This window comes from Streptomyces sp. AC550_RSS872, from assembly GCF_019049285.1.
Lineage (GTDB): Bacteria > Actinomycetota > Actinomycetes > Streptomycetales > Streptomycetaceae > Streptomyces.
In genome coordinates this window covers 1-57,273 of record NZ_JAGMUL010000114.1, presented here as the reverse complement: position 1 = coordinate 57,273, position 57,273 = coordinate 1, and the positions used below count along the sequence as shown (strand labels likewise).

Sequence of the window (57,273 nt, the reverse complement as noted above, 5' to 3'; positions counted from 1 at the left end):
CGTGGAGATCGGCGGGACCCCCGGACGGACGGTCCGCCTCACCGTCGAGGGCCCGGGTGTCCACGGCACCGCCGAGGTGACCACGGGGGACGACGGCACCGCACGGGCCGAGATACCGGTGACGACCGACCTGGCCCCCGGCGACCGTACGCACCTCAGGGTCACGGCCGAGGACGCCGACGACCCGGCCCTGAGGGCAGAGCAGTCCGCCGCGTTCACGGCCGCCGAGCCCGGCTGGACCATGTTCATGGTCAGCCACTTCCACTACGACCCCGTCTGGTGGAACACCCAGGCCGCCTACACCGAGACCTGGGACGTCGCCGACGACCCCGCCGGCACCGGCCTGCCCGCTCGCACCTTCGACTCGCGCGGCCAGTCCGGCATGAGTCTGGTCCGCGCCCACTGCGATCTGGCCCGGCGCGACCCGGCGTACACGTTCGTGCTCGCGGAGGTCGACTACCTCAAGCCCTACTGGGACGCCTTCCCCGAGGAGCGCGCCTTCCTGCGCCAGCTGATCCGCACCGGCCGCGTCGAGATCATGGGCGGCACCTACAACGAGCCGAACACCAACCTCACCGGCGCCGAGGCGACCGTACGCAACGCCCTGTACGGCGACGGCTTCCAGCGCGGGATCATCGGGGCGTCGCCGGAGACGGCCTGGCAGCTGGACGCGTTCGGGCACGATCCGCAGTTCCCGGGGCTGATGGCGGACGCGGGGGTCAGCTCCAGCTCCTGGGCGCGCGGGCCCTTCCACCAGTGGGGACCGACCCTGTCCGTCTTCGGCGAGGAGCCGCGCGACCCGAACCGGATGCAGTTCCCGGCGGAGTTCAGCTGGATCGCCCCGTCCGGGCGCGGGCTGCTGACCGCGTACATGGTCAACCACTACGGCGCCGGCTGGGCGATCGACAACACACCGACCCTGCCGGAGGCGGAGGCGGCCGCGTTCAAGCTGTTCAAGGGGCTCAAGCAGGTCGCACTCACCCGTAACGTCCTCCTCCCGGTCGGCGGTGACTACGCGCCGCCGTGCCGCTGGGTGATGGGCATCCACCGGGACTGGAACACCCGTTACGTCTGGCCGCGCTTCGTCAGCGGGATCCCCCGGGACTTCTTCGCGGCCGTCCGCGCGGAGCTGGAGGCGGAGGGCCGCAGGGCCTCCCCGCAGACACGGGACATGAACCCGGTCTACACCGGCAAGGACGTCTCCTACATCGACACCAAGCAGGCCCAGCGCCACGGCGAGACCCTGCTCGCCGACGCGGAGGCCTGGGCGACGCTCGCCTCGCTGGTGACCGGGCACCCGTATCCGGACGCGGCGCTCGACAAGGCCTGGCGGCAGCTGGTCTACGGCGCCCACCACGACGCCATCACCGGCTCGGAGTCCGACCAGGTCTACATCGACCTGCTCACGGGCTGGCGGGAGCTGCACGACCTCGCCGAGACCGTGCACGCCGACGCGACCGACGCCCTGGCGAGCAGGGTCACCCAACTCCCGGGCGGCGCACCGGACTTGGTGGTCTTCAACGCGGCGACCTGGGAGCGCGGGGACGTACTGGCCGTCGACGACCCGGGGCTCGTCCCGCTGGACGACACCGGCCTGCCCCTGCCCGCCGTACGGGAGGACGGCGAACTCCGGGTCGTCGTCCCGAAGGTGCCCGGCATGGGCATCAAGGCGCTCGCGCTCGCCGACGGTACGGTCCCCGAGTGGACGCGTGGCGAGGGCACGACGATCCGCAACGAGTTCTACGAGGTGACGGTCGACCCTGCACGCGGCGGCACCGTCAGCAGTCTGCGGTCGATGACGGAGGCCGGCCGGGAGCTCCTGCGCCCCGGCGACATCGGCAACGAGCTGGTCGTCCAGGAGGAGTACCCGAGGCACCCGCGCTTCGGCGAGGGCCCCTGGCACCTCACCCCGACCGGCACCACCGCCGCCCGCGGCCGCGACGTCACGGCGGACGTCGATGTCGAGCACTCCCCCGCCGGATCCCGGATCACCGTCCGCGCGGATCTGGGGTTGTTCCGGTACACCCAACAGCTGACGCTCTGGAAGGGCGTCGACCGCCTCGACCTCACCACCACCATCGACGGCTACGACGGCGCGGACCGCCTCATCCGGGTCCGCTGGCCCTCCGACGTGCGGGGCGGGCTGCCGGTGCACGAGGTGGCCGACGCGGTGATCGGGCGCGGGTTCGGGTTCGTGGAGGTGGACAGCGAGGAGTTCCCGTGGACCCTGGACAATCCGGCCAACACCTGGTTCGGGATCGGCTCCACCGCCCGGGTCGCGGTCGAGGACGACTCCGGGCGGCCGCTCGGCGAACGGTCCATCGGGGTCGCCGAGTTGGTGTACAGCTCCTGGGACAGCGCCGGTGAGCTGGGCACCGCGCTCGCGGCGGCCCTGGTGCGCGTGGGTGTGACGGCGACCTCGACGATCGCCGGGGGCCCGCGCTACGGCGACCTGGAGGTCGACTCCAACCTGCCGGACATCCGGATCGCGGTGGGCGCCCCCGAGCGCAACTCGCTGGTCGCGGAGGCCCTCGGCTGGGATCCGGCGGCCGGACGGGAACTGCGTCGGCAGCTCGCCGAACGAGGAGTGGCCGCCGTATGGGTCGCGCCGCGGGCCTCGCTGCGGGAGGAGTGGGTGCCCGGCGCCGACCTGCGCGACCTGGAGCGGCTGCCGCTGCTCGTGGTGGCGGGCGCCCGGCCCGAGGACGACGCCAAGGCCGTGGACGCACTGATCGCCGACCTGGACGACGCCGTCCTGACAGCCACGGCGGCGGGCGGCGGGGAGGCGCTGCCGCCGGGGGACGCGTGGGACGGCCGCAGCTTCGCCGTGCTGAACCGGGGGACACCCGGCTGTGTGGTGACCGCCTCCGGCGACCTCTACATGTCCCTGATGCGTTCCTGCACGGGCTGGCCGTCCGGTATCTGGGTGGACCCGCCCCGACGCACGGCGCCCGACGGTTCCGCGTTCCAGCTCCAGCGCTGGTCCCACACCTTCGAGTACGCCGTGGTCGCGGGCGCGGGCGACTGGCGCGAGCTGCGGCTGCCGCAGGCGGGACACGCCTTCAACCATCCGCTGACGGCGCGGCTGAGGCGGACGGCGGCCGAGGATGCCGCACTGCCGAGAAGGACCGCGCTGCTGGGCCTGGAGCCGGCCGGAGAGGTGCTGCTCGACGCGCTCAAGCCGGCCGGGTCGCCGCTCGCCCGGGGAAGCGTGGCGCCGGCGGACCCCGGGAGCGGGGTCGTCATCCGGATGCACGAGGTGAACGGGCGGCCCGTGCGGGCGCGGGTGCGCGGGCCGCGGGAGTGGACGGACGGTGCGCGGGCGGACGTACTGGAGAGGCGCGGCGAGCCGCTGCCACCCGGCGTTCAGGGGGCCCTCGACCTGGACCTGACCGGCTTCGAGGTGGCGACCGTCCTGGCCACGACGGACGCGACCACCGCACCCGGCCAGGGCATCGCCGCCCACGAGCCGGCCCAGCCCGTCCCCACCCGCTACTGGCTCCACAACTCCGGCCCCGCCCCACGCGGCAACATGCCGGTCGCGGTGTACGTCTCCCCGACCGCCCTCACCGTCTCCGACGGCCCGGTCACGGCCACGCTCCGGGTCGCCTCGGAGCTGACCGACGCACCGGTCTCGGGCACCGTGAGCCTCCACGTCCCGCCCGGCTGGTCCACCGAACCGCCCGGGCTGCCGTACGCGTTGGGCCCCGGCGGGTTCACGGTCGCCGAGGTCACGGTGACGCCACCGCCCGACGCCGAGCCGGGGCGGCACTGGCTCGCCGCCCGGCTGTCGTACGGCGGGCAGACGTACGAGGACGTGGTGGCACTGGATGTGCCGGACGGGCACAGGGGCCCAACCCTCCTGACAGAGCTGGGAGTCGAACGGATCACCGTACGCCGCGGCGAACGGACCCGCGTCCCCGTGACCCTCCGCAACACCACCCGGGGCCCGATCAGCGGCACTCTGTGGACGGTCTCCTCATGGGGAACCTGGGCGGGCGTGACGCCGGGCGCCCAGGGCTTCACGGTGGCCGGCGGCGAACAGGCGGAGTGCGTGATCGAGGTGGACGCCGGTGTGGTGCCGCCAGGTTCGTACTGGCTGATGGCGAAGGCCGGCTGGCACGGGTGCGTCGCCTACACGGAGGCGGTAGTGCTGGAGGTGACGAAGTGACGGACCACGCCGCGCTCGTCGACGGCCGCCCAGTCCCCAGATCCCGCGTGGACGCCTTCCTCGAATCCGTCCCACCCCGAGACCTCGAAACCCGCCCCGACACCCTCGCCAGAGCCGAACGCCAACGCCGCCGCTGGGCGACACAGGTGCTGGTGATCGACGAACTGGCCCAACAGGCGTGTGTAGCCCAGGGCTTGGCAACGCCGCCAAGGGGCGCGGGGAACTGCGCGACCAGCCCCCACGGCGCCGCACCCGCCGAACGGGATGACGCGGCACCCCCCACAGAGCGCACCGTCGCAGACCTCGGCAGCATCATCGCCGTCGCCCTGTCCCATTCCCCCGCCGCCCGCACCCTGCTCGCCCACCTGGAAACCCAGCAGCACATCCCCGAAGCGGCGATACGGGACTACTACGACCGCAACCGGGACCGCTACCTCACCCCGGCCTCCCTCAGTCGCGGCGTAGACCCCTACGCCCCGGCGGCCACACCCACCGACTTCCTGCCCTACGAACGAACGCGCCCCGGCATAGAGCGCGAGCTACGCCGGGCGGCAGCCCGCTGGGCGTTCTTCGCCTGGCTGGACCAGGCCCGCACCGGCGTGGAGTACACCCCGGGCCACGAGCACCCGGGCGACCCGTCGCACCCCGACCACGAGCACCGGCACTGAACCGAACGGAACGGAACGGAACGCAAAAGCAACCCGGCAACCCATTGACCTCCGATGAATTCTGGTCCACCTTTTCATCAATCAGCGTCCAAGTTGGTGATTTGAACCAGCGAACGAACGGACAAACACCAGCGAACCAGACGGCTCGGTCGGCCGCAGGAGGGCACCCATGCGCGCACGCAGACTTCCCGGATCCCTGGCATGTTTCCTCGCCCTGGCACTCGCGGCCGCCGGCTGCGGCCTCTCCGGCGGCTCCGACGACGGCGAGGCCACGGCCGGCGGCTGCAAGGTCGACAAGGCGAACGTCGGGCCCGGCGCGCTCACGGGGGACGTGAAGGGCGACATCACCTTCCAGACGACCAACTTGAAGAAGGACTTCGGCGCGTACTTCAACGGCGTCATCGCCGCCTTCGAGAAGGAGCACCCGGGGGCCGAGGTGAAGTGGATCGACGACCCGGGTGACGCCACCTTCACCCAGCGCCTGGTCGCCGACGCACAGGGCTGCACGCTGCCGGACGTGGTGAACATCAACGTCAACACGGCCATCGCGCTCACCAAGAACGGCTATCTGATCGACCTGGACAAGAAGGCACCGGACGCGGGTGAGCCGTTCGTCCCCGCGCTGTGGAAATCGAGCCTCTACGCGGACGCCTCGGGCACCAAGGTGCACAGCGTGCTGCCCTGGTACTCCGGCGGCATCGTGCAGACCTTCAACACCGAGCTGATGAAGAAGGCGGGCCTGGACCCGGCCAAACCTCCGACGACCGTCCTCGGGCTGTTCGCCGACGCGGAGAAGGTGGCCAAGGCTTCGGGCGGCAAGTACCACGCCTTCCTCGCCAACCCGCAGCTGCGCATCCCGGCGGACTGGCAGCAGATGGGCATCAAGATCTTCTCCGCCGACGGCAAGGCGTTCACCTTCGCCGACGACCCGAGGACCGCCCAGTGGGTCGAGGCCATGACCAAGCTCTACAAGGCCGGCGGAATGCCCCGGGACTCCCTCTCCTCCACGCAGGACCCGGCCAACGTCTACGGCCAGGGCAAGCTGGTCTACGGCCCCACCAACCCCAACTTCCTGCGGTTCATCCAGCAGAACAACCCGACCGTCTACAAGAAGACCGGCGTCGCCCGCTTCATGCTGGACGACCTCGGCCACACCGTCGGCGCCCCGCAGTACATCGGCACCGCCTCCACCAGCAAGAACGCGGTGACCGCACTCGCCTTCGCGCGGTTTTTGACCAACGCGAAGAACCAGCTGGAGTGGGCGAAGGACCCGAACGTGGTCATCTTCCCGTCGACCACGGCCTCCCTGGACGACCCGTTCTTCCAGTCGGTCAAGGGCACCGACCCCTTCGCCGAGGCCCGGAAGATCGTCGCCAGTGACCGCAAGACCGCGACCGCCGACGAAGTCGCCCTCACACCGGGCGAGTTGAACGCCATCTCGGCCCAGATCCAGCTGGCCATGCAGGGCAAGAAGAGCGCCGAGGACGCCCTCGAAGACGCTCAGGCCAAGGGCAACGAGCTGATCAAGCAGGGCAGCTGACGATGGCTCAGCACACCGTGGACCAGGCGCCCGTTCCCGCTCCCCTCGGGGCGGGCGCCCCCCGCCCCGGCTCCGTACCCGAACCGCCGGGGCGCCTGCGCCGCGCCCTCCGCTCCGTCACGCCCGGCCCGGCGGCGGACGCTGGGGGCGCGGCGCTCTACCGCCGCTGGTGGCTGCCCTGGCTGTGGATGCTCCCGGCGATCGTCGGCACGACGGTCTTCGGCGTCTTCCCCTTCCTCAACACGATCCTGGTGTCCTTCACCGACGCCAAGCCGCTCGGCGGCGCGTACAACGTGGTGGGGCTGGACAACTACACCCGCATGCTGGGGGATTCGGACTTCTGGCTGGCGACCCGCAACAGCATCCTGTACGCCGTGATCGTCGTCCCCCTGATGATCCTGCTGCCGCTGCTGCTCGCGGTCCTGGTGGAGAAGAACCTCCCGGGCATCGGCTTCTTCCGCTCCGCCTTCTACACCCCGGTCCTCGCCTCCAGCGTGGTCGTCGGCCTGAGCTGGCAGTGGCTGCTGAGCGACCAGGGCCTGGTCAACACCTGGCTCCAGAAGGCGCACATCATCCGGGACGCCATCCCCTTCCTGTCCGACTCCTGGCTGATCCTGCTGTCGGCGATGGGCCTGACCCTCTGGAAGGGCCTCGGCTGGTACATGATCTTCTACCTGGCCGCCCTCGGGAACGTGCCCAGGGAACTCCATGAGGCGGCCGCCGTGGACGGCGCCGGGGCGGTGCGCCGCTTCTGGCACGTGACCGTGCCCGGCGTACGCCAGTCGATGATGCTGGTCGGCACCCTCACCGGCATCGGCTCGCTGCGTGTCTTCACCGAGATCTACATGCTCGGCGGCGCCACCGGCGGCCCCGGCGGCGCCGACCGCACGCTCCCCTTCTACATCCGGGACGTCGGCCTCGACCCGCTCACCGGCAACGCCGGATACGGCGCTGCGGTCAGCGTCGCCCTGTTCGCGCTCACCCTGGGCCTGACGCTGCTCGCCCAGCGCCTGACGAAGGAGGACGAGGGATGACGACGGCCGTCGAGAAGAACCGGCGCCTGACCCCGCGCTGGCGGGACTACGGCCGCCCCCGCGAACTGGTCGTCCGCTACCTGCTGTTGGTGTTCGTCCTGTTCATCACCGTGGGCCCGCTGGCCTGGCAGGTGCTGTCGTCGCTCAAGGGCCCCACCGAGGACGTCTTCGGCGCCGGCGCCTCCCTCCTCCCGCACCACCCCACCCTGCGGGCCTACGAGCAGGTCTTCGCCCAGGTCCCGGTGTGGACGTACATCCGGAACAGCCTGTTCGTCGCGGTCATCTCGATCACCAGTCAGCTGGTCTTCTCCACGATGGCCGGCTACATGCTCTCCAAGCCCGCCTGGAAGGGCCGGGGACTGGTGTGGGTGCTGCTGATGGCCTCCATGATGTTCCCCTTCGAGTCGATCATGGTGTCGCTGTTCCTGAGCGTCCGTGACATGGGTCTGGTCGACAACCTCGTCGGTGTCTGGCTGCCCGGCTTCGTCGCCGCGATCAACGTCCTCATCATGCGGGCCGCGTTCCTCGCCGTGCCGCGCGAGATCGAGGACGCGGCGATGCTGGACGGCGCGGGCGAGTGGAAGCGATTCCGCCACCTGTACCTCCCGTCCGCGTACGGCGCGATCCTGGTCGTCACCATCAACACCTTCATCAGCGCCTGGGACGACTTCCTCTGGCCGCTGATCGTGCTGCGCTCCGAGGAGCACTTCACGCTGACGCTGGGCCTGGCCCGGCTTCAGACGTCGTCGTTCGGCTACGACCAGCGGCTGGTGATGGCGGGATCGGTGATCTCGGTGATCCCGGTGCTGGTGCTGTTCGTGATCACGCAGCGGTGGTTCTACAAGGGGGTCTCGTCGGGCGCCGTGAAGCTCTGAGTCGGTACGGCGGTCAGGGCCGCCCGCGCCGACTCCGCGACACGGAACTCGACCACCGTGTCCCTGCCGGGCAGACCGGCGCCGAGCGGGAACGTCACCGTACGGGTCTCGCCCGGCGCCAGGTCGACGGCCCGGAAGCCGCACAGCTCCAGCGTGCGCGGCCATACGGGGGTCCGCAGCCGGCGCAGGTACAGCTGGGCGACGGAACGGCCGTGACGCCGACCGGTGTTGGTGATGTCGACCTCGACGGTGTGCCCGGACAGCCGCGGCGGGCCGTACGCGAAGCTCGTGTACGACAGCCCGTGCCCGAAGGAGTAGAGCGGCTCGGCGTCCTCGTCCGCATAGCCGCCGTACTCGGTGTCCTTGTGGTTGTAGTACACGGGGAGCTGGGCGGCGGAGCGCGGCACCGACACCGGGAGCCGGCCGACGGGTTCGGCGAGGCCGAGCAGTACCTCGGCGAGCGCGTCGCCGCCCCAGGGGCCCGGGTACCAGGCGGTGAGCAGGGCGGCGGCTGCGGTGGCGGGGACGACGTGCGGCCGGCCCTGGACCAGCACGACCACGGTCGGCGTCCCGGTCGCGACGACGGCCTCCAGCAGCGCGTTCTGGGCCTTCCCGAGCCGCAGCCCGGCCAGGTCGACGCCCTCGCCGCAGGTCATCTCGGAGACGACGGTGCGCGCGGCACCGTTGGCGTCGAACTCCGTGCCGGGCGTACGGGCGCTGCTGCCGCCCAGCGCCAGCACGGCCAGGTCGGAGGCGGCGGCCGCGGCGACCGCTTCGGGGATGCCGGACAGGTCGTCGCCGGTGAGGGCGCAGCCGGGGGCGTGACGGATGTCGAGGCCGGGCGGGGCGAGACGCCGTAGTCCGTCGAGGAGGCTCACTCCCGTGCCGGGGCGCTGCGGCGCGGTGTAGTCGCCCAACTGGTGGGCGACGGTGGCGGACTGGGGGCCGAGGACGGCGACCCGGGTGACGGACGCCGGCAGGGGCAGGACCCCGGCGTCGTTGTGCAGGAGGGTGACCGCGCTCCGGGCGACAGCCGTGCTCACCTCCCGGCCATGCGCCGGGAAGGGGGTGGTGCCGTCCCCGGTGCCGTCCCCGGTCCCGGCCTTCTGATCGAACAGCCGCAGCCTGAACTTGAGCCGCAGGACGCGGGCGACCGCGGTGTCGAGGACCTCCTCGGCCACCAGCCCCCGCTCGACCGCCTCCTCCAGATGCGTGAAGCCCTCGTCCCAGAGGCTCAGATCGACACCGGCGCCGAGCGCGAGGGCGCCCGCGGACACCTTGTCGCCGGTGATCCTGGCGAGCCGGTCCACCGCGAGGCCGTCGGCCATCACCAGGCCCTCGAACCCCCAGCGTTCTCTGAGGAGTCCGGTGAGCAGCGCCCGGTTCCCGGAGCAGGGCATTCCGTCCACCTCGTTGTACGCGGCCATGACGGCGGCTGCCCCGGCGCGGACGCCTGCGCGGGCGGCCGGGAGGTGGATCTCGTGCAGCTCGCGCAGGCCCAGCTCGGACTCGGCGGAGTTGCGGCCGCCGACGGTGGCGCCCTGTCCGGCGAAGTGCTTGAGGACGACGGGAGCCTTGTCGGCGGCGAAGTACTCGGCGGGCTCGCCCTGCATGCCGCGTACGACGGCCTCCGTGAACCGGGCGGCGAGGTAGGGGTCCTCCCCGAAGCACTCCTCGGTGCGGCCCCAGCGGGGGTCGCGGGCGATGTCGAGCGCCGAGACGAGGGCCACGTGGCCGCCGCGGGACCGCAGTTCGGCGGCGGCGTGGGCGGCGGCGCGTTCGTACAGCCCGGGGTTCCAGGTGGCACCGGCCGCCAGATTGACCGGGAGGACCGTGCCGTCCAGTGCCATGTGCCCGTGCGGCACCTCCTCGACGAACAGCGCGGGAATCCCGAGCCGGCTGCGCTCGACGACATGCCGCTGCACGAGCGCGGCGAGGGCCGCACCGTCCTCGGCGCCGGGCCCGTTGGTGTGGTCGACGCCGGACCAGGCGTCGGCGCGCTGGAGGCCGTAGAGGGCGCCGAGCCCCTCGAAGCGGTCGGTCTCGGCGTAGAGCGCGTCGGTGAGTTCGAAGCCGCCGTCGGGGGTGCGTCGGTAGGCGTCCCAGCCGTACATCCGCTGGTTGAGCTGGCCCGCCTTCTCGCGCAGCGTCATACGGGAGAGCAGGTCGCGGACCCGGGTGTCGACGGGGGCGGTGGGATCGAGGTAGCGGGGGCGGTCGGCCCGGAGGGGCGCGACCGCGTGGTCCGGAGTCGGCATGCGGCCGGTCCCCTTTCGTGCGAGCGGCTGGTGCGGTGTCGGGTCGTGGGGGGATTTCGCTGCCGGTGGGGCGCGCATGCGTGCCGCCCCATCGGGCGGGGTCCGACGCCGGTCGGGCGAGCGGGCCGTGGCGCCGGTCCTGCCTCAGACGGCGAGGCGTGCGAGGGCGACCGCTCCGCGGGAGCCGTCGGGCACCCAGTCGAGGGTGAGTCCGAGGTGCTGGAGCCGAGCGGTGAGGGGGCCGGTGAGCGGGCCTTCGGGTCCGAGCAGGCCCCCGGTCGCGACGATCCGCTCGCCGGAGCGCGGTTCGAGGGCGCGGACGGTGTCGGCGAGGTGGTCGGCGGCCGTTTCGAGGATCCCCGTGGCGAGGGCGTCCTGGTGCCGGGCGGCGGCCTCGGCCACGAGCGGGGCGAGCCGGGCCAGGTGGACAGGTGGCCGGTCCATCACGGCGGGGAGCAGGTGCATGCGGTAGGCCTCGCGCCGGGCCCGGGTCCAGGCTCCGGTGTCGTACGGGCCCGGCTGCTCCCCCGGCAGGACATCCTCGGGCACGTCCAGCGCCCGCCCCACCGACGCGGCCAGCGCCGTCGGCCCGCCCCGTCCGTCGGCCATGCGCAGCGCCAGCCGTACCGCCTCGCGCCCGATCCAGAAGCCGCCGCCGTCGTCGCCGAGCAGCCAGCCGTCGCCGCCCGCGGTCTCGGTGCACACGCGTGCGGTGATGCGCACCGCTACCGCGCCGGTGCCGGCCACCAGGGCGAGCCCGTCGGCGGGGTGGCCGGGCGCGGAGGCGAACGCGGCCTCGATGTCGCTGTGGATCTCGATCGAGTCGGCGCCGATGCCCAGCCGGCGCAGGGCGACGGTGACAGCGGCGTGCGCCCTGACCCGGCCCGGCTCCTCCGGAGCGGTCCGCGAGGCGCCCGCGAACCCGCCCGCCACCGCGACGACACGGCCGCGCACCGCCTCCGGCACGGCTTGTGCGAGGGCCTCGGCGAGGTGCTCGGTGAGCTGCGCGCCGGGCACGGTCAGGGCGTTGCCGGGCCCGGAGACACCCTCGCCCTCGGGGTCGCCGCCGTGCGCGGGCGCGAGGACGGCACGCGTACGGGTGCCACCGGCGTCGAGGCCCACGACGTACGCCGGTGCCCGTCCGGCCGAGCTTTGGTTCAAATCACTATTCATCGTCGCCCATGGTGGTTGATACATTCGCGGCAGACAAGAGACAGACGCACCCGAGCCCGTGCAAGGCCGGCCCGAGGAGGATCCCATCCACCCGCTCCGCTTCGGCGTCAACTACACGCCCCGCCACGGCTGGTTCCACTCCTGGCACGACTTCGACCCGCCGCGCGCCCGTGCGGACCTGGACCGGATCGCCGGTCTCGGTCTCGACCATGTCCGCGTCTTCCACCTCTGGCCGCTGCTCCAGCCCAACCGCACCCTCGTCCGCCCCGCGGCGGTCGACCAGCTGGCGCACCTCGTCGACCTGGCCGGCGAGGCCGGTCTGGACGTGATGGTGGATGGCATCCAGGGCCATCTGTCGAGCTTCGACTTCTACCCGGAGTGGACCCGCAGCTGGCACCACCGCAACGTCTTCACGGACCCGGAGGCCATCGAGGCCCAGGCCGATCTCCTGCGTACCCTGGGCCGCGCGCTCGCCGGACGCCCGAACCTCATCGGCCTCCAGCTCGGCAACGAGCTCAACAACCTGGTGGAGCACAACCCGGTGACGGCCGACGAGGTCGACCACTACCTCGACACCCTCCTGGCGGCGGCCCGCGACGGACTCGGCCCCGACGGCGGCCTGGTCACGCACTCCGCCTACGACGCGGCCTGGTACGGCGACGACCACGCCTTCACCCCCGAGTCCTCGGCCCGCAAGGGCGATCTGACGACCGTCCACCCCTGGGTGTTCTCCGGCGACTGCGCCCGCCGCTACGGCCCTCGTTCCCCGCAGGTCCGGCACCTCGCCGAGTACGGCACCGAGCTGGCCAAGGCGTACGCCACCGACCCCGCCCGCCCCGTCTGGGTCCAGGAGACGGGCGCCCCCGCACCGCACATCCCGGCCGCCGATGCCCCCGACTTCGCGCGCGCCACCGTACGCAACGCGGCCGAGTGCGCGGGGCTGTGGGGCGTGACCTGGTGGTGCTCGCACGACGTGGACCGGTCGCTGGCCGACTTCCCGGAACTGGAGTACACGCTGGGCCTGTTCGACTCGACGGGCCGCGCCAAGCCGGTCGCCGAGGCCCTCGCCGAGACGATCACCGGCCTGCGCGCGACCCCGGACCCGGCCCGCCCCCGCGACACCGCCCTGCTCCTGGACTGCACGCCGAGCACCCGGTCGGTGTCCGGTCCCGGCGGCGCGTACTTCGAGGCCTGGATGCGGATGCGGGCTAAGGGGCTGCGCCCGGCGGTCGTCCTGGCCGCGCGGGCGGAGGACGGTGAGTACCTGGCGGCCAGGGGGATCAAGGAGGTCGTACGGCCGGCCTGAGCCGCCCGGATCGGCCGGCGGGCGTCAGCCGACGGTGACGCCCGCCAACGCCTCGGCCACCGCCCGCAGGTTGACCCTCCCCCGCCCGTACGAGCACAGCGCGCCGCCCTCCGGCAGCCCCGTGTCCACCCGTACCGCGTCCGGCCGCCGCGCCAGCAGGGCGTCCCGCAGCCGGGCCTGCCAGGGGTGCAGTCCGGCGTCGCAGGTGGCCACGACCAGCGGAACGGACCCGCAGCAGCGCAGGATGCCGTCGGCGAGTTCGGCGGGGTCGGCCGGCTCTCCGGTGACCGCCGTGCCCGTGGACGTGGGGTCGACGGCGCGTATCTCGGTCAGCAGGTCCTCGCCGCCCCAGTTGAGCGCGGGGTGCGGCGGCGGGAACAGGTCGACGACATGGGCGCCGCGCACGGCGGGCGGCACGCCCCGGCCGCGCACGGCCCGGCGGGCGGCCTCGAGTCCGGCTCCCGTGTCCCAGCCGGCGACGTCGAGCACGGGGGTCGCGTAGCGCTCGGCGAGCCGCCGTACCCGGCCCGCGGCCTCCTCGATCCGCTCCTGCGCGAGCACTCCGGTGCGCAGTGCGCCGAGGACGGCGTCCCGGCAGTCCAGGGTGACGTTCAGATCCCCCACGGCGATGATCACCTGGTCCGCGCCGGCGGCCAGGGCGATGCGCGCGCCGGCCGCCTCGCCGTACCGGTCGGCGATCGCCTTCATCTCCAGGGCGTCGCTGACGAGGACGCCGTCGAAGCCGAGGTCGTGGCGGAGCAGATCGCCGAGGACGCGGCGGCTGAGCGTGGCGGGGCGGCCCGGGTCCAGGGCCGGGAAGACGACATGGGCGCTCATCAGCATCGGTACCCCGGCGTCGATCGCGGCGCGGAACGGTTCGATGTCGGCGCGGAGTTCGTCGTACGGCCGTGGGTCGACGGCGATGCCGTGGTGGCTGTCGGTGACGGTGCCGCCGTGGCCGGGGAAGTGCTTGGCGCAGGAGGCGACGGAGCGGGCCTCGGTGGCGGTGATCCAGGCCCGCAGATGGCGGGCGGCGAGGCCGGGGTCGGCGCCGAAGGAGCGGGTGCGCACGATCGGGTTGTCCGGCCGGTGCTGGAGGTCGGCCACGGGGGCGTAGGAGGCGGTGATGCCGAGGGTGGCCAGATGGCCGGCGAGGGCGTCGGCGCAGCGGGCGGTGAGGTTCGGGTCGTCGACGACGCCGAGGGCGTAGGAGCCGGGGACCTCGGGGGCGCCGGCGGCGACCAGGTGGCCGATGCCGCCGCCCTCGTTGTCGATGGCGACGAGGAGGTCGGGGCGTATCGCGCGCAGTTCGTCGGTGAGCCGGCGCACCTGCCGGGCGTCGCGGATGTTGCGGGTGAAGAGGATGACCCCGCCGAGGCCGCGGTCGATGAGCTCCTTGAGCATGTCCGGCACGCTCGTGGCGCCGTCGAACCCGGCGACGAGACAGCGGTGGGCGGCTTCGTCCAGGTCGGCGGGGAGTGCGGTCGACCGGGAGGACACGTGTGCGTGCTCGAAGGGGCTCACCCCGGCAATGCTCTGGCTCGATCAGCCGAAAGTCAACCTCCGGGTGGATCACTTATTCAGAAGCGCCGCCTCGCGCGGCCGCACGCCCCGGCCGTGACGGCCGTGACGGCCGTGACGGCCGGAAACCGTTTGTACGGAGATCACAGGAGCACCTACCGTCGGTCTTCGTCGACGTGTAGCTCAGGAGCAGAGCACCGGGCTGTAATCCCGGAGGGCGCAGGGGCAGGACCTGCCACGTCGGCCGCGACGTGTAGCTCAGCAGCAGAGCACCGGGCTCTGGACCCGGAGGGCGCAGGGGCGGAACCTGCCACGTCGGCTTATGAACGACAACGCTGAGCAGCAGCGCCTCACCGCGGCCGCCTCCTACCCGGCGGCCCAGCTGGCCAAGGCCTTCACGACCGCGCTGACCCACCACGCCCCCGCCACCCGGCGCCGGGCCGAGGAGCGCGGGCAGCGCTGGCGTGCGGTCCTCGCGGGGATGGCCGCCGGCCGGCTGAGGGTCGGTTCCCGCACCCCGCTGGTCGGGCTGCCGGCCTGGGTGACGCCCGAGGTGATGCGGGGCGGCTTCGCGACCGGGACCCCCGGCGCCGGCGGCCCGCTCCAGCCGTACGAGACCGAGGCGGCGCTGAGTTTCGGAGTGCCCGCCGAGCGGCACGCGCTCTTCGCCCACTGCCTGACCGAAGCGGGACTCGCCTGGCTGTGGGCGCGGTTGGACGACGGCCACTACGAGGTCGGCGTGCCCGAGGAGGCCGCGCTGCTCACCGTGGCCTGGCTGGTGCGGCACGGGGCGACGGACGCGGCGCTGGATCTCGCGGCGGAACTGGAGCCGTTCGCCGACCGGCTGCGCTACCTGCCCCGCCCGACGGACGGCCCCGCACCGGACCCCGTCGCCGCCGTGCACCGCAACACCGTCTCCGACGCCGTCGACACCCTCGTACGGCGCCGGCCCCACGCGGCCGTCGAGGCCCAGCGCGAGGCGCTCGCCGTATGGCAGCCGTTCGGCGACGAACTGCTCGTCCACTGGCTGGAGACGGCGGGGGACGGCCGGGTGCTCGAACTCGCCCCGGACGCCGACTGGTTGGCGCGCGGCGCCGCCCTGTTGGCCCGCTACCGGCTGCTGGCCGCAGAGCACACCCGTTGCACCAAGCACCGCAACCCCAAGCAGAACCTGGGCATACTGCGCGGCGCGCTGGAGGAGACCGTCGCCGGACGGCCGCTGGACGCGCGCCGGCTCGGTCTGCTGCGGCACGCGGTGGAGTCCATGGTGCGCCGCCGCGGCCTGCCCGGTTCCGCACCGCACACGGCCCTGCGTCGGCAGCAGACACGCCAGGCGGCGCTGCCCTCCCACCACGCGCTGGCCCAGCTGATGCTGCGCCGGCTCGCCGAACTGCCCCAGGACACGGGCATCACCGACGTCCCGCCGCTGCTGACGCCCGTGACGGAGCGGGAGGAGCAGGAGACCGGCCTGCCCGCCGGGGCGCAGGTCCCGCCGGTGATCCGGCAGGTGGTCGAGGCCGCGCTGAGCGCACCGCTCGGCACCCTCGTGGAGCGGGGTGTCGTCCCGTCCGCCGAGGTCATGGCCGAGCTGGTCCCGCAGTTGGTCGCCACCACGACCGCGCGGGCGTACGGCGACGAGGCACTGCGGGATCTGATGGCCGCGAACTACCGCGCCTTCGGCAACCGCCGCTCACTGCTCCTGGTCAACCTGGAACGTCAGGTGCGTGTGGAGGAGCTGCCCTGGGTGCGGGCGGTGTCCGGGCAGCGGTCCGCCGTCATCGGCAAGGCGGACGAGGAAGGCGCGCTCACCGTGCTGCGGCAGCTCGGCGAGCTGGCCGTGCAGGCCTTCCCGGGCACGATCCTGCCCAACCCGCTCGTCCGCGAGCTCGGCGTGCTCGCCCGCCAGGGCGACCTGGGCGCGCCGTTCGTGGAGGAGCTGGCCGCCGACATCTTCATGGGCACGTTCAGCCCGAAGTTCCTCACCGCGGCGCGGATCGCGGGCGAACTGCTCGGCGGCACGCTGTACGAGCGCTACTACGGCATCGACTACAGGGCGATCCGCAACCTCGCGATCACCGAGACGGGCGCCGCGCTGAGCCGTTCCTACGGCGCCCGTACGTCTCCCGGTTTCGCGCGGCTGTGCACGGAGCGGGCCGGCGCGGCCTCGTCCGGGTCCTGTTCCGTGGCGGCGAGCGGCACGGTGATCGAGCAGGCGCAGATCCTCACCACGCACAACCTGGCCACGCTGGTCCACCGGGTGGAGATCGCCCCGCGGCCCGGCTTCGCCGACCTGGCGCACCGCTGCTTCGGCACCGTGTGCCGGCTGACGGCCCGGGTCCAGGGCAACCCGCGCCCGCTGCCCACCATCAAGGACGCGGCATACGCCTGGCGCCAGATGCTGTTCCACCTGTCCCTGTGCCCGCCCGCCGAACAGCGCCGCTTCCTCTCCGGGCCGGCCGAGGAGACGGCCCGCCACCCGGCCCACGTGGCGACCCGGCTGGCCCCGGCCCTGGCGGGCCTGGCCCTGACGGTCGAGGGCGGCGCCTTCGACACCGACGGAACGGCGGACGGGGGCGGCGCACGCCGGTTCCTGGGGTGGAGCACGACGGGGCACTGGATGCGCTGACAGGACGGCAGGGCGGCGGGGCGGGCGCGGTCACCGGCCGGGGGTTCGGGGCGGGGCGGACCGGGCATAGGCAATACCCCCGGCCACGTCGCCCGCCCGCCGACGTCGCTTCGACTGCCGGACACCACGACGTCATACCGGACGGGCACGTTTCCGTCGTCCCCTCCTGCCTCGCCCTCTAGCCGTCCGCCCCGCGTCCTCGCGGTCAGGACGCGGAAGGACGACCGCGCCGTGTCCTCGCTCCCGCTCAGTGATCTCCCCGCATCGCTGCCCGCCCGCCCCGTCGCCGCTCCCGCCGGTTCCCGCCTCTCCCCCGCCCGCCTCGCCCGCCTCGCCCGCCACGCCCTGACGCTGCTCCCGCTCCTGCTGATCGGGGCGTGGGCGGTGGCCGACTGGCACACCGTCCGCGACGGCGTCGTCCGGCTCGCCCATGCCGACCCCGGCTGGCTGCTGGCCGGTCTCTTCTTCACCTGCATGGGCTGGGTGATCGCCGCGGTCGTCCGCCAGGGCGCCCTGCCCGAGCGGCTCCCACCGGGCCTGCTGCTCGCGTCGCAGTTCGCGGCCGGCGCCGCCAACCAGGTGCTCCCGGCCGGCCTCGGCGCCCATGCCGTCACCCTGCGCTTCCTCCAGAACCGCGGCATCCCGCTGGCCCGGGCCACCGCGTCGCTCGCCCTGTACTCGCTGGTCAAACCGATCGCGAAGACGGCTGTACTCCTCGCCTTCCTCGTGGCCTTCCCCGACCTGCTGCACCTCGGCGAACTCATCCCGGACGAGCGGACGTTGCTCATGGTCGCCGCAGGCGTGGCGCTCGGCCTCGTCACGGCAGGCGTACTCGTGACAGCCGTACGACCGCTGCGGCGCCCCCTGCTCTGCTTCCTGCGCACCGCCCTGACCGACGCGCGGATCCTGCACACCCGGCCCAGCCGTGTCCTCGCCCTCTGGGGCGGGGCCGCCGCCACCCCGCTGCTCCAGGCGAGCGTGATCGCCTCGGTCGGCTTCGCGCTCGGGCTGCCGCTGTCCTGGACACAGGTGGTCCTCGCTCTCCTCCTCGCCAGCACGGCGGCCGGCGCCGTACCCGCGCCGGGCGGTATCGGCCCCGTGGACGCGGCCCTGGTGTTCACGATGGTCACCTTCGGCGCCCCGATGGGCCTGGCCGCGGCCACCGTCATCGGCTACCGCGTCCTGACGGTCTGGGTGCCGCTGCTGCCGGGCGCCCTGGTGCTCTCGATCATGGTCCAGCGCAAGATCCTGTGACCCGCCGGGCCGGCGGACCGACCTGCCCGCTCACTCCTGCCCGACCCGCACCACCGCCACCGTGATGTTGTCGGGCCCGCCCGCCTCGATGGCGGCCTTCCACAGCTCGAAGGCAGCCCGGCCGTCGTCGTGCTCCCGCAGCACCTCCTCCAGTACCTCCGTGGGCAGCGGGTCCGTCAGTCCGTCCGAGCAGACGAGACAGCGTTCGCCGGGCGTCAGGGGTTCTGCCGTGACATGGGGATGGACGGCGCGGTAGGTGGGCGATCCGCCCAGGCACTGGGTGACGAGGGAGGTGGTGCTCCCGGCCGGGTGCGGAGGGCTGTCGTCGACGCTCAGCTGGCGCAGCCCGTCATCCGACGCGGCGAAGACCCGGCTGTCGCCCACGTTGAACGCCATGAGCGAGTCGGGCTGGACGACGACTCCGGCGATCGTCGTCCCCATGGCGCTGAGCTCGCCGCCCCGGTCGCCCCCGGCCGCCTGGTACACGGCGCGGTTGCAGGCGTTCAGGGCGTCACGGACGGCGACCTCGCCGGTCAGCGCGGGACCGAGCGAGGCGATCCGGCGGACCACCAGGGCGCTGGCCAGATCACCGCCGGGATGCCCGCCGAGCCCGTCGGCGACGGCCACCACGAGAGGCGTGCCCAGCGGGAAGACCAGGGTCTGCGGATTCTCGGTCACGGTGGCGCACAGCGTCCACGGTCCGACGACGAGGCTGTCCTCGTTCCGTTCGCGCAGCAGTCCGGGATGGCTGATCGCACTCACCGCGACATACGGCATGCAGCGCCACCGCCTTCCCGCACCGGACCGACCGACCGCCTGGCCGGACGTCCCCTACGAGTCTAGGAAACCCGGCATCCGGCGTGCCAACGCGGCGGAGGCCTCCAGCCGAGGGAACCAGCACGGACAGGAGCGGGCCGTCCCCCGGGTGCAGGAGCCCCTTGCCGGGCTGCACGGGATAACCCACCGCGCTCCTGGGGATCCGCAGGCCGAGGAGTTCACCGGCGGCGGCCAGCCGTTCCTCATTGAACCCAGCACCCCCCACATCTCTGGAGCAGCAGCCGTCAGCAAGAACGAACATGCCGCGGTGATCAACTCGCAGTCGGCCAAGGGCGTTTCAGGTGAGCAGGGCACGTCACGGCTTGGCTGGGGGCCCAGCTCGTGGCCGGACCGTCAGCCCCGCCGGACCGCCCCGAGCTGGGCCCGGTGCAGGTCCGGGGCGGTGAATCGCTGCGCCACCGTGCGCAGGACGCGGGCCATCGCCTGGGCCGGTGGAGTGGCGGGGCGTGCCGCGGCGCGTGCGAGGAGGATGCGGCGGGTGGGGGCCGGAACGTCGGAGGCGAACGGCAGGAGGCGTACGTCGCTGCGTCGGCTGGTGAGGGCGAGGCGGGGTGCGAGCGCGATACCGAGGCCGGCGGCGACCATGGCCTGCGCCTCCTGGTAGTCGTGCGACGAGTAGGCGATGCGCGGCTCGAATCCCGCCTGGCGACAGCTTCGGCGCAGGACGTCGGCGACGGGGTGGTTGTCGGCGCGGATGATCCACTCCTGGTCGGCAAGGTCGCCGAGGCGCACGGAGGGATGTGTGCGCAGGGGTGAGTCGGCGGGGACGACCAGCACCGTGGGGTCGTCCAGCAGGTGGGTGAGGGCGAGCGCCGGATCGTCGAGGCGGTTCCATTCGTAGTCCCAGAGCAGCCCCTGCTCCACCTCGCCGGTGTGCAGCATCTCCCTGAGTTCCGCGAGGACTCCGGCGCGTACCTCGATGCGGATGCCGGCGTGGCGGCGTCTGAAACGCGTGAGCGCCAGCGGCAGCAGGGACGCGCTCGCCGTGGGGAAGGAACCGAGGCGCAGGGTGCCCTGGTCGAGGGCGGTGAAGGAGTCCAGGTCGGCCTGGGCGGCACGGAGTTCCCGACGGATGGCCCGACCGCGTTCGGCCAGCGCGAGACCCGGCGGGGTGGGGCGGATACCGCGTGGCAGCCGCTCGATGAGGGGCTGCCCTGCCTCCTGCTCCAGCAGGGACATCTGCTGGGAGGCGGCGGAGGTGGTCATGCCGAGGGCTTCCGCCGCGGCAGTCAGTGAACCGCGTTCGGTGGCCTCGGTGAGCAGCAGCAGACGGCGCACGTTGAGCATGCCATCGACTTTAGCTGAGCTAAACCCAGGTGAAGCGAACTGCGATTGTTCCGAAGTCATGGCTCTGCGAAGGTCTCCGCAATCGCCGAGCGGTTCACCGGCCCGCAATGCGCCCGTAACCGGTGCCTCGGCCCTTTCCTTACCTCCGTTGATCCAGGAAGAGCCTCAGACGTGCACATTCCCGCGACCCTGGTGCGTGGCGGCACAAGCAAGTGCTGGCTGTTCAACCAGGTCGAAGTCCCCGCCGACCGAGGCGACCTCGAAAGGCTGCTGGTCGCCGCGTACGGCGCCACCGACCCCGTGGAGCTGGACGGAGTGGGCGGGGCGACCCCCACCACCTCGAAAGCGGCCGTGGTCAGCGCCTCACCCCAGCCTGGCGTCGACGTCGACTACCTGTTCGCTCAAGTCGGCATCGGGACGGGCTCGGTGGAGTGGACGAGCAACTGCGGCAACTGCGCCACCGGCGTCGCCCTGTACGCGGTGACCAAAGGAATGGTTCCGGTCACCGGCGACCGGACGCGCGTGGTGATGCGCAACACCAATACCGGCGCGGTCCTCGAAGGGATCGTCGACACCCCCGGAGGCGTGGTGCACCACTTCGGCCGCCAGACGGTGCCCGGCACCCGGGCCGGCGGGGTCGCGGTCGGCCTCACCTTCCGCGCCCCGGCCCGTACCACTGCCTCACTGCTTCCCACCGGCCAGGCCGCCCAGGGCCTACGGGTCGGCGCCGCCGAGCCGGTACGCGTGAGCATGGTGACCGCGGGAGCTCCGGTCGTCCTGGTCGACGCCGCCAGTGCCGGGCGTACCGGTGCCGAGTCACTGGAGCGGATGAGCGCGGACGTCCCCTGGCTGCGCACCGTCCGTCATACCGCCGCACCCCTGATGGGGCTGCTCGAGCCGGGCGAGGAACCGGGCGACGCGGTGCCCAAGGTGGGCCTGGTCGGCCCGCCGGTGCCGTACACCACCACCCTCGGTGAACCGGTCGGCGCCGAGGACTACGACGTGTCGGTGCGCATGCTCAGCATGAACGCACCGCACCCCGCGATCGGCCTGACCTCTGCCGTCGCCGTCGCGGCGGCCGGGCTGCTGGAGGGGTCCGTGGTCTCCCGGACAACGGGCGGCCCGAGCGACGAATGGTTGCGCCTCGGCACGCCCGCCGGCGTCGTCGCGGTCCGCTGCACCGATGTAAGGGACGGCCTGCCGCACCGGGTCACCGTGCAGCGCGCGGCCCGTCTGCTCGCCGATGCCCGGATCTACGTACCGGAAGCAGGCCGCCCGCAAGCCGCCTGAACCACGACGAACATCACCTCGGTCGGACGGCTGCCAGCCGTCCGCACCGGGATACTCTCGCGCCCTCGGGGCGCGCCACCCCGTCCCCACCGCACCAAGGACAAAGATGTCTGCTGAAGTGATCTCCATAGGCGCCCTGCTGGTGATGTTCGTGGTCGGCACCGTGCTGCCGATCAACCTCGGCATCCTCGCCTTCGTCGCCACCTTCGTGGTCGGCACCGCCTCGCTCGGCCTCACCGAGGACGAGATCTTCGAGGGGTTCCCGGCGAAGCTCTTCGTCACCATCGTCGGAGTCACCTACCTGTTCTCCGTCGCCCGCCGCAACGGCACCATCGACTGGCTCGTCGCGGCCGGGGTGCGGCTGGTACGCGGCAAGGTCGCGCTGATCCCCTGGGTGCTGTTCCTGGTGGCCGCTCTGCTGACGGCGTTCGGTACGTTCACCCCGGCCGCGGTGGCGATCCTCGCGCCGATCGGCATGAACTTCGCCTACCGCTACAAGCTCAACCCGCTGGTCGTCGGCATGATGGTGATCAGCGGCGGGCACGCGGGCGCGTTCTCCCCGCTGGCCGTCTCCGGTGCGCTGGTGCTCGGCCTCGTCGACAAGACCGATCTCCAGGTCTCCGCCGTGGCGCTGTTCAGCGCCAGCTTCGTGATCAATCTGGTGCTCTCGATCCTCACCTACGCCCTGCTCGCCAAGCGTCCCGCACCGCTGGTCGAGGGCGCCGCGGAGGCAGCTGACGACGAGGACCTCGCCGTCTCCGGCAGGCCCGACTGGCGGCAGTGGCTCACCCTCGTCTCTCTGGCGGCCCTCGTCGTCGGCGCGCTCGGCTTCCACTTGGAGATCGGCTTCCTCGCGCTGGCGGCCGGCGCCCTGCTGGCCCTGGTGGACATGAAGCGGCAGGAGAAGGCCGTGGACGGCGTCAGCTGGTCCACCCTGCTGCTCGTCGCGGGCATGATGACGTACATCGCGATGCTGGAGAAGGCCGGCATCATCGAGGAGATCTCCGAGCACGCGGCGGGTCTCGGCGCCCCGGTCGTCGTCGCCCTGCTGCTGTGCTTCACCGTCGCCATCACCTCCGCCTTCGCCTCCTCCACCGCGATTCTCACGGCGATCATCCCCATCGCCGTACCGCTGCTGCTCTCGAGCCACCTCAGCGCAGTCGGACTGATCGCCGCGCTCGCCGTCTCCACGACGATCGTCGACACCTCCCCCTTCTCGACCAACGGAGCACTCGTCCTCAGCAACGCCCGTGGGGTGGACGCCCGCCGCTTCTACCGCCAGGTCATCGGCTACACCGGCGGAATCGTCGCCCTCGGCCCCGTCGTCGCCTGGGGCGCCCTGGTCCTGCCCTGGTCATAGCAGAGAGAGGCGACGACGGACAGCGGAGGGCGCCGAGCTGGACCACGCACGGTGCCCTCCGTGCTGCTTTCGACGCTATGCGGGTAAGGCCCTCACCCGGAGGTCAAGCGAGGGCCGCTTCCGCATCGGGACCATCGCACCCGACCCCGCCTGCCGTCACGGGCCGTCCCTGCGCCTCTGCGGCCTACAGACCCGCTCCTGGCCATGTACGCGGTCCCCCACGATGGCGAGAACGGCGATCGACAGCTCGTTGACGGTGGAGGGCCCGCGCTGGTCGGGACGCTGCCCGAGCAGGTTGGAGGTGAATCCGCTCGCGTCGACCGAGCTCAGGTCCACGTCCTCGGCGCCGACGGCGCTCACCGTGAACGGTCCGGCCCGAAGGCCGGCGGCGCGCGGGATCTCGGTGCCCTTCGTCACGACGACCGTGCAGCTTCCGTCTGCACACGCCCCCAGCTCGTCCGGGGTTGACGGCTTCATCGGCTTCGCCGCGGCCGGCGAAGCCGATGAGGAGGGCTTCGTGGGCGTTGGCGAGGCGGGCGACGGTTCGGCCGAACGCGGGGGTGGGCCGGCGCGGGCGCCCCCGCGTCGCCGCCCTAGTCGGAGCCGCAGCCGGTCAGCGCGGCGGCGAAGGCCAGGGCACGGACGACTCCCGCCGGGCCGGGCCCCGCAGACAGCCCAGCCTGGCCCTACGGCTGCGGGCCGATGATTCCGATGTGCTCACCGGACCGTTCTGGACGCGGGTGCCCGGGAGGGGTCCCGCGCCTGTCGCATCCTGACCGGCGAAGATTCCCTTCGGTCGAGAGGCAGGTGCCGACTCATCAGCACCACCTTGTAACCGCTCCGGTCAGCCCTCGTCGGGGATCAAGCGCAAGGAGATCGAGTTGATGCAGTACCGCTGATCCGTCGGCGTCGGATACCCCTCACCCTCAAACACATGCCCAAGATGCGACCCGCACCGCGCGCACCGCACCTCGGTGCGGACCATCCCGTGCGAGCGGTCCTCGATGAGCTCGACCGCGTCGGTGTCCTTCGGGTCGTAGAAGGAAGGCCAGCCGCAGTGGGACTCGAACTTCGTGGTGGAGGTGAACAGTTCGGCGCCGCAGGCGCGGCAGGAGTAGACGCCCGTCGTCTTGGTGTTGGTGTACTCACCGGTGAAGGCGGGCTCCGTGGCGGCCTGGCGCAGCACGGCGTACTCCGCCGGGGTCAGCTCCGTGCGCCACTGCTCGTCCGGCTTTTCGACGTCGTACGACATGAGTGCTTGCCCCTCACTTCGACAGGCGGTCCAGGATGAGCGGGCCAAGGTCGGTGACATCGCCCGCGCCCATGGTGAGAACGAGATCACCGGGCTTCGCCATTCCCGCGATCAGGGCGGGCACCTCGCTCTTGTCGTGCACCGGGGTGACGTCGGCGCCGGCCGCGCGGGCAGCGTCGAGGACCAGCTCGCTGGTGACCCCGGGGATCGGGTCCTCGCGGGCCGGGTAGATGTCCAGGACCAGCGAGGAGTCCGCGAGGGCGAGGGCGTCGCCCATCTCCTTGCCGAGCTCCTGTGTGCGGGAGAACAGGTGGGGCTGGTAGACGACCACGATCCGGGCGTCCCCGGCGGCGGCGCGCATGGCCTCCAGGTCGGCCGTCATCTCGGTCGGGTGGTGGGCGTAGGAGTCGATGACCTGGACGCCCGCGGCCTCGCCCTTCAGCTGAAGCCTCCGCTTGACGCCCGTGTAGGCCGCGATCGCCGGGGCCAGCTCGGCGGCCGGGACGCCGAGCGCGGCACCGGCTGCCAGGGCGGCCACGGCGTTGAGCGCGTAGTGCCGGCCGGGGACGGAGACGGTGAAGGTGAGCTCCTGGCCGTCCAGCAGGACCGTGACCTGGCTCTTCAGTCCCTGCGCCCGCACGGACAGGACCCGCACGTCGGCGTCCTCGGCCTCGCCGTACGTCACCACCCGCACATCACCGTCCGCGACCCGCCGGGTCAGTTCCCGCGCCCCGTCCTGGTCGGCCGAGATCACCAGGGTGCCGCCCTCGGTGATGCGGTCGGTGAACGTCACGAAGGACTCGTAGATCTCGTCCATCGAGGCGTAGTTGGCGTGGTGGTCGAGCTCGACGTTCAGGACGATGGCGACGTCGGGCGCGTACTTGTGGAAGCTGCGGTCCGATTCGTCCGCCTCGGCGACGAAGATGTCGCCCTCGCCGTGCAGGGCGTTCGAGCCGGGCGCGTCGAGGTCGCCGCCGATGGCGTACGACGGCCGCAGACCCAGCTCGGTCAGGGAGACCGCCAGCATCGACGTCGTGGTCGTCTTGCCGTGCGTACCGGCGACCGCGATCGGCCGCAGCCCGTCCATCAGCGAGGCGAGCGCGTCGGAGCGGTGCACCACCGGGATGCCCAGTTCGGCGGCGCGGGCCAGCTCGGGGTTGTCCTGGCGGATCGCCGACGACACGACGACACAGCTGGCGTCGTCCGCGAGGTGCTCCGCCGCGTGCCCGATGTGCACGGTCGCCCCCAGCGCCCGCAGCGCCTCGGCGGTCGCCGACTCCCTGGCATCACTGCCCGCCACCTTGGCCCCACGCTGCGCGAGAATCTTCGCGATCCCCGACATCCCGGCCCCGCCGATGCCGATGAAGTGCGGTCGGTCCATGGCGGTGGGAATGCCGGGTGCCATGCGTGTTCTCCAAGGATTGCGATACGACGATGAGGCCCCAGCCTATTGGGTAAGGAGGCTGGCCTCGCGCCTGGGACGCAGGGACCGCACCCGGCAAACCACCGAAGCCCCTACGGCACTACACCCTGCTGTGCGAGAACAGCTTCAGCACCGGCACCCCCACCTTGTGCCGAGCCCGAGACGCCCAGTCCCGGTGGAAGAACTCCTCCACGTAGTGGGGATCCGTCAGCACGATCACCTCATCCGCGCCCACCTCGTCCACCACGGCCCTCAGCGCGTCGAGCGGGTGGTCCTCCAGCAGCCGCCCCTCCGCCTCCGCCCCGGCCGTACGCAACGCGGTCAGCGACACCTCCAGCGCCCGCTCCCCCGTACTCAGCGCCTCCTCGCCCTCCGGGGTGCTCCCCTCCCGGACCGCCTCGTCCAGCTCGCCGAGCGCGATGTCGTCGATGGCGCGCAGCAACCTGTCTGCCTGCTCGCCGCGCGGCTGGAGCAGCACATGGAACGAGACCTGTTCGTCCCCGTGCAAGGTGGTGACGAACTCCACGTCGGCGGACGTCAGGGCCTTCTCGATCATCAAAACGCTTGTGAACACCGGGCGCCCCTTCTGCGGAAACCATCCTGCCCCGTGCTCGCACGGGGACTGCGAGTTTTAGTGTGCCCGGCGGAAGCTAAACGGAACGGTGGATTCCGCCGTTTTCGGGACCACGGGATACATAGAACCCCTTTTCGAACCGAACTGACCTCACGTCCGCCGGTACCGGCTGAACAGAAAGCCGTCCTCCTCCAGCAGCGACACCAGCTCGAACCGTTTCGGAACGGCCACCGACGGCCCGCCGGCGATGCGCTGGGCGCCTCCGGCGGTGAGCATCGGGGAGATCGTCAGACAGAGCTCGTCGAGCACTCCGGCGGCCACCAGCTGCCCGAGCAACCGTGGCCCGCCCTCGGTCAGCAGCCGGGTGTGACCGAGCTCGGCGAGGGCCTGGACGGCGCGTACGGGGTCCACGCCCACGCCGTCACCGGCGATCACCACCCGGGCGCCGGCCTTCTCGGCCGCAGCGACCCGGTCCGGTGCCGCGGCGGCGCCGGTCAGGATCAGGGTGGGCACCAGGGGCGAGGTGAAGAGCGGCAGGCTGTAGTCGAGCTCCAGGCCTGCGCTCACCACCGCGATGGCCGGCGCGGGGCCCTGTCCGGCCGCCTCGCGCGCCTCGGCGAACTCCTCACGCGCGCGTGCCGGCCGGTATCCCTCCTGGCGTACCGTTTCGGCGCCGACGATCACGACGTCGGCCAGCGCCCGCAGCGTGCCGAAGATCCGCATGTCGGTCGCGGTGGAGATGGGCTGCGAACGTCCGTCGTGCTGGGCGGCCCCGTCCAGCGTGGACACCATGTTGGCCCGCAGCCAGGGCACCGGCCCTCCCGGCCCGGGCTCCGGATAGGCATAAGCGGCGGCCAGCTCGGCAAGACTCCACTCCCGGTCGCCCGGATCGCCCCCCGGCAGAGCCCTCGCATCAGCGCCCGCCCGACGATCCCCGCCGACGCCGGACGCACTGAAGGCGGGAAGCCCGGCCGTCTCGAAGCCGGTGGCCCCGGCCCCCTGGATCGCGGCCCCTTCCTCGGCGGCCGCCACCCCACTCCCCTCGGCAGCCCCGCCCGCCGGGGTAGCGCCCGGTGCGCCGGAAGCGTCAGCCTTCGGTCCACCGCCCGCCGAGGCCGTACCGGCGTCCCCGGCTCCCGCCCGACGACCGACAGCCCGCCCGGGCCCGCCGGTCACAGGTCCCCCTTCGGCAGCTCCCACCCCGTCGTCCCCGGCCGGACCGCCGGAGGCCTTCGCTGCTGTTTCATCGGTCACAGGGAACAGGCGTCGCATGTCATGGAGTGTGGCACGGCGCTTAGCATGGTGAACCGTGTCGTCCTCCTCCGCCGTGTCCAAGCCGAGCCCGATAGCCGAAGCGAGCCCGCTGTCCCTGTGCGCCCGTGAGCCGCACGTCCCGGCGGACCGGCTGGTCGCCGAGATGGTGCCGCCGCCGCGCTTCGACTCGGTCCGCTTCGGCACGTACATCCCGGACCCGAACCAGCCCAGCCAGATCGAGGCGGTCGGAGTCCTGGAGGCCTTCGCGGCCGGGCTCGGCGGAGCGCACGCGAGCGGCGCCGGGAAGGCCAAGCGCGGTTTCCTCGGGTTCGGCAGGCCAAAGGCGCCCAAGGTGCCGGCGGGCCCCCGCGGCGTCTACCTGGACGGCGGCTACGGCGTCGGCAAGACCCACCTGCTCGCCTCCCTCTGGCACGCCACCCCGGCCGAGCCGTCCCTCAAGGCCTTCGGCACGTTCGTGGAGCTGACGAACCTCGTGGGCGCGCTCGGCTTCCAGCAGACGGTGCAGACCCTCTCCGGTCACCGTCTGCTGTGCATCGACGAGTTCGAGCTCGACGACCCCGGCGACACCGTCCTGGTCTCCACGCTGCTCGGCAAGCTCGTCGACGCGGGCGTCGCGCTCGCCGCCACCTCCAACACCCTGCCCGGCAAGCTCGGCGAGGGCCGCTTCGCGGCGGCCGACTTCCTGCGGGAGATCCAGGGCCTGTCGGCGCACTTCCGCCCCCTGCGCATCGACGGCGAGGACTACCGCCACCGCGGTCTGCCCGAGGCGCCGGCGCCCTACTCCGACGAACAGGTGACCAGGGCGGCGTACGCCACCGAGGGCGCCTCGCTCGACGACTTCCCGCATCTGCTGGAGCACCTCGCCCGGGTCCACCCCAGCCGTTACGGCGCGTTGACCGATGGCCTGAAGGCCGTGTGTCTCACGGACGTCCAGCCGATACCCGACCAGTCCACCGCGCTACGGCTCGTCGTGCTCGCGGACCGGCTCTACGACCGTGAAGTCCCGGTCCTGGCATCCGGACGGCCGTTCGACCAGCTGTTCAGTGAGGACATGCTCAAGGGCGGGTACCGCAAGAAGTACTTCCGCGCCATCTCGCGACTCACCGCGCTGGCCCGCGACGCCAAGGGCCTGCTAACCCACTAAGTCTCCCTGGTCAAGGGGTAGTTCAGGCCAAGCCACCCGCGCATTTCAGGCTCTCTTCAGCTCGAAACGCTAAGTTAACCCTGCAAACAACTTTGCCGGGTTAACGTGTTTCTTGACCAACGGTTGACTAAGCGTTGGCGCGCACAATAGGTGCGGACTGTCTGGAGGGGGGCGCATGTTCCGAGGTACGAGGGCACGGACCGTGGTGTCGCTCCTCGCCGCCGTTCTGCTCGCCCTCCAGTTCTTCGCACCCGCCGCTTCCTTCGCACACGCGCATACGGTCAGTCAGGCAGAGGCCAAAGCCCAGCCCGGAATCAAGCTCTCCGGCAAGGCGCTACGGGACGAGACCCTCACGTTCCGCCACTGCATGCCGTCGGGCAATGGGGACCCGACCGGCCCGCTGCGCACCCGGGACCAACTGCGCTTCGCCGACACCGGAGCCCAGGCACCCGACCGACCGTTGCTCACCCGGGACCCCGCGTCCGCGCACCAGCCGGGCACACCCGGCAGCGCGCATCAGCGCACGTCGAGATCCTCGACGTCCCACACTCCCGCGGGACTTCAGGTCTTCCGCTGCTGAGAGGCAGTGCAGTCCCCCCACCTCTGTCATGTAAACCCCGACGCGCCATTGCGGCGCGCCAGGAGGAGTCACCACACATGCAGCCCCTCATCGACAACGCCCGTACGTTCGGACAGCGCCCTGAGGAGTTCGCCAAACTGGCCGCAGGGCAGTCCCCGCAGGTCCTCTTCATCACCTGCTCCGACTCCCGGGTCGTACCGGCCCTGATCACGGGCGCCCGTCCCGGCGAGCTCTTCGAGCTGCGCACCGCGGGCAACATCGTCCCGCCGTACGCCTCCGCGCACCCCACCAGCGAGGCGGCCACCATCGAGTACGCCGTGGAGGTCCTCGGCGTCAGCGACATCGTGGTCTGCGGCCACTCCCACTGCGGTGCCGTCGGCGCGCTGGTGCGCGGCGACGACCTGGACGCCGTACCCGCCGTGCGCGACTGGCTCTCGCACGCCACCCCTCGCCCGTCCGGTGCCGCCGAGGACCCGGAGGTCGCCGAGGGCGTCCAGGCCCATGTGCTGACGCAGCTGCTGCGGCTGCGCTCGTACCCGTTCATCGAGAAGAAGCTGAAGGAGCGTCAACTCACCCTGCACGCCTGGTACTACGAGGTGCACAAGGGCGCCGTGCGCGCCCACAACGCCGAGACCGACGCGTTCGAGGCGCTGTGATCGGCATGATGACCAAATATCCTCACCTGCGGCAGGACTTCCTCGCCTCCGTCGTCGTGTTCCTGGTCGCCGTGCCGCTGTGCGTCGGCGTCGCCGTCGCCTCCGGTGTACCGGCCGAGCTGGGCCTGATCACCGGCATCGTGGGCGGACTCGTCACCGGGCTCATGCGCGGCAGCAGCCTTCAGGTGTCGGGGCCGGCCGCCGGTCTGACCGTCCTGGTCTTCGAAGCCGTCAGCGAGTTCGGCGTGGCCACGCTCGGTGTGATCGTGCTGATGGCCGGTCTGCTCCAGCTCGCCATGGGCTTCTCCGGGATCGGCCGCTGGTTCCGCGCGATATCCGTCTCGGTCGTCGAGGGCATGCTGTGCGGTATCGGTCTGGTGATCATCGCCGGGCAGATCTACGCGGCCGCAGGCCTGAAGGCCCCGAAGACCGGCATCGACAAGATCGTGGGGCTCCCGGAAGCCTTCGCCGACGCGTTCGGCAGCACTGAGGCGCTGGCCTCGCTGGCGATCGGGGCGGGCACCATCGCCGTGATCGCGCTGTGGAAGAAGATGCCGAAGGCGGTGCAGTCCGTGCCGGGCGCCCTCGCGGCGGTGGTCCTGGCCACGGTCACCTCGCTGGCCTTCAGCCTGCCCGTCGCCACCGTCCAGGTGGAGGGCCTGCTCGGTGTCATCCAGCCCCCCGGCGCCGAGGCCTTCGGTGAGCTGGCCAGTCCCGCCGTCTGGGGCACCATCGTCGCGTTCGCGCTGATCGCGTCCGCCGAGTCGCTGTTCAGCGCGGCGGCCGTGGACCGGCTGCACGACGGCCCGCGCACCGAGTACAACAAGGAGATGATCGCCCAGGGCGCGGGCAACGCGGTGTGCGGACTGCTCGGCGCGTTGCCCATGACCGCGGTGATCGTGCGCAGTTCCGCCAACGTCAACGCGGGCGCGAAGACCAAGGCGTCCCGGGTGCTGCACGGCGTGTGGCTGCTGCTGTTCGCCGCCGCGATGCCCTGGGCCCTCGCCCTGATCCCGATCCCCGCCCTGGCCGGCATCCTGGTGCACGCGGGCTGGAAGCTCATCCCGTTCCGCGAGGTCGCGGCGCTGTGGCGGAGCCACAAGGGCGAGGCGCTGATCCTGGTCGTCACCGCGGTCTCGATCGTCGCGGTGAACATGTTCGAGGGCGTGCTGATCGGTCTGGCCCTGTCGGTCGCCAAGACCGCCTGGGAGGCCTCGCACCTGAAGCTGGAGGTCATAGACAAGGGCGCCGGACCGATCCAGGCGTACCTGTCGGGCAACGCGACCTTCCTCAGGCTGCCGAAGATGCTCGACAGCCTGGAGGCCCTGCCCCAGGACCGCCCGGTGGAGCTGGACCTGTCCGGACTGCACCACCTGGACCACGCCTGCCGTACGGCCCTGGAGAACTGGGCCGAGCGGCACAGCGCGGTCGGCACGGAACCGGTGCGGCTCACCTCACCCTGACCGCCGTATGACCTCTGACGCGGCGTGAACCCCGGTCCGGGGCCGTCCATGGCCCCGGACCGGACACCGGGCATATCGTTACAGGAGCACAGGGAACGGCCCTCTCCGCGAGGAGGTCGTCATGGTCGAAGAGCTGCTGGGCGTGGCCCTGGGCGTCGTCGCGGCGGGAGCGGTGTACGTCGCGGCCGCGGCACGGGTCGTCAAGCAGTACGAGCGCGGGGTGATCCTGCGGCTCGGCCGCCTGCGGGGCACGGTGCGCGACCCGGGGTTCACCCTGATCGTCCCCGCCGTGGACCGGCTCCACAAGGTCAACATGCAGATCGTGACGATGCCCGTACCGGCCCAGGAGGGCATCACCCGCGACAACGTGACCGTGCGGGTCGACGCGGTCGTCTACTTCAAGGTCGTGGATCCGACGGCCGCGATCATCAACGTCGAGGACTACCGCTTCGCCGTCTCCCAGATGGCGCAGACCTCGCTGCGGTCGATCATCGGCAAGAGCGATCTGGACGATCTGCTGTCCGACCGCGAGAAGCTCAACCAGGGCCTGGAGCTGATGATCGACAGCCCGGCCGTCGGCTGGGGCGTGCAGATCGACCGCGTCGAGATCAAGGACGTGTCCCTGCCGGAGTCGATGAAGCGCTCCATGGCCCGGCAGGCGGAGGCCGACCGCGAGCGGCGCGCCCGGGTCATCAACGCCGACGCCGAACTCCAGGCCTCCAAGAAGCTGGCCGAGGCCGCGCACCAGATGGCCGACGCCCCCTCTGCCCTCCAGCTGCGGCTGCTCCAGACGGTGATGGCGGTGGCGGCGGAGAAGAACTCCACGCTGGTGCTGCCGATCCCGGTGGAGCTGCTGCGGTTCCTGGAGAGGGGGGCCCAGCCGGCGCCGGAGCAGGCGGTCCAACCCGCCTCCGAGCACATCGCCGTCGAGGAGTCCGAGCCGGAGCCCCCCGGACAGCCCCTCCAGAAGTGACACACGCTACGCGCGTGGTTCACGCGACCCGCACCAGGTGATAGACACGGCGGGGTCACAGTTCCTGTCCGCCAGCAGGAAGGTTTCCCCATGCCCGAGAACACGACCACCGACCGTACGTCACGTCGTCAACTCCTCGCGCGTACCGGCGCGTTGGGTGTCTCGATCGCCTTCGCCGGCAATCTCACCGAACTCTTCGCGGGCACCGCGGCCGCACAGAACCTCGGCCACACCGGATACGGCCCGCTGGGCCCCGACCCGAAGGGCCTGCTCGATCTGCCGGAAGGTTTCCGCTACCGGGTTCTCTCCCGCGAGGGCGACCGGCTGCGCTCAGGTGAGGGCCTGGTCCCCTCCAACCACGACGGCATGACGGCCCTGCGCGGCAGGCACGGCCGCGTCCACCTGGTCCGCAACCACGAGAACCGCGCCGACGCCAGGGTTCCCGTCCCGACAGTCGAGGGCCTCACCTACGACCCGGCCGGCAAGGGCGGCTGTACGGCCCTGACGCTCGACCGGCACGACAAGGTCCTGTCCGAGCGGGTCGCCATCGCCGGTACGGCCGTCAACTGCGCGGGCGGGCCCACCCCTTGGGGCACCTGGCTGACCTGCGAGGAGACCGAGGACCGGGCCGGCACCAACGGCTACACCAAGGACCACGGCTTCATCTTCGAGGTCGACCCGGCGAACCCGTACCGCTCGGGCGCGGTCCCGCTGACCGCGATGGGCCGCTTCCAGCACGAGGCCGTCGCGGTGGACCCGCGACGCGGCATCGTCTATGAGACCGAGGACGCCTTCGAGAAGCCGTTCGGCCTCTTCTACCGCTTCCTCCCGCACCAGCCGCACGGCGGCCCGGGCACCCTGCGCGCGGGCGGCCGCCTCCAGGCGATGCGGGTGCCGGGCGTCCCGGACCTCTCCTCGATCCAGGAGACGGGCGCGAGCTTCGAGAACATCGAGTGGGCCGACGTACCGGACCCCCTGGCCACCCGGACCCCCATCCGCCACCAGGACTTCGGCCCGAAGGGCATCACCCACGCGCAGAAGCTGGAGGGCTGCTACTGGGGCGGCCGCTCGGTCTACTTCGTCTCGTCCTTCGCCCGCCGAGCGGAGGGCTCGGCGGCGGACCACTACGGCCAGATCTGGCGCTACGACCCCGCCGAGCGCCGCCTCACCCTCGTGATCGTCTTCGGCCCCGACACGAACCTCCAACTGCCCGGCGAGTCCCCGGACAACATCTGCCTCGCCCCCAGCAGCGGGCTCATGGTGTGCGAGGACGGCAACGGCGCCCAGCACGTCTTCGGCGTGACGCGACGCGGCCAGGTCTACGCGATGGCCCGCAACGCCCAGAACATCGGGACGGCCGAGGAACCGGAGTGGGGCGAGTTCGCCGGGGTCACGTTCTCGCCGGACGGCGGGACGATGTACGTGAACTGCTACACGCCGGGCACGACGTTCGCGGTGACGGGACCCTGGCGCGGATAGGTGCTCCGGCTGGTCCTCTAACCTGAGCGGCATGAACGCTCCGGGGGATCTCGTCGACGGCCGGTTCGAGCTGGTGGAACGGCTCGGCAGCGGCGGAATGGGCACCGTGTGGCGGGCTCGCGACACGGTGCTCGACCGCGAGGTCGCCCTCAAGGCGGTGCGGTCCGACGCGGACACGGTCGGCGTGATGCGCGAGCGGGTGCTGCGCGAGGCGCGGGCGCTGGCGCGGCTGAGCCATCCGCGCGTGGTGACGGTCCATCAGATCGTGTCCGCCGAGCCGCATCCGTGGATCGTGATGGAGCTGGTGCCGGGAGTCTCTCTGCAACGACGGCTGGACGACGGCACATTGACTCCGACGATGGCGGCCCACCTCGGCCGACAGGTGCTCGCCGCGCTGCGGGCCGCACACGCGGCGGGCATCCAGCACCGGGACGTCAAGCCCGCCAACATCCTCCTGCGCCCCGACGGCGACGCCGTCCTCACCGACTTCGGAATCGCCGCCCTCCAGGGCACGACGGGTCTCACGGCCACGGGCGAGTTCGTCGGGTCGCCCGAGTACATGGCCCCGGAGCGGATTCGAGGTCATGACGACGGCCCGCCGGCCGACCTCTGGTCCCTGGGCGTGGTCCTGTACGTGTGCGTCGAGGGCGTCAGCCCTCTGCGCCGCCCCACCACCCTCGCCACCCTGGCCGCCGTACTCGACGACCCGCTCCCGCCACCGACCCGCTCGGGCCCGCTGACGCCGGTGCTCGAAGCCCTGTTGGTCCGTGACCCGGCCGCGCGCCCGGACGCCGCCCGGCTGGACGAGATGCTGGCGCAGGTGGAAGCGGGCACGACACCGGACCGGGCCGCCCTGCCGACGGCGACCTCCGTGGCCCCGCGCCCGACGCCCACACAGGTGGAGTCCCCGCGCCCCACGGTCCCCACAGGGGTGGACGGACCTCGCCGCCGCACTCCCCTCATGGTGGCCGCGGCCGCGGCGTTGACCCTCGCCGCAGCGGCGGCACTCGTCCTCACCCCGCGCCTCGGCGACACGGGCGGCGCCGACAAGGCCCGCGCCACGACGCCCTCGCCGACCGCCACCGCCACCGCCGTCCCGGCACGTCGGCAACCGACGCCGACACCGGCCGACGGCCGCTGGATCGCCCAACTCCACTCCGAACCCGTCTCGGCCGGCACCGCCAACCGGGACCGCCGGCTCGCCGTCCTGCGCCAGTCCGTACCGGAGACCGCCGTCCTGCGCAGCGACGACCACGCGTCCCTGCGCCCCGGCTACTGGGTGTTCTACGCCCCCGGCCCCTTCACCGACGGCCGCGCCGCCCTGACCTTCTGCGCCGAACGGGGCCGCACCTCGCCGAACACCTGCATCGGCCGCTATGTGAGCACGGACGCCACCGAGTACGTTCTCCAGTGCCGCCCTCCGGTCACCGCGCCGACGGGCCGCTGCACGCGCACCGACTGAGAGGGCCCCTGAGCAGTCCGGTCCCGCCGGGCGGGTGACACGGGCCCGGCACACCCATACCAGTACCGATATGACCATCTGATCCCCATATCTTCATGCGGTGATCACACTTGTACGACATATCGCTGCCGTCTGTGCTGTGAGCGCGACCCTGAGCGGGCTCGCCGCGTGCGGGGCACCCGGGGCCGCCCGCGCTCCCCACCCGGCGTCCAGCTCAGCCGTCACCACCTCGCCCTCGGCCGGACCTCCGACGCTCGCGCCCGGCCCCGCCGGCCTGACCCCGGTCTTCGAGCGCGGCCCGCAGACCGGGGACAAGACGGTCGCGCTCACCTTCGACGCCGACATGACCGCCGGCCAGGGGGCGCGGGCGGCGCGCGGGGAACGGTTCGACAATCCGGGGCTCGTCGCGGCACTGCGGGAGTTGAAGGTGCCGGCGACCATGTTCATGACGGGTCGGTGGGCCGAGGAGTATCCGCGGCAGGCCCGGTCCATCGGGCGGGATCCGCTCTTCGAGGTGGCCAACCACTCGTACAGCCACTACGCCTTCACCGACGACTGCTACGGGCTGCCGACGGTCGGCGAGGAGCGGATGCGGGCGGACGTGGAGCGGGCGTACGCCGCGTTCCGGAAGGTGGGGGTCCGTGACGCGATGCCGTACTTCCGGTTCCCCGGGGGCTGCTACGACCGGCGTGCCCTGAAGGCGCTCGCCGCGGCCGGCGTCACCGCCGTGCAATGGGACGTGGTGAGCGGGGACGCGTTCGCGACGGACGCCCGGGCGGTGGCCCAGGAGGTGCTGGACGGGGTGCGGCCGGGGTCCGTGGTGGTCCTGCACTGCACCCGCAGCGCGGCTCCGACGACCGAGCGGGTGGTCCGGCGCGTCGTGCCCGAGCTGCGCGCGAGGGGCTTTCGGTTCGTGAAGGTGTCCGAGCTGATCGGGGCCGCCGGCGGACCGGGCTGAGGCTCGTACGCTGGACGTATGAGCGAGGACCAGTCCACGAACGACTACTGCCTGATCGCCGCGACCAGGCCGCCCAAGGCCGATGGTCCGCCTTACGCAGAGTGTGTGCTGTGCCGGGAGCCGACGGAGTATCCGGAGTCGTACAAGGGGATCACCCTGTGCCCCGTGTGTGAGTGGCAGGAGGCCCAGCGGACCGCCTGTTCAGGCTGACGCCTGTTCAGGGTGATCTTCGGGAGGTGAGCGTGCAGGCCACGGCGGTCGCCGCCGCCGTGAGCAGGGCCGCGGCCGCCAGGGGCAGCAGGGGCAGGGGGACCGTGCCCGAGCGGGAGCCGGTGACCAGGCCACTGACGGCCGCCTGGGCCGGGGAGCCGGTGACCACCACGGCCAGCAGGGCCGCCAGCAGCATCGCCGGGACCGCGCGGCCGGTCGAGCGCAGCAGCGGCCAGGTGGTGAGGGCGCCGACGGCCGTCCCGAGCAGGGCACAGGCCAGCGTGGCGAGCAGCCCGGCCGCGCCCGCCGGAAGCCGGGGCACGCGCGTCTGGTGGTTCGCGCTCACCGGGTCGCTGATGAGCGTCACGACGACGGTCGCGACCGTGCCGACGAGCGCCGCGGCGGTCAGCGCCACCAGCAGCGCGGCGAGGTGCGCCCGCCCGGGACCGGCCGCCGCGGAGACACAACTGCGTGCTGCGGGCGGCTCGTTGGTGACACAGATCCGCACCAGCCAGGCGGCGACGGGCAGCAGGGCCGCGGCCGTGAAGCCGAGCGAGTCGAGGATGGGCTGGCCGCCCTGCACGCCGATACCGAGAAACGCGGCGTACAGGATGAACGGCGGCAGCCAGCGCTGCGAGCGGACCAGCAGGGCGGTCTGGTAGCTGAGGAGGGCAGTCATCGGCGGCTCTCGGTGTCGGGGGTCGGTCTCGGCTCCGTCGCGGACGGGCCCTGGCTCACGCTCACCACGTGCCAGGGCGGGCGGGCCGTCAGCAGGGCCCGGAGCAGGACGTCCGAGTGGGAGGCGGGAAGGGTGAGACGGTGGGTGCCGGGCGCGGGTTCCTCGACCGATATGACCGTACGGGTCTCGTCGGCGGGGAGTTGCGCGCCGCGCGGGCCCTGGACGACGACGGTCATGTGCGGGCCGGCGGGTTCCGCGGCCACCCGCTCCGTACGGAGATCGAGGCCCGCGTCCCGCACGGTGTACGTCGCGTCCGGTGCCCCGGCCAGGCGGCTCGGGTCGTGGTCCACGAAGACCACGGCAGTGCCGTCCGCGGTGCGTTCGGCGACGGCGCGCTCCAACTCCTCGCGGGCGGCCGCGTCGAGGCCGGTCCACGCCTCGTCCAGGACGAGCAGCTCCGGTTCGGCGAGAAGGGCCTGCACGACGGCGACCTTCTGGCTGCTGCCCTTCGACAACTGGGCCATGGGCGTACGGGCGTACGCCGCCGCACCGAACCGGTCGAGCCACTCCAGGGCGGCCCGGGCGGCCGCCGGGCGGGAGAGGCCGTGGACCTTGCCGAGATGGGTGAGATAGCCGAGGGCGGTGAAGGGGAGGGCCGTCGGGAAGCGTTCGGGGACGTAGGCGGTGCGTGGGCGGCCGGTGATACGGCCCTCGGTCGGGGCGTCAATGCCGGCCACGAGGCGGAGCAGGGTGGACTTGCCGGTGCCGTTGGGGCCTTCGACGCGGATGAGGTCGCCGGGGGTCACGGAGAGGTGGACGCCCCGTAAGACCCAGGGGCCGCGCAGGCCGTATCGGCGGCCCACGTTGTCCAGACGAAGATCGCGTTGCATGAGGATCATCATCTCTCGGGGTTGGCACACTTGAGGACGTGAACGACGTGAACATCGATCCGACGCCCGAGACCGACAGCCCCTTCCGCTCCGAGCCGAGCGCCCGCGACCAGGCACCGCAGTTCGTGCTGCCCCTGGTCGTCCGCATCGAGAAGAGCGCGCCCCCGGCCCGCACCGACGCGCTGGAAACAGCCGCCCGCGCCGTGCTCGTGATCCTCAGCGACGAGCGGTCGGCCGGCGAGGGCGAGTGGGCGCAGCCGATGCGGGACTGGCAGGACGCCCGGATCCGCAAGGTGGTGCGGCGGGCTCGCGGCGCCGAGTGGCGGCGGGCGCAGGAGCTGCCGGGCATCACCGTGACCGGCAAGTCGGCCGAGGTACGGGTCTTCCCGCCCGTGCCCCTGGACGGCTGGCCCAAAGAACTGGCGAAGCTCCAGGTCTCCGGTACCGATCTCGACGATCCGGAGCCGCCCGTGGACGCCGACCCGGCGGCACCCGTGCTGTGGCTGAACCCCGAGCTCGACATGTCGGCCGGCAAGGCGATGGCGCAGACCGGGCACGCGGCGCAGCTCGCCTGGTGGGAGCTGTCGGACGAGGAGCGGGCCGCCTGGCGCGACGCGGGGTTCCCGCTGGCCGTACGGAGCGCGGAGCCGGGGCGCTGGCGTGAGCTGACGAGCGGGGGGCTGCCGGTGGTGCGGGACGCGGGGTTCACGGAGATCGCGCCCGGGTCGTGCACCGTCGTCGCCGATCACCCGGCACTGCGGTAGGCCTGCCGGTATTTGAACATCCCCGGCGTCCGGCGCGTACGACCTTGCGGGGCCGTTGGCGGGGCATGGGGGCGCCGGGATGTGTGACGGGGCGTGGATCCGAACCTCAAATGTTGCTCTGAAGGTGCCCCCCGGGCGGTTCGGGCCGGGCATGCGGGGCCATACCCCCGCTACGAACCGACACGTCCGAGGAGACGGGACAGCGGGTAGGGAAGAGGCCGAGGAGGGGCGATGGAGCGACTGGGTACGGGCATCGGATGGCGTCCGGAGATCGCGGACGCGGTGGAGCGCATGCCGGGCATCGACTGGGTCGAGGCCGTCGCCGAGAACGTCTGCCCCGGGCATCTGCCCGAGTCCCTGGTACGGCTGCGGGAGCGCGGGGTGACGGTCGTCCCGCACGGCGTCTCGCTCGGCCTCGGCGGGGCCGAGCGGCCCGACGCCGGGCGGCTGACCGCGCTCGCCGAGCGGGTCGAGGCACTGGGGTCGCCGCTGGTCACCGAGCACATCGCGTTCGTACGGGCGGGCGGCTCGCTGACCGCGTCCCCGCGGCTGGAGGCGGGCCATCTCCTTCCGGTCCCCCGCACCCGGGACGCCCTCGACGTGCTGTGCGAGAACGTCCGCATCGCCCAGGACGCGCTGCCCGTGCCGCTCGCCGTGGAGAACATCGCCGCGCTGATCTCGTGGCCGGGCGAGGAGATGACCGAGGGGCAGTTCCTGTACGAGCTCGCCGACCGCACGGGGGTGCGGCTGCTGATCGACGTGGCCAATCTGCACACCAACCACGTCAACCGGGGCGAGGACCCGGCCAAGGCGCTCGCCGAGCTGCCGCTGGAGGCCATCGCGTACGTCCATGTCGCGGGCGGCTTCGAACGCGACGGCGTCTGGCACGACAGCCACGCCCACCCGGTTCCGCAGCCGGTCCTGGACGTCCTGACCGACCTGGCGTCCCGCGTGTCCCCGCCGGGGGTGCTGCTGGAGAGGGACGAGAACTTTCCGGAACCGGCCGAGCTGGAGCGGGAGTTGGGGTCGATTCGGGGGGCCTTGGAGAAGGGGGCGGCGGAGCGGGCGGCGACTGCCGAGGGAACCTCGCGGGAAACGGCACCCGTACCGGAGAAGGACACCGCACATCCGGCGGAACCCCCCGCGGAACTCGCCCCCGCCCGCCAGCGCCTCGCCCTCGCCCAGGCCGCCCTGCTGTCCGCCCTCGTCGCCGGTACGCCGGTGCCGGAGGGGTTCGACCGGGTGCGGCTCGGCGTGCAGGCACGGGCCCTCGCCGGGAAGCGGGCGGATGTCGTGGCGAAGGTGGCACCCGAACTACCGGTGATCCTCGGCGACGGCTACCGACGGGCCTTCCTGGCCTACGGTCACGGGCACCCGATGACGGACGGCTATCGCCGCGACGCGCTGGACTTCGCCGGATATCTGCTGGCCGAGGGGCGACTCGAAGAAGCGCGGGTGCGCGCGGAGTTGCGGGAGTGGTGGCTGGAGCGGTCGGGACCGAAGCCGCATTCGCGACGACCGGGGGTACGACTGGCTCGGGCCACGCGCCGGGTGTTGCTGTGGCGGTGAGCCGGCTCGCCTACGCCAACCGCCGTCCCCTTGCCGGACGCCAAGGCCCCCAACGAGTGTGCCGGGGTTAACACCCCAGCCCGCACCCCCGGCAACTCACCCCTTTCCTCCCTCTTTGCCACCGTGCGCCACCCACCCTTACTCCCCCATTCGCCCGTATCCAACCCCGTTGCAACCATTCGCTCCTGTACGGCAGTTGGCGTAGACCCCGACGTACCCCGAAGTAATATGCCAACCCCACCCCCGAAGCGCACTAACGTGCGGTGCCGCAACAGGAGGCACCATGCGACCGCGACCCCCCGTCCACGGCCGAGGCATCTTCAGCGGCACCGGGCTCATCATCACGGGCCTGGCGGCGACGCTGTTGGCGATGATCTTTCCGATCTGGTCGTACGCGGACCGGTCCGGCACCGGTCTGGACACGCTCAACGCCGAGACCGTCTCTACCGGGTACGGGCCGCTGTCCGCGCTCGACCGGGACTTCATCACGAAGGTCCGGCTGGCGGGGCTGTGGGAGCTGCCCGCCGGGCAGCAGGCGCGGCAGAAGGGGGCGACTCCTGCCGTACGGACCGCGGGGCAGCACCTCGTCGAGGGGCACGCGTTCCTCGACGAGCGGGTGCGCGACGTCGCCGGCAAGCTCAGCCTGGCCCTGCCCAACGAGCCCACCGAGCAGCAGCAGGAGTGGCTGGCGACCCTGAACGCGGCCGAAGGCGTCGAGTACGACTGGCGGTTCGCCAACATCCTGCGCCTGGCGCACGGCAAGGTGTTCTCCGTCGTCGCCCAGGTGCGGGCCAGTACGCGCAACACCCTCGTCCGCAAGCTCGCCGACGACGCCAACACCACGGTGCTGGACCACATCACGGTCCTGGAGGCCACCGGGTACGTCGACTTCGACGCCCTGGCCCGCGACATGGTCGCCGACAGCACCCCGCCGCTGACGCCCACCCCCGCCCCGCCCGGCCCGACCGCCGACCCGGCGCCCGCCGTCCCGATGACCCCGCCGCCCCCGCCGCCCTCGCCGTCGCCGAGCTACACCCTCCCGCCGGCCGCCACCAGCCCACGGGCGGACGACTCCGAGGACTTCGGCGAACCCGAGGACTCCGGCGAACCTGAGCGCTTCGAGGTGTCCTGACCGCCTGGGCCCTCCATCCGGAACGTCACATCCCGGCAACTCTCCGTCCGGATGGTGAAGAAGACATGGCGCCCCCAGAGGCTTTGGCATAGAAACGCGGCATGTTCTGGGTCCTTCTCCTGCTGCTGGCCTGGGCCGTCGCCGGCACCGCGTGCACGCGGCTGTGCCTGGCCGCCGTGCACGCCGCCGCCATGGACACGAAAGAGGCGACTGCGGGCCGGGGACACGATCTGACGTTGTACGAGGCCGCGTTCCTGTCCGGCGGACCGCGGCGGGTCGCCGATCTGACCCTCGTCTCCATGGCGCGGCAGCGCCGACTGCTGCTCGCGCACACCGGCTGGGCGACGGTCGTCGATCCGCGTGGGCGGGACGAGATGGAGCGCTCGGTGATAGGGGCCATCGGGCCGGAGGGACAGTCCCGGATCGAGCCGGTGCGGGACGCCGCGGCCGCCGCCGACGCGGTGGGCAGCCTCGCCGACCGACTGGTCAGCGCCGGCCTCGCCGTGCCCGACGGGGCGCGCACCGGGATCGTGGCCGCGATCCGGCAGGTGCGGCTCGCCGCGGCCGTCGTCCTCGCGCTGGGGGCCGTCGCCCTGCCGGCACCCGCCCGGTCGGACATGCCGGCCCACCTGGTCGCGCTCTGGTTCGCGCTGCCCTTCGTGCTCACCCTGAGCTGCCTCGCCATCGCCCGGATCGAGATCCACCCGTACGCGAAGTGGGCCTCCCCGGCCGGGCAGCGGTTGCTCAACGCCCTGGTCCGGCGCTCCCGGGGCGCGGACGACCGCACTTGCCTCACCTCCGTCGCCGTACGGGGCGTACGCGCGATCGGCGAGCCGGACCTGCGCGCCGCCTTCACCCACCGCGACCCGCCCGGTGGCGCATAGGGGGCATTGAGGCGACACCGGCGAGGCGGTGCTTGCCTTCCTCAACAGACGAACGAAATATCCCTTTTGTTGCTGCCGTGCTGCGAAGGGATACGCGATGAGAGCTGCCGCCCTCTACTCGGCCACGGGGGCTCTGCTCCTGACGACCCTCTCCGCCGCCCCGGCCGGCAGCACCGGGGCCGCCCCGGGCACGGCCGAGCAGCACGGCGCCTCCGTGGCCGCCGCGCGTGCCAAGGCGGCCGGCATCACCTTCGGCACCTGCGCCAAGAAGCAGGACCTGCCGGGCAAGATGGAGTGCGGCACGGTGTCCGTGCCGCTCGACTACGCCCGTCCCGACGGCAAGCAGATCAAACTCGCCGTCAGCCGGGTGCGGGCCACGCACAAGGACCCGCACAACAGCAAGCGCCGGGTGCCACGGCAGGGTTCCCTGGTCTACAACCCGGGCGGGCCGGGCGCCTCCGGGCTGCACTTCCCGCTGACCGGCATGCTGCCCGAGTGGAAGCGGCTGGCGGCGGCGTACGACCTCGTCGGCTACGCCCCGCGCGGAGTGGCGCCTTCCGCTCCGCTGTCCTGCCAGAACCCCGAGAAGTTCGTCCAGGGGCCGGCGCTCGCGCCGACGCACCCCTCGGAGGCGTACAAGAAGGAGCGGATCGCCCGGGCGAAGGCCTACGCACGCGGCTGCGCCGAGCGCACCGGCAGCGCGCTGCGGCACTACAACTCCCTCAACAACGCCCGTGACCTGGACGTCCTGCGCGCCGCGCTGGGCGAGTCGAAGCTGACGTTCATGGGCGCGTCGTACGGCACCTACTTCGGCGCGCTGTACGCGACCCTCTTCCCCTCGCACGTACGGCGCATGGTGTTCGACTCCGCGGTGAACCCGGACCCCTCGCAGATCTGGTACCGCAACAACCTCGCCCAGTCGGCCGCGTTCGAGGGGCGGTGGGAGGACTTCCGGGAGTGGGTCGCCGAGCACGACGACGTGTACGGGCTCGGGGACACCCCGCAGGACGTGCTGCTCAGCTACGAGAAGGTGCGGGAGCAACTGGCCAAGGAGCCCGCGGGCGGGAAGGTCGGGCCGGGGCAGTTGCAGGAGGCGTACCTCCAGGCCGGCTACTACGACGACTACTGGCCGTCCCGCGCGAAGGCGCTGTCGGCCTATCTGAAGGGCGACCCGAAGGCGCTGGTCGAGCTGGCGGCGCCGGTGAAGGAGGCGGCGGCCGAGCAGGAGAACTCCAGCGCGGTCTACACGGCCGTGGAGTGCAACGACGCGCCCTGGCCCACGGACTGGGCGGTCTGGGACCGGGACAACACGCGGCTCGCGCGCGTGGCGCCGTTCGAGACCTGGGACAACGCGTGGATGAACCTGCCGTGCGCCTACTGGAAGGCGCCCCGGCAGAAGCCTCTCGATGTGCGCACCGGACCGGGTGAGCTGCCGCCGACGCTGATCCTGGCCGCCGAGCGCGACGCCGCCACGCCGTACGAGGGCGCGCTGGAGATGCACCGGCGGCTGGCGGGCTCGGTCCTGGTGACGGAACGGGACGCCGGTACGCACGGCATCGCGTACGGCCCGAACGCCTGCGTCAACGGCCACGTCGACGCGTACCTGCTGGAGGGCCGCCTCCCGGACCGGCGCGCGGCCTGTGAGGCGCACCCCGAGCCCAAGCCGGAGCGCCCGGGCGACGAGCAGGCGAGGAAGAAGCTGGGCGACCGGGCGGGCGCGACGAAGCCGGGCGGCCGGCCGCAGGAAGCCGCCACCGCCCGGCTCCCGCACTGATCAGGCGAGCCCGGCCACCAGCTCGGCCACGGTCTTGCGGCGCCCAGTGAAGAACGGCACCTCTTCGCGGACGTGCATCCGGGCCTCGGAAGCCCGCAGGTGACGCATGAGGTCGACGATGCGGTAGAGCTCGTCGGCCTCGAAGGCCAGCAGCCACTCGTAGTCGCCCAGCGAGAACGAGGCGACCGTGTTGGCGCGGACGTCCGGGTAGCCGCGGGCCATCTTGCCGTGGTCGGCGAGCATGCGGCGGCGGTCCTCGTCGGGCAGCAGGTACCAGTCGTAGCTGCGCACGAAGGGGTAGACGCTGACGTAATTGCGCGGCGTCTCGTCGGCGAGGAACGCCGGGATGTGCGAGCGGTTGAACTCGGCGGGCCGGTGCAGCGCCATGTTCGACCAGACCGGCTCCAGCGCGCGGCCCAGCTTGGTGCGGCGGAAGAGGTTGTACGCCTCCTGGAGCTGGTCGGCGGTCTCGGCGTGCCACCAGATCATGAGGTCGGCGTCGGCGCGCAGACCGGACACGTCGTACGTGCCGCGGATCGTCACGTCCTTGGCGGCGAGCTGGTCGAACAGCTCCTGGACCTCGTCGGCGTAGCCCGCGCGGTCCTCGGGGAGCACGTCCTTCAGCTTGAAGACGGACCAGAGGGTGTAGCGGATGACCTCGTTGAGGTCCTTGGCCAGCTTGCCCTTGTTCGGGATCCTGCCGGACTCGGTGGTGGGGGCGTCGTCACTCATGCCCTTATTCTCCCGCTCCGCCGTGGAGACTCTGCACCGGGTGGGCGGTGAGCTCCTCCACACCGCGCAGATCGCCTTCCAGCTGGTCGGCGGCCGCGTAGGCGCTCGCGATGCACGCCGGGATGCCCACGCCGTCGTACTGCGCGCCGCACACGGCGAGGCCCGGCACCTTGGCGATGTGCTCGCGGACGCGGGCCACGCGCGCGTGGTGGCCGACCGGGTACTGGGGCAGACCGTCGGTCCAGCGGGTGACGCGGGTTTCCAGGGGGGTGGCGTCGAGGCCGGTCGCCGCCTTGAGGTCGTGTCTGGAGACCTCGACGAGGTGGGCGTCGTCCCGCTCCAGGATCCTGCTCTCGCCGTACCGCCCGACGGAGGTGCGCAGCACGATCACGTCCGGGTCCTCGTCGGCGATCCAGCCCCACTTCTGGGAGGCGAACGTCGACGCCTTGATGGTGCGCCCGTCGACCGGCGGAACGAGGAAGCCGCTGCCCGCCGGGAGGTCGGTGTCGGCACGGCGGTAGGCGAGGGTGACCAGGGCCATGGAGGCGTACTCGATGCCCTCCAGCTCGGTGGCCGCCTCGGGGGCCTCGGTGCGCAGGAGGGCGGCGGCGGCCGGGGCGGGGACGGCGACGACCACGGCGTCGGCCCGCAGCTCGCGGTCACCGGTGACGACGCGCCACCCCGCGGGCCCCTCGCGCCGCAGCCCGCCCACCGGCGCCCCGGTCACGATCTCGCCGCCCCGTGCGCGCACCGACTCCGCGACGGCGAGCGGGAGTTGGCCCACGCCGCCCTCGATGCCCATGAACACCGGGCCGGTCTGCTGGTTGGCCGCGGCCTTGGCCTGGATCTCGCGGACCGCCTCGGTGAGGGAGTCGTGGGTCTTCGCGGCCTGGTAGAGCTGCGGGACGGCCGAGCGCATGGAGATGCGGTACGCGTCGCCCGCGTACACGCCACCCAGCAGGGGCTCCACCAGCCGGTCGACGACCTCGCGGCCGAGGCGTGCCGCCACGTACTCGCCGACCGCCACGTCGTCCCCGACCTCGGTGCGGGGCAGGTCGGCGTCGCGGTCGATGCGGGCCAGGCCCTCGTCGGACAGGACGCCGGAGAGGGCGGACGCGGTGCCGGGGACGCCCATGACATGTCCCTTGGGCATGGGGCGCAGGGCACCGCGGGTCCAGATCGAGGCGGTGGCGGTGGCGGGCGGCTCGAGCCGCTCGTCGAGGCCCACCTCGCGGGCGAGGGCGACGGCCTCGGGGCGGCGGGCCAGCATCGACTCGGCGCCGAAGTCCACGCGCACGCCCGCGATCCGGCCCGGCAGCAGCTTGCCGCCGAGCCGGTCCGACGCCTCCACGACGGTCACCTGCCGGCCGGCGTCCAGCAACCGGTGGGCCGCGGCGAGCCCGGCGATCCCGCCGCCGATGACCACGACCCGGCCTGTACCGGCACCCGTACGAGTCTCCACTTCGCGCATGTCCACAGCCTCTCAGACCCCACTGACAATCCCCGCGCGCCCCGGTGTCCTTCACGAGTCCTGACCGTGACCGCATCGGGACCGAGCACCGCCAACGTTCCGCCGGGCCCCGGCGTCGAAGAAGCGTCAGTCGTCACGACGACCCTCGGGGGTACGCACAGATGCGCACACGACGTTCCGCACGATCCGCAGGTTCCGCACGATCCGTGCGACCGGTCACGGCCGTGGCCGGCATCCTTCTTGCCGCCGCCCTCGCGCTCAGCGGTTGCAACGCCTCGGACGACTCCGGGTCGGGCGGCGACAGCAAGGCCGCCGCGGGAGAGGCCGCGCAGGCGGACTCGCAGGCAGGGGCGAAGGAGGGCACCCCGGGCAGCGGCTCCGGCGCCGACAGGGCGAGCGCCGCACCCAAGGTCACCGCGAGCCACATCATCCGCACCGCCTCCCTGACCGTGCAGGTCAAGGACGTACCGAAGGCCCTCGACGAGGCCCGCACCACCATCGAGAACGCGGGTGGCTACGTCGGCAACGAGACCACCACACGCGACGAGGAGGGCCATGAGCGGACCCGTGTCGTCCTGCGCGTGCCCGTCGACCGGTACGCCGAGGTCCTCGCGGACCTGGAGGGCGCGGGCAAGCTGATCGAGCGCAGCGCCAAGGCGCAGGACGTCACCGACCAGGTCGTGGACGTGGAGAGCCGCATCAAGTCGCAGCGGGCCAGCGTCGCCCGGATCCGTGAGCTGATGGACCAGGCGACCAAGCTCAGCGACGTGGTGACGCTGGAGGGCGAGCTGAGCTCCCGCCAGGCGGACCTGGAGTCGCTGCTGGCCCAGCAGGCGTCCCTGAAGGACCGCACGAGCCTGGCCACCATCACCCTCTCCCTGTCGGAGACGCCCGTGAAGAAGGCGGTGGCGAAGGACGACGCCCCCGGTTTCCTGGACGCGCTCGCGGGCGGCTGGGACGCGTTCGTGACGATGCTGCGCTGGCTGGCGGTCGCGATCGGCGCCGTGCTGCCGTTCGCCGCGGTGGCGGCGCTGATCGTGCTGCTGTGGCTGAAGGTCCTGCGCCCCCGGCTGCCGCGCCGCCCGGAGCCCGCGCCCGTGACGACCGCCCTGGGTCCGCTGCCGACGGCTCGCCCGGCGCCGCGTCCCACGCGCGCGGGCGACGAACAGAGCGGCGAGCAGGACTGAAATGCCGGGCACTCGTAGCGTGTTCGCATGAACATGAGCGCTGCGAGGGGTGTGCCGGGTACGCGGGAACGACTGGTCGTGATCGGAGGGGATGCCGCGGGGATGTCCGCGGCGTCGCAGGCGCGGCGCCTCAAAGGCGCCGACGAGCTGGAGATCGTGGCGTTCGAACGCGGCCACTTCACCTCCTTCTCCGCCTGCGGCATCCCGTACTGGGTGGGCGGCGACGTCACCGACCGCGACGAGCTGATCGCCCGTACGGCCGAGGAGCACCGCGCCCGGGACATCGACCTGCGCCTGCGGACGGAGGTCATGGAGATCGACGTGGCCGGCGGCCGGGTACGCGCGCGTGACGTCGAGTCCGGCGACGAGTACTGGACGCCGTACGACAAACTCGTGATCGCGACCGGCGCCCGCCCGATCCGCCCCGACATGCCGGGCGCCGACGCCCCCGGCGTCCACGGTGTGCAGACCCTCGACGACGGCCAGGCCCTCATCGACACGCTGACACGCACGCGTGGCCGCCGCGCGGTCGTGGTCGGCGCCGGCTACATCGGCGTCGAGATGGCCGAGGCGCTCATCAACCGCGGCTATGAGGTGACCGTCGTCAACCGCGGCAGCGAGCCGATGTCGACGCTCGACGCCGACATGGGCCGTCTGGTGCACGAGGCCATGGAGGGTCTGGGCATCACCATGGTCAACGACGCCGAGGTCACCAAGATCCTCACCGGCGAGGACGGCCGGGTCCGCGCGGTGGCCACGGAGGACGCCGAGTACCCCGCGGACGTGGTGGTCCTGGGCATCGGCGTCCGCCCGGAGACGACCCTCGCACGGGCGGCCGGCCTCCCCCTCGGCGACCATGGCGGCCTGCTGACCGACCTGGCCATGCGGGTGCGCGGCCACGAGAACATCTGGGCGGGCGGCGACTGCGTGGAGGTCCTCGACCTGGTCTCCGGCCGCGAACGCCATATCGCCCTCGGCACCCACGCCAACAAGCACGGCCAGGTCATCGGCACGAACGCCGCCGACGGCTACGCCACGTTCCCCGGCGTCGTCGGCACCGCCGTCAGCAAGGTCTGCGACCTGGAGATCGCCCGCACCGGCCTCCGCGAGAAGGACGCCCGCCGGGCCGGCCTCCAGTACGTCACGGCCACGATCGAGTCCACGAGCCGCGCGGGCTACTACCCCAACGCCTCGACGATGACGGTGAAGATGCTCGCCGAACGCCGCACGGGCCGACTGCTGGGCGTACAGATCGTGGGCAGGGAGGGCGCGGGGAAACGGGTGGACATCGCAGCGGTGGCCCTGACAGCCGGCATGACGGTGGAACAGATGACGTCCCTGGACCTGGGATATGCACCCCCGTTCTCACCGGTGTGGGACCCGGTACTGGTAGCGGCGAGGAGGGCAGCAAAGGCGCTGAACGCCGGCACCTCATAGCAGGCGACACCGGCCACCCCTCAGGGGCGCGGGGCTGTATCGATTTGCGGCTCCGCCGCATGGGCGCGACCAGCCACATACGGCTCGCACCCGCCAAACCACCCGCGCCCCCACGACGCTCACGCGCTGCCGTTGATCCGCTCAATCGCCTGCCGAGCCTGCTCAGCGGGCGGCCTCGACGGCAACGAGGACACCGACGCACTCACACTCGGCGGCATCGCGGCAGCGGGCTGCTCCCCTCCCGGCTTCGCATGCGCGGCACTCCGCGCGGAGCGCAACCGGTGGCTGACCGCCTCATCGAGCGTCACCGGCCGCTGCATCTGCGAAGCAAGCCGTCCGGCTTCCTGCCCCAGCCGGGCCACGTCTTCCCACGGCAGCCGCACCACCAGGGAGATCTCGGCCTCCCCGTCCGGCAACGCGTGCATCGGAGGAGTAACTCGGTCGTTCATCGCCTGTTCCTCACGTAGACCCCGCGACCCGCCTTCCCCGTGCCGCGGGCGGTTGAGAACAGATACGCGCGCCCGAACGACGGCGTTCACCGATTCGCCGGACACATCCCGGGCAGAAAAGCCTCGTGGTCATCCCCGTCCATGACGTGAACCCGGTGCGCCGCACCCCTTGGGTGACATACGCACTGATCGCCGCGAACGTCCTCGTCTTCCTGTCCACGCCCGGCACAGCCGGCTCCGTGGCCGGTGAGAGCGCCCTGGCCCAGACGTGCCATCTGCACGCGTTCCTGGACCATTACGCGGCGGTGCCGAGGGAGTTGATCCACGACCGGCTCCCGGGCGTGGTCCCCACCGGCGACGTCGCCGTCGGACCGAACGGCCCCGGCTGCGTGGTGGGCCCGCCGGACTACGACAAGTCCCCGGCACTGTCGGTCTTCACCGCCCTGTTCCTGCACGGCGGTTGGCTGCATCTGCTGGGCAACATGCTGTCTGCTGATCTTCGGCAACAACATCGAGGACCGCTTGGGCCATGTGCGGTACTTGCTCTTCTACGTCGTCTGCGGCTACACGGCGTCGTACGGCTTCGCGTTCCTCAACGACGACTCGGCCGACCCGCTGATCGGCTCGTCCGGGGCTGTCGCGGGCGTACTGGGCGCCTATCTCGTGCTGTATCCGAAGGCCAGGGTGTGGGTGCTCGTCCCGTTCCTGATCTTCCTGCCGCTGCGGCTGCCGGCCTGGCTGGTGCTGGGCTTCTGGTTCGTACTTCAGGCGGTGTACTCGAACGGCGAGGGCGTGTCCGACGCCGGCACCGTGGCGTACGCGGCGCACATCGTGGGCTTCCTGGCCGGGATGGCGCTCGCCTGGCCGCTCAAGCCGGGGACGCCCCCGCCACCGGAGCCGCGCGGTCTGCTGTTCGGCAGGAGGGCGCGGCCCCACACGTGGTGAGCGCCGTCAGCGAGCCGTCTGCGTGTGGACGTACTCGACGAGCCGGGTCAGGGCGTCCGGGTCGGTGGACGGCATGACTCCGTGGCCGAGGTTGAAGACGTGGCCCTCCAGGCCCGCCGCTGCGTCGAGGACCTCGCGGGTCTTGGCCTCGACCGCCTCGGGGGTGGCGAACAGGACCGTCGGGTCGAGGTTGCCCTGGAGCGCCTTGCCGGGGCCGACGCGGCGGGCGGCCTCGTCGAGCGGGACGCGCCAGTCGACGCCGACGACGTCCGCACCGGCCTCACCCATGAGCTTCAGCAGCTCACCGGTGCCGACGCCGAAGTGGATGCGCGGGACGCCGTAACCGGCGACGGCCTCGAAGACCTTCGCGGAGGCCGGCATCACCGAGCGCTTGTAGTCGGCGGGGGCGAGGGAGCCGACCCAGGAGTCGAAGAGCTGGACCGCGGAGGCGCCGGCCTCGATCTGCACCTTGAGGAAGGCGGCCGTGATGTCCGCGAGGCGGTCGAGCAGGTCGGCCCAGAGCCCGGGGTCGCCGTACATCATCGACTTGGCGTTCTCGTACGTGCGCGACGGGCCGCCCTCGACGAGGTAACTCGCGAGGGTGAAAGGCGCGCCGGCGAAACCGATGAGCGGGGTGGCGCCGAGCTCGCGGGTGAGCAGGCCGATGGCCTCGGTGACGTAGGAGACGTCCTCGGGGGTCAGGTCGCGCAGCCGGGCGAGGTCGGCGCGGGTGCGGATCGGGTTCTCGACGACCGGGCCGACGCCGGGCTTGATGTCGAGGTCGATGCCGATGGCCTTGAGGGGGACGACGATGTCACTGAAGAAGATCGCCGCGTCCACGTCGTGCCTGCGCACGGGCTGGAGGGTGATCTCGGTGACCAGGTCGGGCCGCATGCAGGACTCGAGCATCGGAATGCCCTCGCGCACCTTGCGGTACTCCGGCAGGGAGCGCCCGGCCTGCCGCATGAACCACACGGGTGTGTGGGGCACGGGTTCGCGCCTGCACGCCTTGAGGAAGGCTGATTCCTTGACTGCGTCGGGCGTGGCGGGCGGCGTCGTCTGGTTGGCACTCACGGGGGCAAGTCTCGCACGGCCGCATCGGCCCCGGCGCCGGGGTTGCCGTGTTGTCCGGGTGTCTCTCCCTGCACGAAGCCCCCGTTCCCCTTAATCTTCCCGGCATGGCTGCGGCTCAGGAACGACTGTCGGACGGTACTGGCGGGATGGACGACGCGAAGGACACCGGGGAGGCGGACCGGCATTCGAAGAGTACGGCTCCGCCGGCGTTCCGTGCGGCGGTCGACGCCCTGCGCAGCAGTCGGCTGCGGCCGCAGATCGAGGTCGAGCAGACCAAGGCGCCCCAGCGGCTGGCTCCGTACGCGTACGCGCTGGAGGCGGCCGTCGTGGACGGCGACCAGGATCTGGCCGACGGCCGTCTGGTGCTGCTGCACGATCCGGCCGGGCACGACGCCTGGCACGGCGCCTTCCGGCTGGTGACCCTCGTGCGGGCGGAGCTGGAGCCGGAGATGGCCGCCGACCCGCTGTTGCCCGACGTGTGCTGGTCCTGGCTGACCGGTGCGCTCCAGGCGCGCGGGCTGTCGTACGGCGAGCCGAGCGGCACCGTGACGCGGGCGAGCTCCCACTACTTCGGCGGGCTGTCCGAGCGCCCGGCGGCCTCGCAGATCGAGATCCGCGCCTCCTGGACTCCCCGCGAGGGCCTGGGCGGCGTGCCGGACACCGCGGCCCATCTGGCGTCCTGGTGCGATCTGCTCGCCCAGGTCGCGGGGCTGCCCCCGGCGGGGCCGGGCGACGCCTCGGTGGTGACGCTGCCGCAGCGCCGCGACCCGCAGTCCCGCTGACGAGCACTGACCACACCGGCGACTTGACCGTCACTTTGTCGATACGACCACTTTCGGTCAGGAATCAGGCCATGATCGAACCGTTTTGCTCGCCGAACGATCGACCACGCGTCCGAATTGCCCCGATTGTTACTCACTAAATCGTGATCTTTCCCTAAAGGGCCAGAGGTTTGGTGCCGAAGACGACTGTGACCTTGAAAGCCGTCCCCGCACCCAGGAGGCCTGGTGTCCGTTCTCCTCGAGCAGCCCGCAAGCCTGGTCGCCTACCGCCCGAACAAGCCGACCGCCATGGTGGTCGTGGCCGATCCCCGCGTCCGCTCCACCGTCACCCGGCACCTCTGGGCGCTCGGTGTGCGCGACGTGATCGAGGCCTCGTCCATCGCGGAGGCTCGTCCCCGCATCGGCAACCCCCGCGACATCTGTGTCGCCGACGTCCATCTGCCCGACGGCTCGGGCCTGACCCTCCTGTCGGAGACCCGCGCCGCGGGCTGGCCGAACGGCCTCGCCCTGTCCGCCGCCGACGACATCGGCGCCGTACGCAACGCTCTCGCCGGTGGCGTGAAGGGTTACGTCGTCACCGGCACCCGCACCAACGTCGGGCTCCCCACCCGACCCGGTGCCGCTCCCATCGGCGCCGCCGCCGCCCGTATGCACCGTCGCCACCCGGGTGCCCCGAGCCACCCGGGCGGCTACCGCGAGCTGTCCGGTCGCGAGGTCGAGGTGCTGCGGCTGGTGGCGGAGGGCCAGTCGAACAAGGCGATCGGCGTCTCGATGGGCCTGTCCGCACTGACCGTCAAGAGCCACCTCGCCCGCATCGCCCGCAAGCTCGGCACCGGTGACCGCGCCGGCATGGTCGCCGTGGCCCTGCGGACCGGCATCATCCACTGACGCCGGTTCATTCCCCGCATTTCCTGACCTTGATCCTTCCCTGACCTCGACCACTCACCGGCGTGCACGGGATCGGCCGCTGATCCCGCTCTCGTCCCCCATCTGTCGTGGACCGGATCCTGCACTGGGCCGACTGGTTTACGACCTTCAGGCGCCCGCCGACGGAACGTTCCGTCGGCGGGCGCTGTCCATGCACGACACCCGTGACGGCCCGTCCGGGGCGGAGGCAGGTGAAGATCACTCGCGGGCCGGAGCGGGAGGATGTGAAGATCAGCCGGGCGGGCGGCCAGGGCTGATAGACAGTCGCACTGACGAGCGTCACCTCCCGACCCTCACCGTCCTCCCGCCTCGAACGGAGCCCGTCATGCCCAAGTCCTTCTCGTCCTTGGCCTCGTGGGGCCTCACCGCCGCAGCCGCCGCTGCGCTGCTGGTGGGCTGCTCCTCGGAGGCCAAGCTGGCCAAGGACGAGGTGGCGAACTCGGTGGCCGAGAAGCTCGCCGCGCAGACGGGTCAGCCGAAGCCGGACGTCACCTGCCCCGAGGACCTCGCCGGCAAGGTCGGCACCTCGTTGCGTTGCCGGCTCACCGCGACCGACGGCACCAGCTTCGGAGTGACCGTCAAGGTCACCTCCGTCGAAGGCAGTTCGATCCGCTACGACATCAAGGTCGACGAGACCGCCTCCTGAGCCGGACCGGGCAGTGCCCGCCGGACCGTTCCGGCGGGCGCGGGGGAAATGTGTGACCGCGAGGTGCGGAATGTGATGGAGCGCCAAGGGGGTGGGTCCGCGCGAGGGGCCTCAGGGGATGCTGGCTCCATGAGTGGAGCGGAAGCAGTCCTGATCGTGGTGTGGTGTGCTGCCCTCACGGCTCTCGTCGTGTGGGTCAACCGGCGCAAGGCCCGCAAGCAGCGCGAGACCGAAGAGGCGTACGCGCAGCTGCGGTCGTTCGCCGAGAGCCGCGGGTGGACCTACGAGGAGGGCGTGCCGAGCCTCGTCGACGCGTACCAGGGGGCCGAGCCGCTCCCGGTCAAGGCCAGCGGTGTCATGGGGGACAACGTCGTCAGCGGCACCTATCGCGGATTCGGCTTCCGCGCCTTCGAGTACCGCTACTACAACAGCGACGTCGACTCGGAGACGACACAGGTCGTCGTCCACTCCGTCTGGGCCCTGAACCTGGGCGTGGAGGTTCCGGACCTGCGCGTCTACCGCGACGGCTGGTTCGACAGTCTCATGCGCGGACGGGCCATGAAGGTGGGAATCCCGCAGCTCGACGAGGACTTCCACATCGTCTCCCGTGACGAGGAGCGCGCCCGGGCGGTAGTGCTCGGCGGCCTGGCGGAGTTCCTCACGTCCGACCCCCGGGCCCTGGAGCTGCCGCTCCGGCTCCACGACGGTCAGCTGATCACCTCGCGTTCGCGGACCAAGCTGGGCAGTGAGACGTTCGACGAGCCCCTTGAGTATCTCGTCGACGCCGTCGGCCACTTGGGAGCCCTGGTCCCCGCCCGGCCTCCGCAGACGCCGTAGCACAGCCGTCGGTGAGGCGCACGATTCGATCGCATCCATGAAGCTTCCCGGCAGGGATCATGGTGAGGTCCAGGCCGGTGTCGCTGCGTCTTTGCCTTTGGGAGAACCTCTTTACGTACTCAACAAACAGGGTGCCAACGCGCGTTCGCACCCACTCGGACGTAGAGGGGGGAGCGGATGGGCCAGTTCGATGTGGAGCCGTCCGAACTGCGGTCGGCCGCCAAGAAGATCAAGGACTCCGTGGGCAAGAGCAACAAGGTGAAGCTCGACGAACTCGGGAAGGCGAGCGGCGACTTCGGCCACGGCGACGCGGCCAAGGAGTTCGGGCAGCTGATGGCCACCTGGATGGAGGCCATCAAGAGCCCGATGAAGGAGGACGGGGAGAACTCCTCGGCCAAGCTGGACGAGAACGCCGCGTCCTACGAGCGCTCCGAGCGGGAGTCCCAGAACCACTTCACCGGGCCCGCGGTCGCCGGCCCGAGCTACTGACGGGGAAGCAATGGCGGCACAACTCGGGTCCACCCAGGACCCGCGCGAACTGATCCCGGGCAACCCGTCGAAGCTCACGGCCGACGCGGACAAGCTCGACGGCCATGCGAAGACCCTCGACGGCATCGGGGACGAGCTCGGCTCCGTCCGTATTCCCAGCTGGCACGGCCAGGCCGGCGACGCCTTCTGGGAGGACTTCTCGGGCCAGAAGCAGAAGTGGTACCGCGGCTCGGATGCGCTGAGCGCGGCCGCCGGCGCACTGCGGGACTACGCCAGAGCCCTCCAGTGGGCCCAGGGACAGGCGGAAGAGGCCATCCGGCTGTACGACGCGGGCGACGAGAGCGGCGGCGAGCAGGTGCTGGCGTCGGCGCGCGCCCATGTCGAGTCGGAGGGCGACGTGGCGGCCAAGAAGTTCAAGGCACAGGGCGGCGAGGGCGACAACGCGCCCGACTGGCTGTTCTGGGCTTCGGAGGCGGCGCAGGACAACACAGGCGCTACGTCCAAGCAGCTCTTCGAGCTGGAACGGGCCCGCGACCCACGGACCGTCCGGGCCTGGGGCGACCACAAGAACATGACGCAGGCGGAGAGGGAAGCGCTGCGCGAGGGCAAGGGCCCGGGCATCACCGTGGCCGGCCCGTCCGTCACCGCCGACGCCAAGGTCTGGGGCGCCGAGGCCAAGGGCCGCGGTGAGTTCGCCGGCGGCGAGGTCTCCGGCAAGGCCGGCGTCAACCTCCTCGGCGTCGAGGGTTCCGCCGGGGTGGGCCTGGTGGACGGGAACGCCACCGCACAGGCGTCCGGCAAGGCCTATCTCGCCCAGGCCACGGCCGAGGGCAAGTACTCGGCCGGCTATTTCGAGGCCTCCGGCAAGGGCGAGGCGTACGTGGGCGCCGAGGCCGGCGTCAAGGGCTCCATCGGCACGGACGGCGTCCACGTCGGCGGCGAGGCCTTCGCCGGCGCCAAGGCCACCGCCGAGGGGCACGCCTCCGTCGCCGGTGTCGGCGTGGGCGGCACGGCGGAGGCGTGGGCCGGCGCCGGGGCCGAGGCCCACTTCGACGCCGGTATGAAGGACGGCAAGATCGTCATCGGCGGAGACGTGGGCGTCGCCCTCGGTGTCGGCGGCAAGCTCGGCGGGCAGATCGAGCTCGACCCGGGCAAGATCACCGATGCGGCCGGCGACGCGGTCGACGCGATCGGGGACTGGTTCGACTGACCCGCACGGGAGCGCCCCGCCCGGACCTCCCCGCCGTCGCCTCTCCCCGTCCCTCGTCTCCCGTCCCCCATCCCCTCTCCCCGTCGTTTCCCGTACCGTCGGAACCCGTACCCCAAGGAGTTGATCCACCATGCCGGGCACACTTCCGGTGCCGCTCAGTATCGAGCTCCCAGAAGGCTGGCAGTCGGCGCCCCCGGAGGAGGTCGGCGCCCCGCACGCCGCGTTCGTCGCACTGCACATGGCCTCCCGGGGCCAGGGCTTCATGCCGAACATCACCGTCACCGGCCACACCCTCGACGGCTCGTCGAGCCTGCACAGCCTCGCCGAGGAGTCGGTGCGGCGGCTGCGCGAGAACGTCGGCGCCGTCGACGTCGTCAAGCGGACGGAGGTCGGCACCTCGCCCGCGCCGGGCCTCATCGACGCCCCGGGGATCGTGCAGAACCTGCGCATCCAGGCCACCGTCAACGGGCAGCCGATGGAGCTCGCGCAGAGCCAGTTCATCCTGGTGCTGGAGAACGAGCGGCAGCGCAGCGAACGCGCCGAGATCGAGATCGCGCTGACGGCGAGGACGAGCCAGCTCCAGGACGTCCTCGAGGACTTCCAGTCCTTCATCTCCACCCTCCGCCCGGTCTCCCCCACCTCGGAGCACTAGGTGTATTGCCCTGAGAGGTTGGGGACGCGGCTGGCGGGTGGTTGGCCTTTCAGCGCGGTGTGTCCGCGGTGGTGATTGTAGGTGTGCAGCCAGC

General features: G+C 72.0%; 49 protein-coding genes, 2 tRNA genes and 1 pseudogene (1 of these 52 only partly in view). 36 read left to right on the top strand and 16 right to left on the bottom strand.

The window, feature by feature from the left end:
• The 5 genes from KUM44_RS32365 to KUM44_RS32345 form a co-directional block, all read left to right on the top strand.
• Positions 1-4,171: the 3' portion of an NEW3 domain-containing protein gene (locus tag KUM44_RS32365; protein WP_217213315.1), read on the top strand. 71 nt of this gene lie to the left of the window's left edge; only the last 4,171 of its 4,242 coding nucleotides appear in the window; its start codon lies beyond the left edge, outside the window; it ends in the stop codon at positions 4,169-4,171.
• Positions 4,168-4,839, top strand: coding sequence for a peptidyl-prolyl cis-trans isomerase (locus KUM44_RS32360; RefSeq protein WP_217213314.1), 672 nt, complete (start codon positions 4,168-4,170; stop codon positions 4,837-4,839). The genes KUM44_RS32365 and KUM44_RS32360 overlap by 4 nt, the downstream gene beginning before the upstream one ends.
• Before the next feature lie 169 nt (positions 4,840-5,008).
• Positions 5,009-6,379, top strand: coding sequence for an extracellular solute-binding protein (locus KUM44_RS32355; protein ID WP_217213313.1), 1,371 nt, complete (start codon positions 5,009-5,011; stop codon positions 6,377-6,379).
• A 2-nt stretch (positions 6,380-6,381) separates the two neighbouring features.
• Positions 6,382-7,413 carry a carbohydrate ABC transporter permease gene (locus KUM44_RS32350; RefSeq protein WP_217213312.1) on the top strand — a complete coding sequence of 344 codons (1,032 nt, stop codon included), beginning with the start codon at positions 6,382-6,384 and terminating at the stop codon, positions 7,411-7,413.
• On the top strand, positions 7,410-8,288 hold the full coding sequence (locus KUM44_RS32345; protein ID WP_217213311.1) for a carbohydrate ABC transporter permease: 879 nt from the start codon (positions 7,410-7,412) through the stop codon (positions 8,286-8,288). Before KUM44_RS32350 ends, KUM44_RS32345 begins: the two co-directional genes overlap by 4 nt.
• Here the strand turns inward: KUM44_RS32345 and KUM44_RS32340 are convergent.
• Positions 8,252-10,546: a glycoside hydrolase family 3 N-terminal domain-containing protein gene (locus KUM44_RS32340; RefSeq protein WP_217213310.1), complete on the bottom strand. Its 2,295-nt coding sequence runs from the start codon at positions 10,544-10,546 to the stop codon at positions 8,252-8,254. The two genes, KUM44_RS32345 and KUM44_RS32340, sit on opposite strands and share 37 nt — an antisense overlap.
• 144 nt (positions 10,547-10,690) lie before the next feature.
• Positions 10,691-11,719: a BadF/BadG/BcrA/BcrD ATPase family protein gene (locus KUM44_RS32335; RefSeq protein WP_217213309.1), complete on the bottom strand. Its 1,029-nt coding sequence runs from the start codon at positions 11,717-11,719 to the stop codon at positions 10,691-10,693.
• 58 nt (positions 11,720-11,777) lie between these two features.
• Here KUM44_RS32335 and KUM44_RS32330 point away from each other — a divergent pair, with 58 nt between their 5' ends.
• Positions 11,778-13,025 carry a cellulase family glycosylhydrolase gene (locus KUM44_RS32330; RefSeq protein ID WP_217213308.1) on the top strand — a complete coding sequence of 416 codons (1,248 nt, stop codon included), beginning with the start codon at positions 11,778-11,780 and terminating at the stop codon, positions 13,023-13,025.
• 24 nt (positions 13,026-13,049) lie between these two features.
• Here KUM44_RS32330 and KUM44_RS32325 read toward each other — a convergent pair whose 3' ends face one another.
• The gene (locus KUM44_RS32325) at positions 13,050-14,549 is read right to left on the bottom strand and encodes a glycoside hydrolase family 3 N-terminal domain-containing protein (RefSeq protein WP_217213307.1); all 1,500 of its coding nucleotides are present in this window, start codon (positions 14,547-14,549) and stop codon (positions 13,050-13,052) included.
• Positions 14,550-14,718: 169 nt separating this feature from the next.
• Here KUM44_RS32325 and KUM44_RS32320 point away from each other — a divergent pair.
• The 4 genes from KUM44_RS32320 to KUM44_RS32305 all read left to right on the top strand — a co-directional run bounded on the left by KUM44_RS32320 (position 14,719) and on the right by KUM44_RS32305 (position 18,426).
• Positions 14,719-14,790 (top strand) — tRNA-Tyr (locus KUM44_RS32320).
• A 3-nt stretch (positions 14,791-14,793) separates the two neighbouring features.
• A tRNA-Gln gene (locus KUM44_RS32315) sits at positions 14,794-14,865 on the top strand.
• A 3-nt stretch (positions 14,866-14,868) separates the two neighbouring features.
• A complete protein-coding gene (locus KUM44_RS32310) occupies positions 14,869-17,172 on the top strand; it encodes a hypothetical protein (protein ID WP_217213306.1) in 2,304 nt (767 codons plus the stop codon).
• 231 nt (positions 17,173-17,403) lie between these two features.
• Complete coding sequence (locus tag KUM44_RS32305; protein WP_217213305.1) at positions 17,404-18,426, top strand: lysylphosphatidylglycerol synthase transmembrane domain-containing protein; 1,023 nt, start codon at positions 17,404-17,406, stop codon at positions 18,424-18,426.
• A 30-nt stretch (positions 18,427-18,456) separates the two neighbouring features.
• Here KUM44_RS32305 and KUM44_RS32300 read toward each other — a convergent pair whose 3' ends face one another.
• Together KUM44_RS32300 and KUM44_RS32295 are read right to left on the bottom strand one after the other, a co-directional pair.
• A complete protein-coding gene (locus tag KUM44_RS32300; RefSeq protein ID WP_217213304.1) occupies positions 18,457-19,203 on the bottom strand; it encodes a PP2C family serine/threonine-protein phosphatase in 747 nt (248 codons plus the stop codon).
• A gap of 393 nt (positions 19,204-19,596) precedes the next feature.
• Entirely contained in the window at positions 19,597-20,550 is a 954-nt protein-coding gene (locus tag KUM44_RS32295) for a LysR family transcriptional regulator (RefSeq protein ID WP_217213303.1), read from the bottom strand.
• 171 nt (positions 20,551-20,721) lie between these two features.
• On the opposite strand from KUM44_RS32295, the gene KUM44_RS32290 reads away from it, so the two are divergent.
• Both KUM44_RS32290 and KUM44_RS32285 read left to right on the top strand, forming a co-directional pair.
• On the top strand, positions 20,722-21,840 hold the full coding sequence (locus tag KUM44_RS32290; protein ID WP_217213302.1) for a PrpF domain-containing protein: 1,119 nt from the start codon (positions 20,722-20,724) through the stop codon (positions 21,838-21,840).
• Positions 21,841-21,946: 106 nt separating this feature from the next.
• Positions 21,947-23,200 carry an SLC13 family permease gene (locus KUM44_RS32285; protein WP_254390440.1) on the top strand — a complete coding sequence of 418 codons (1,254 nt, stop codon included), beginning with the start codon at positions 21,947-21,949 and terminating at the stop codon, positions 23,198-23,200.
• Positions 23,201-23,356: 156 nt separating this feature from the next.
• On the opposite strand, the gene KUM44_RS32280 is transcribed toward KUM44_RS32285, so the two are convergent.
• The 5 genes from KUM44_RS32280 to KUM44_RS32260 all read right to left on the bottom strand — a co-directional run bounded on the left by KUM44_RS32280 (position 23,357) and on the right by KUM44_RS32260 (position 27,352).
• Entirely contained in the window at positions 23,357-23,617 is a 261-nt protein-coding gene (locus KUM44_RS32280) for a hypothetical protein (RefSeq protein WP_217213301.1), read from the bottom strand.
• Positions 23,618-24,044: 427 nt separating this feature from the next.
• The gene (gene msrB, locus KUM44_RS32275) at positions 24,045-24,452 is read right to left on the bottom strand and encodes a peptide-methionine (R)-S-oxide reductase MsrB (RefSeq protein WP_217213300.1); all 408 of its coding nucleotides are present in this window, start codon (positions 24,450-24,452) and stop codon (positions 24,045-24,047) included.
• A gap of 13 nt (positions 24,453-24,465) precedes the next feature.
• Positions 24,466-25,857: a UDP-N-acetylmuramate--L-alanine ligase gene (murC, locus tag KUM44_RS32270; RefSeq protein ID WP_217213299.1), complete on the bottom strand. Its 1,392-nt coding sequence runs from the start codon at positions 25,855-25,857 to the stop codon at positions 24,466-24,468.
• A gap of 118 nt (positions 25,858-25,975) precedes the next feature.
• The gene (locus KUM44_RS32265) at positions 25,976-26,449 is read right to left on the bottom strand and encodes an indole-3-glycerol phosphate synthase (RefSeq protein WP_217213298.1); all 474 of its coding nucleotides are present in this window, start codon (positions 26,447-26,449) and stop codon (positions 25,976-25,978) included.
• Positions 26,450-26,599: 150 nt separating this feature from the next.
• Positions 26,600-27,352, bottom strand: coding sequence for a pyrimidine reductase family protein (locus tag KUM44_RS32260; RefSeq protein ID WP_217213425.1), 753 nt, complete (start codon positions 27,350-27,352; stop codon positions 26,600-26,602).
• Positions 27,353-27,758: 406 nt separating this feature from the next.
• On the opposite strand from KUM44_RS32260, the gene zapE reads away from it, so the two are divergent.
• The 9 genes from zapE (at position 27,759) to KUM44_RS32215 (ending at position 36,649) form a co-directional block, all read left to right on the top strand.
• On the top strand, positions 27,759-28,868 hold the full coding sequence (gene zapE / locus KUM44_RS32255; protein WP_217213297.1) for a cell division protein ZapE: 1,110 nt from the start codon (positions 27,759-27,761) through the stop codon (positions 28,866-28,868).
• Between the two features lie 175 nt (positions 28,869-29,043).
• The gene (locus tag KUM44_RS32250; protein ID WP_217213296.1) at positions 29,044-29,448 is read left to right on the top strand and encodes a hypothetical protein; all 405 of its coding nucleotides are present in this window, start codon (positions 29,044-29,046) and stop codon (positions 29,446-29,448) included.
• Between the two features lie 77 nt (positions 29,449-29,525).
• Entirely contained in the window at positions 29,526-30,104 is a 579-nt protein-coding gene (locus tag KUM44_RS32245; protein WP_217213295.1) for a carbonic anhydrase, read from the top strand.
• Positions 30,105-30,112: 8 nt separating this feature from the next.
• Positions 30,113-31,567 (top strand): SulP family inorganic anion transporter, encoded by a 1,455-nt coding sequence (locus KUM44_RS32240; RefSeq protein ID WP_217213294.1) that lies wholly within the window; start codon positions 30,113-30,115, stop codon positions 31,565-31,567.
• 121 nt (positions 31,568-31,688) lie between these two features.
• On the top strand, positions 31,689-32,540 hold the full coding sequence (locus tag KUM44_RS32235) for a slipin family protein (RefSeq protein WP_217213293.1): 852 nt from the start codon (positions 31,689-31,691) through the stop codon (positions 32,538-32,540).
• Positions 32,541-32,630: 90 nt separating this feature from the next.
• Complete coding sequence (locus tag KUM44_RS32230; protein ID WP_217213292.1) at positions 32,631-34,019, top strand: PhoX family protein; 1,389 nt, start codon at positions 32,631-32,633, stop codon at positions 34,017-34,019.
• 31 nt (positions 34,020-34,050) lie between these two features.
• A complete protein-coding gene (locus tag KUM44_RS32225; RefSeq protein WP_217213291.1) occupies positions 34,051-35,481 on the top strand; it encodes a serine/threonine-protein kinase in 1,431 nt (476 codons plus the stop codon).
• Between the two features lie 100 nt (positions 35,482-35,581).
• Entirely contained in the window at positions 35,582-36,439 is an 858-nt protein-coding gene (locus KUM44_RS32220; RefSeq protein WP_217213290.1) for a polysaccharide deacetylase family protein, read from the top strand.
• 18 nt (positions 36,440-36,457) lie between these two features.
• Positions 36,458-36,649, top strand: coding sequence for a hypothetical protein (locus KUM44_RS32215; RefSeq protein WP_217213289.1), 192 nt, complete (start codon positions 36,458-36,460; stop codon positions 36,647-36,649).
• 7 nt (positions 36,650-36,656) lie between these two features.
• Here KUM44_RS32215 and KUM44_RS32210 read toward each other — a convergent pair whose 3' ends face one another.
• Complete coding sequence (locus tag KUM44_RS32210; protein WP_217213288.1) at positions 36,657-37,328, bottom strand: ABC transporter; 672 nt, start codon at positions 37,326-37,328, stop codon at positions 36,657-36,659.
• Positions 37,325-38,218 carry an ATP-binding cassette domain-containing protein gene (locus KUM44_RS32205; protein ID WP_217213287.1) on the bottom strand — a complete coding sequence of 298 codons (894 nt, stop codon included), beginning with the start codon at positions 38,216-38,218 and terminating at the stop codon, positions 37,325-37,327. Before KUM44_RS32205 ends, KUM44_RS32210 begins: the two co-directional genes overlap by 4 nt.
• Positions 38,219-38,265: 47 nt before the next feature.
• Here KUM44_RS32205 and KUM44_RS32200 point away from each other — a divergent pair, with 47 nt between their 5' ends.
• The 5 genes from KUM44_RS32200 to KUM44_RS32180 all read left to right on the top strand — a co-directional run bounded on the left by KUM44_RS32200 (position 38,266) and on the right by KUM44_RS32180 (position 44,341).
• Entirely contained in the window at positions 38,266-38,982 is a 717-nt protein-coding gene (locus KUM44_RS32200; protein ID WP_217213424.1) for an aminoacyl-tRNA hydrolase, read from the top strand.
• A 231-nt stretch (positions 38,983-39,213) separates the two neighbouring features.
• Positions 39,214-40,551 carry a DUF692 domain-containing protein gene (locus tag KUM44_RS32195; protein WP_217213286.1) on the top strand — a complete coding sequence of 446 codons (1,338 nt, stop codon included), beginning with the start codon at positions 39,214-39,216 and terminating at the stop codon, positions 40,549-40,551.
• Positions 40,552-40,834: 283 nt separating this feature from the next.
• A complete protein-coding gene (locus tag KUM44_RS32190; protein ID WP_217213285.1) occupies positions 40,835-41,683 on the top strand; it encodes a DUF4142 domain-containing protein in 849 nt (282 codons plus the stop codon).
• A 101-nt stretch (positions 41,684-41,784) separates the two neighbouring features.
• Positions 41,785-42,567, top strand: a complete 783-nt coding sequence (locus tag KUM44_RS32185; RefSeq protein WP_217213284.1) for a TIGR04222 domain-containing membrane protein — start codon at positions 41,785-41,787, stop codon at positions 42,565-42,567.
• Positions 42,568-42,664: 97 nt separating this feature from the next.
• Positions 42,665-44,341 carry an alpha/beta hydrolase gene (locus tag KUM44_RS32180; RefSeq protein ID WP_217213283.1) on the top strand — a complete coding sequence of 559 codons (1,677 nt, stop codon included), beginning with the start codon at positions 42,665-42,667 and terminating at the stop codon, positions 44,339-44,341.
• On the opposite strand, the gene hemQ is transcribed toward KUM44_RS32180, so the two are convergent.
• Both hemQ and hemG read right to left on the bottom strand, forming a co-directional pair.
• On the bottom strand, positions 44,342-45,073 hold the full coding sequence (hemQ, locus tag KUM44_RS32175) for a hydrogen peroxide-dependent heme synthase (RefSeq protein ID WP_217213282.1): 732 nt from the start codon (positions 45,071-45,073) through the stop codon (positions 44,342-44,344).
• A gap of 4 nt (positions 45,074-45,077) precedes the next feature.
• Positions 45,078-46,544 carry a protoporphyrinogen oxidase gene (gene hemG, locus KUM44_RS32170; protein WP_217213281.1) on the bottom strand — a complete coding sequence of 489 codons (1,467 nt, stop codon included), beginning with the start codon at positions 46,542-46,544 and terminating at the stop codon, positions 45,078-45,080.
• 161 nt (positions 46,545-46,705) lie between these two features.
• Here hemG and KUM44_RS32165 point away from each other — a divergent pair, with 161 nt between their 5' ends.
• A complete protein-coding gene (locus KUM44_RS32165; RefSeq protein WP_217213280.1) occupies positions 46,706-47,731 on the top strand; it encodes a DUF4349 domain-containing protein in 1,026 nt (341 codons plus the stop codon).
• Positions 47,732-47,758: 27 nt separating this feature from the next.
• Positions 47,759-49,168 carry an FAD-dependent oxidoreductase gene (locus KUM44_RS32160; protein ID WP_217213279.1) on the top strand — a complete coding sequence of 470 codons (1,410 nt, stop codon included), beginning with the start codon at positions 47,759-47,761 and terminating at the stop codon, positions 49,166-49,168.
• Between the two features lie 119 nt (positions 49,169-49,287).
• Here the strand turns inward: KUM44_RS32160 and KUM44_RS32155 are convergent, their stop codons facing one another.
• Positions 49,288-49,617, bottom strand: coding sequence for a hypothetical protein (locus KUM44_RS32155; protein ID WP_217213278.1), 330 nt, complete (start codon positions 49,615-49,617; stop codon positions 49,288-49,290).
• Positions 49,618-49,742: 125 nt separating this feature from the next.
• Here KUM44_RS32155 and KUM44_RS32150 point away from each other — a divergent pair.
• Positions 49,743-50,562, top strand: a pseudogene (locus tag KUM44_RS32150) (rhomboid family intramembrane serine protease).
• A gap of 6 nt (positions 50,563-50,568) precedes the next feature.
• Here the strand turns inward: KUM44_RS32150 and hemE are convergent.
• The gene (hemE, locus tag KUM44_RS32145; RefSeq protein ID WP_217213277.1) at positions 50,569-51,636 is read right to left on the bottom strand and encodes a uroporphyrinogen decarboxylase; all 1,068 of its coding nucleotides are present in this window, start codon (positions 51,634-51,636) and stop codon (positions 50,569-50,571) included.
• A gap of 104 nt (positions 51,637-51,740) precedes the next feature.
• Here hemE and KUM44_RS32140 point away from each other — a divergent pair, with 104 nt between their 5' ends.
• The 7 genes from KUM44_RS32140 to KUM44_RS32110 all read left to right on the top strand — a co-directional run bounded on the left by KUM44_RS32140 (position 51,741) and on the right by KUM44_RS32110 (position 57,179).
• A complete protein-coding gene (locus KUM44_RS32140; RefSeq protein WP_254390439.1) occupies positions 51,741-52,418 on the top strand; it encodes a DUF3000 domain-containing protein in 678 nt (225 codons plus the stop codon).
• 225 nt (positions 52,419-52,643) lie between these two features.
• A complete protein-coding gene (locus KUM44_RS32135) occupies positions 52,644-53,306 on the top strand; it encodes a response regulator transcription factor (RefSeq protein ID WP_003997051.1) in 663 nt (220 codons plus the stop codon).
• A gap of 364 nt (positions 53,307-53,670) precedes the next feature.
• Positions 53,671-53,991, top strand: coding sequence for a DUF4333 domain-containing protein (locus tag KUM44_RS32130; RefSeq protein ID WP_217213276.1), 321 nt, complete (start codon positions 53,671-53,673; stop codon positions 53,989-53,991).
• Positions 53,992-54,120: 129 nt separating this feature from the next.
• Positions 54,121-54,828: a hypothetical protein gene (locus KUM44_RS32125; RefSeq protein WP_217213275.1), complete on the top strand. Its 708-nt coding sequence runs from the start codon at positions 54,121-54,123 to the stop codon at positions 54,826-54,828.
• Positions 54,829-55,005: 177 nt separating this feature from the next.
• Positions 55,006-55,317, top strand: coding sequence for a WXG100 family type VII secretion target (locus KUM44_RS32120; protein ID WP_217213274.1), 312 nt, complete (start codon positions 55,006-55,008; stop codon positions 55,315-55,317).
• Positions 55,318-55,327: 10 nt separating this feature from the next.
• Positions 55,328-56,527 carry a putative T7SS-secreted protein gene (locus tag KUM44_RS32115; RefSeq protein ID WP_217213273.1) on the top strand — a complete coding sequence of 400 codons (1,200 nt, stop codon included), beginning with the start codon at positions 55,328-55,330 and terminating at the stop codon, positions 56,525-56,527.
• A 130-nt stretch (positions 56,528-56,657) separates the two neighbouring features.
• Positions 56,658-57,179, top strand: coding sequence for a hypothetical protein (locus tag KUM44_RS32110; protein ID WP_217213272.1), 522 nt, complete (start codon positions 56,658-56,660; stop codon positions 57,177-57,179).
• The last annotated feature ends 94 nt before the right edge of the window (positions 57,180-57,273 follow it).

Bases quoted from the DNA above. Each gene is read 5' to 3' on its own strand.
- KUM44_RS32125 (WP_217213275.1), top strand. From the start codon at position 54,121: ATGAGTGGAGCGGAAGCAGTCCTGATCGTGGTGTGGTGTGCTGCCCTC.
- KUM44_RS32160 (WP_217213279.1), top strand. From the start codon at position 47,759: ATGAACATGAGCGCTGCGAGGGGTGTGCCGGGTACGCGGGAACGACTG.
- KUM44_RS32130 (WP_217213276.1), top strand. From the start codon at position 53,671: ATGCCCAAGTCCTTCTCGTCCTTGGCCTCGTGGGGCCTCACCGCCGCA.
- hemG (WP_217213281.1), bottom strand. From the start codon at position 46,544: ATGCGCGAAGTGGAGACTCGTACGGGTGCCGGTACAGGCCGGGTCGTG.
- KUM44_RS32310 (WP_217213306.1), top strand. From the start codon at position 14,869: ATGAACGACAACGCTGAGCAGCAGCGCCTCACCGCGGCCGCCTCCTAC.
- KUM44_RS32235 (WP_217213293.1), top strand. From the start codon at position 31,689: ATGGTCGAAGAGCTGCTGGGCGTGGCCCTGGGCGTCGTCGCGGCGGGA.
- KUM44_RS32250 (WP_217213296.1), top strand. From the start codon at position 29,044: ATGTTCCGAGGTACGAGGGCACGGACCGTGGTGTCGCTCCTCGCCGCC.
- KUM44_RS32190 (WP_217213285.1), top strand. From the start codon at position 40,835: ATGCGACCGCGACCCCCCGTCCACGGCCGAGGCATCTTCAGCGGCACC.
- KUM44_RS32195 (WP_217213286.1), top strand. From the start codon at position 39,214: ATGGAGCGACTGGGTACGGGCATCGGATGGCGTCCGGAGATCGCGGAC.
- msrB (WP_217213300.1), bottom strand. From the start codon at position 24,452: ATGTCGTACGACGTCGAAAAGCCGGACGAGCAGTGGCGCACGGAGCTG.
- KUM44_RS32205 (WP_217213287.1), bottom strand. From the start codon at position 38,218: ATGCAACGCGATCTTCGTCTGGACAACGTGGGCCGCCGATACGGCCTG.
- hemQ (WP_217213282.1), bottom strand. From the start codon at position 45,073: ATGAGTGACGACGCCCCCACCACCGAGTCCGGCAGGATCCCGAACAAG.
- KUM44_RS32180 (WP_217213283.1), top strand. From the start codon at position 42,665: ATGAGAGCTGCCGCCCTCTACTCGGCCACGGGGGCTCTGCTCCTGACG.
- KUM44_RS32120 (WP_217213274.1), top strand. From the start codon at position 55,006: ATGGGCCAGTTCGATGTGGAGCCGTCCGAACTGCGGTCGGCCGCCAAG.
- KUM44_RS32155 (WP_217213278.1), bottom strand. From the start codon at position 49,617: ATGAACGACCGAGTTACTCCTCCGATGCACGCGTTGCCGGACGGGGAG.
- KUM44_RS32165 (WP_217213280.1), top strand. From the start codon at position 46,706: ATGCGCACACGACGTTCCGCACGATCCGCAGGTTCCGCACGATCCGTG.
- KUM44_RS32300 (WP_217213304.1), bottom strand. From the start codon at position 19,203: ATGCCGTATGTCGCGGTGAGTGCGATCAGCCATCCCGGACTGCTGCGC.
- KUM44_RS32285 (WP_254390440.1), top strand. From the start codon at position 21,947: ATGTCTGCTGAAGTGATCTCCATAGGCGCCCTGCTGGTGATGTTCGTG.
- KUM44_RS32110 (WP_217213272.1), top strand. From the start codon at position 56,658: ATGCCGGGCACACTTCCGGTGCCGCTCAGTATCGAGCTCCCAGAAGGC.
- KUM44_RS32185 (WP_217213284.1), top strand. From the start codon at position 41,785: ATGTTCTGGGTCCTTCTCCTGCTGCTGGCCTGGGCCGTCGCCGGCACC.
- KUM44_RS32355 (WP_217213313.1), top strand. From the start codon at position 5,009: ATGCGCGCACGCAGACTTCCCGGATCCCTGGCATGTTTCCTCGCCCTG.
- murC (WP_217213299.1), bottom strand. From the start codon at position 25,857: ATGGCACCCGGCATTCCCACCGCCATGGACCGACCGCACTTCATCGGC.
- KUM44_RS32140 (WP_254390439.1), top strand. From the start codon at position 51,741: ATGGCTGCGGCTCAGGAACGACTGTCGGACGGTACTGGCGGGATGGAC.
- KUM44_RS32210 (WP_217213288.1), bottom strand. From the start codon at position 37,328: ATGACTGCCCTCCTCAGCTACCAGACCGCCCTGCTGGTCCGCTCGCAG.
- KUM44_RS32215 (WP_217213289.1), top strand. From the start codon at position 36,458: ATGAGCGAGGACCAGTCCACGAACGACTACTGCCTGATCGCCGCGACC.
- KUM44_RS32295 (WP_217213303.1), bottom strand. From the start codon at position 20,550: ATGCTCAACGTGCGCCGTCTGCTGCTGCTCACCGAGGCCACCGAACGC.
- KUM44_RS32115 (WP_217213273.1), top strand. From the start codon at position 55,328: ATGGCGGCACAACTCGGGTCCACCCAGGACCCGCGCGAACTGATCCCG.
- KUM44_RS32245 (WP_217213295.1), top strand. From the start codon at position 29,526: ATGCAGCCCCTCATCGACAACGCCCGTACGTTCGGACAGCGCCCTGAG.
- KUM44_RS32340 (WP_217213310.1), bottom strand. From the start codon at position 10,546: ATGCCGACTCCGGACCACGCGGTCGCGCCCCTCCGGGCCGACCGCCCC.
- KUM44_RS32240 (WP_217213294.1), top strand. From the start codon at position 30,113: ATGACCAAATATCCTCACCTGCGGCAGGACTTCCTCGCCTCCGTCGTC.
- KUM44_RS32225 (WP_217213291.1), top strand. From the start codon at position 34,051: ATGAACGCTCCGGGGGATCTCGTCGACGGCCGGTTCGAGCTGGTGGAA.
- KUM44_RS32350 (WP_217213312.1), top strand. From the start codon at position 6,382: ATGGCTCAGCACACCGTGGACCAGGCGCCCGTTCCCGCTCCCCTCGGG.
- KUM44_RS32345 (WP_217213311.1), top strand. From the start codon at position 7,410: ATGACGACGGCCGTCGAGAAGAACCGGCGCCTGACCCCGCGCTGGCGG.
- KUM44_RS32230 (WP_217213292.1), top strand. From the start codon at position 32,631: ATGCCCGAGAACACGACCACCGACCGTACGTCACGTCGTCAACTCCTC.
- KUM44_RS32335 (WP_217213309.1), bottom strand. From the start codon at position 11,719: ATGAATAGTGATTTGAACCAAAGCTCGGCCGGACGGGCACCGGCGTAC.